The sequence below is a fragment of the Salipaludibacillus aurantiacus genome, from assembly GCF_900111295.1.
Lineage (GTDB): Bacteria > Bacillota > Bacilli > Bacillales > Salisediminibacteriaceae > Salipaludibacillus > Salipaludibacillus aurantiacus.
In genome coordinates, this window is record NZ_FOGT01000022.1 from 1 (window position 1) to 56179 (window position 56179).

At 40.1% G+C, this 56179-nt stretch carries 65 protein-coding genes, 1 tRNA gene and 1 pseudogene; 43 read left to right on the plus strand and 24 right to left on the minus strand.

Going from position 1 to position 56179, the window contains the following annotated elements; genetic code table 11:
• Positions 1 to 101: 101 nt before the first annotated feature.
• Positions 102 to 431 carry a peptidoglycan-binding protein gene (locus tag BMW59_RS19120; RefSeq protein WP_093055532.1) on the plus strand — a complete coding sequence of 110 codons (330 nt, stop codon included), beginning with the start codon at positions 102 to 104 and terminating at the stop codon, positions 429 to 431.
• A 236-nt stretch (positions 432 to 667) separates the two neighbouring features.
• Here the strand turns inward: BMW59_RS19120 and BMW59_RS19125 are convergent.
• From BMW59_RS19125 to BMW59_RS19135, 3 genes are all read right to left on the minus strand, one after another.
• A tRNA-Val gene (locus tag BMW59_RS19125) sits at positions 668 to 742 on the minus strand.
• Positions 743 to 897: 155 nt separating this feature from the next.
• Positions 898 to 1077 carry a hypothetical protein gene (locus BMW59_RS19130; protein ID WP_093055534.1) on the minus strand — a complete coding sequence of 60 codons (180 nt, stop codon included), beginning with the start codon at positions 1075 to 1077 and terminating at the stop codon, positions 898 to 900.
• A gap of 136 nt (positions 1078 to 1213) precedes the next feature.
• Positions 1214 to 1777, minus strand: coding sequence for a phosphatidylglycerophosphatase A family protein (locus BMW59_RS19135; protein WP_093055536.1), 564 nt, complete (start codon positions 1775 to 1777; stop codon positions 1214 to 1216).
• A gap of 255 nt (positions 1778 to 2032) precedes the next feature.
• Between BMW59_RS19135 and BMW59_RS19140 the strand changes: the two genes are divergently transcribed.
• Positions 2033 to 2551 carry a YjcG family protein gene (locus tag BMW59_RS19140; RefSeq protein ID WP_093055538.1) on the plus strand — a complete coding sequence of 173 codons (519 nt, stop codon included), beginning with the start codon at positions 2033 to 2035 and terminating at the stop codon, positions 2549 to 2551.
• Positions 2551 to 2976, plus strand: a complete 426-nt coding sequence (locus BMW59_RS19145; protein WP_093055540.1) for a GNAT family N-acetyltransferase — start codon at positions 2551 to 2553, stop codon at positions 2974 to 2976. Before BMW59_RS19140 ends, BMW59_RS19145 begins: the two co-directional genes overlap by 1 nt.
• A gap of 60 nt (positions 2977 to 3036) precedes the next feature.
• Here the strand turns inward: BMW59_RS19145 and BMW59_RS19150 are convergent, their stop codons facing one another.
• A complete protein-coding gene (locus tag BMW59_RS19150; protein ID WP_093055542.1) occupies positions 3037 to 3498 on the minus strand; it encodes an S-ribosylhomocysteine lyase in 462 nt (153 codons plus the stop codon).
• A 201-nt stretch (positions 3499 to 3699) separates the two neighbouring features.
• Between BMW59_RS19150 and BMW59_RS19155 the strand changes: the two genes are divergently transcribed.
• Positions 3700 to 4311: a pyridoxamine 5'-phosphate oxidase family protein gene (locus tag BMW59_RS19155; RefSeq protein ID WP_093055544.1), complete on the plus strand. Its 612-nt coding sequence runs from the start codon at positions 3700 to 3702 to the stop codon at positions 4309 to 4311.
• A gap of 47 nt (positions 4312 to 4358) precedes the next feature.
• Here BMW59_RS19155 and nfsA read toward each other — a convergent pair whose 3' ends face one another.
• The 5 genes from nfsA to BMW59_RS19180 all read right to left on the minus strand — a co-directional run bounded on the left by nfsA (position 4359) and on the right by BMW59_RS19180 (position 8012).
• On the minus strand, positions 4359 to 5105 hold the full coding sequence (gene nfsA / locus BMW59_RS19160) for an oxygen-insensitive NADPH nitroreductase (protein WP_093055546.1): 747 nt from the start codon (positions 5103 to 5105) through the stop codon (positions 4359 to 4361).
• 145 nt (positions 5106 to 5250) lie between these two features.
• Complete coding sequence (locus BMW59_RS19165; RefSeq protein WP_093055548.1) at positions 5251 to 5592, minus strand: YppG family protein; 342 nt, start codon at positions 5590 to 5592, stop codon at positions 5251 to 5253.
• Positions 5593 to 5595: 3 nt separating this feature from the next.
• Complete coding sequence (locus BMW59_RS19170) at positions 5596 to 6036, minus strand: Hsp20/alpha crystallin family protein (protein WP_093055550.1); 441 nt, start codon at positions 6034 to 6036, stop codon at positions 5596 to 5598.
• A gap of 437 nt (positions 6037 to 6473) precedes the next feature.
• Positions 6474 to 7166 carry an ABC transporter ATP-binding protein gene (locus tag BMW59_RS19175; RefSeq protein WP_093055552.1) on the minus strand — a complete coding sequence of 231 codons (693 nt, stop codon included), beginning with the start codon at positions 7164 to 7166 and terminating at the stop codon, positions 6474 to 6476.
• Between the two features lie 189 nt (positions 7167 to 7355).
• A complete protein-coding gene (locus BMW59_RS19180; protein ID WP_093055554.1) occupies positions 7356 to 8012 on the minus strand; it encodes a potassium channel family protein in 657 nt (218 codons plus the stop codon).
• Between the two features lie 226 nt (positions 8013 to 8238).
• Here BMW59_RS19180 and BMW59_RS19185 point away from each other — a divergent pair, with 226 nt between their 5' ends.
• The 5 genes from BMW59_RS19185 (at position 8239) to BMW59_RS19205 (ending at position 12149) form a co-directional block, all read left to right on the plus strand.
• Positions 8239 to 9321, plus strand: coding sequence for a mechanosensitive ion channel family protein (locus BMW59_RS19185; protein ID WP_093055556.1), 1083 nt, complete (start codon positions 8239 to 8241; stop codon positions 9319 to 9321).
• Positions 9322 to 9477: 156 nt separating this feature from the next.
• Complete coding sequence (locus BMW59_RS19190; protein ID WP_093055558.1) at positions 9478 to 9729, plus strand: glutaredoxin family protein; 252 nt, start codon at positions 9478 to 9480, stop codon at positions 9727 to 9729.
• A 246-nt stretch (positions 9730 to 9975) separates the two neighbouring features.
• On the plus strand, positions 9976 to 10692 hold the full coding sequence (gene dapD / locus BMW59_RS19195; protein WP_093055560.1) for a 2,3,4,5-tetrahydropyridine-2,6-dicarboxylate N-acetyltransferase: 717 nt from the start codon (positions 9976 to 9978) through the stop codon (positions 10690 to 10692).
• 5 nt (positions 10693 to 10697) lie between these two features.
• On the plus strand, positions 10698 to 11825 hold the full coding sequence (locus BMW59_RS19200) for an N-acetyldiaminopimelate deacetylase (RefSeq protein WP_093055670.1): 1128 nt from the start codon (positions 10698 to 10700) through the stop codon (positions 11823 to 11825).
• 78 nt (positions 11826 to 11903) lie between these two features.
• Complete coding sequence (locus BMW59_RS19205) at positions 11904 to 12149, plus strand: YkuS family protein (RefSeq protein ID WP_093055562.1); 246 nt, start codon at positions 11904 to 11906, stop codon at positions 12147 to 12149.
• Between the two features lie 204 nt (positions 12150 to 12353).
• On the opposite strand, the gene BMW59_RS19210 is transcribed toward BMW59_RS19205, so the two are convergent.
• Positions 12354 to 13199 (minus strand): mechanosensitive ion channel family protein, encoded by an 846-nt coding sequence (locus tag BMW59_RS19210; protein WP_093055564.1) that lies wholly within the window; start codon positions 13197 to 13199, stop codon positions 12354 to 12356.
• Positions 13200 to 13418: 219 nt separating this feature from the next.
• On the opposite strand from BMW59_RS19210, the gene BMW59_RS19215 reads away from it, so the two are divergent.
• Together BMW59_RS19215 and BMW59_RS19220 are read left to right on the plus strand one after the other, a co-directional pair.
• The gene (locus BMW59_RS19215) at positions 13419 to 13970 is read left to right on the plus strand and encodes a peroxiredoxin (RefSeq protein ID WP_093055566.1); all 552 of its coding nucleotides are present in this window, start codon (positions 13419 to 13421) and stop codon (positions 13968 to 13970) included.
• Positions 13971 to 14246: 276 nt separating this feature from the next.
• On the plus strand, positions 14247 to 14915 hold the full coding sequence (locus BMW59_RS19220) for a potassium channel family protein (protein WP_093055568.1): 669 nt from the start codon (positions 14247 to 14249) through the stop codon (positions 14913 to 14915).
• A 288-nt stretch (positions 14916 to 15203) separates the two neighbouring features.
• Here BMW59_RS19220 and rnjA read toward each other — a convergent pair whose 3' ends face one another.
• The 4 genes from rnjA to BMW59_RS22310 form a co-directional block, all read right to left on the minus strand.
• Positions 15204 to 16868 carry a ribonuclease J1 gene (gene rnjA, locus BMW59_RS19225; protein WP_093055570.1) on the minus strand — a complete coding sequence of 555 codons (1665 nt, stop codon included), beginning with the start codon at positions 16866 to 16868 and terminating at the stop codon, positions 15204 to 15206.
• Between the two features lie 3 nt (positions 16869 to 16871).
• Positions 16872 to 17084 carry a DNA-dependent RNA polymerase subunit epsilon gene (locus tag BMW59_RS19230; protein ID WP_093055572.1) on the minus strand — a complete coding sequence of 71 codons (213 nt, stop codon included), beginning with the start codon at positions 17082 to 17084 and terminating at the stop codon, positions 16872 to 16874.
• 451 nt (positions 17085 to 17535) lie between these two features.
• Positions 17536 to 18117, minus strand: coding sequence for a peptide deformylase (def, locus tag BMW59_RS19235; RefSeq protein ID WP_093055574.1), 582 nt, complete (start codon positions 18115 to 18117; stop codon positions 17536 to 17538).
• A gap of 120 nt (positions 18118 to 18237) precedes the next feature.
• Positions 18238 to 18408: a YjcZ family sporulation protein gene (locus BMW59_RS22310; protein WP_093055576.1), complete on the minus strand. Its 171-nt coding sequence runs from the start codon at positions 18406 to 18408 to the stop codon at positions 18238 to 18240.
• 366 nt (positions 18409 to 18774) lie between these two features.
• Here BMW59_RS22310 and BMW59_RS19245 point away from each other — a divergent pair, with 366 nt between their 5' ends.
• The 5 genes and pseudogenes from BMW59_RS19245 to lpdA all read left to right on the plus strand — a co-directional run.
• The gene (locus tag BMW59_RS19245; protein ID WP_093055578.1) at positions 18775 to 19422 is read left to right on the plus strand and encodes a YkyA family protein; all 648 of its coding nucleotides are present in this window, start codon (positions 18775 to 18777) and stop codon (positions 19420 to 19422) included.
• Between the two features lie 549 nt (positions 19423 to 19971).
• Entirely contained in the window at positions 19972 to 21060 is a 1089-nt protein-coding gene (gene pdhA, locus BMW59_RS19250; protein ID WP_093055580.1) for a pyruvate dehydrogenase (acetyl-transferring) E1 component subunit alpha, read from the plus strand.
• Positions 21061 to 21063: 3 nt separating this feature from the next.
• Complete coding sequence (locus BMW59_RS19255; protein WP_093055582.1) at positions 21064 to 22041, plus strand: alpha-ketoacid dehydrogenase subunit beta; 978 nt, start codon at positions 21064 to 21066, stop codon at positions 22039 to 22041.
• Positions 22042 to 22121: 80 nt separating this feature from the next.
• The gene (locus BMW59_RS19260; RefSeq protein ID WP_093055584.1) at positions 22122 to 23414 is read left to right on the plus strand and encodes a dihydrolipoamide acetyltransferase family protein; all 1293 of its coding nucleotides are present in this window, start codon (positions 22122 to 22124) and stop codon (positions 23412 to 23414) included.
• A 3-nt stretch (positions 23415 to 23417) separates the two neighbouring features.
• A pseudogene (gene lpdA, locus BMW59_RS19265) lies at positions 23418 to 24806 on the plus strand (dihydrolipoyl dehydrogenase); the annotation flags it as partial.
• Positions 24807 to 24890: 84 nt separating this feature from the next.
• Here the strand turns inward: lpdA and BMW59_RS19270 are convergent.
• Positions 24891 to 25280: a hypothetical protein gene (locus BMW59_RS19270; RefSeq protein WP_093055588.1), complete on the minus strand. Its 390-nt coding sequence runs from the start codon at positions 25278 to 25280 to the stop codon at positions 24891 to 24893.
• 190 nt (positions 25281 to 25470) lie between these two features.
• Positions 25471 to 26997, minus strand: coding sequence for a glycine betaine uptake BCCT transporter (locus tag BMW59_RS19275; RefSeq protein ID WP_093055590.1), 1527 nt, complete (start codon positions 26995 to 26997; stop codon positions 25471 to 25473).
• 273 nt (positions 26998 to 27270) lie between these two features.
• Between BMW59_RS19275 and BMW59_RS19280 the strand changes: the two genes are divergently transcribed.
• The 4 genes from BMW59_RS19280 to BMW59_RS19295 all read left to right on the plus strand — a co-directional run bounded on the left by BMW59_RS19280 (position 27271) and on the right by BMW59_RS19295 (position 30336).
• On the plus strand, positions 27271 to 28173 hold the full coding sequence (locus tag BMW59_RS19280) for a polysaccharide deacetylase family protein (protein ID WP_093055592.1): 903 nt from the start codon (positions 27271 to 27273) through the stop codon (positions 28171 to 28173).
• A 21-nt stretch (positions 28174 to 28194) separates the two neighbouring features.
• Positions 28195 to 29319, plus strand: coding sequence for a peptidoglycan DD-metalloendopeptidase family protein (locus BMW59_RS19285; RefSeq protein WP_093055594.1), 1125 nt, complete (start codon positions 28195 to 28197; stop codon positions 29317 to 29319).
• Positions 29320 to 29535: 216 nt separating this feature from the next.
• The gene (locus BMW59_RS19290) at positions 29536 to 29970 is read left to right on the plus strand and encodes a hypothetical protein (protein WP_093055596.1); all 435 of its coding nucleotides are present in this window, start codon (positions 29536 to 29538) and stop codon (positions 29968 to 29970) included.
• Positions 29971 to 30039: 69 nt separating this feature from the next.
• The gene (locus BMW59_RS19295; RefSeq protein ID WP_093055597.1) at positions 30040 to 30336 is read left to right on the plus strand and encodes a DUF3055 domain-containing protein; all 297 of its coding nucleotides are present in this window, start codon (positions 30040 to 30042) and stop codon (positions 30334 to 30336) included.
• Between the two features lie 43 nt (positions 30337 to 30379).
• Here BMW59_RS19295 and BMW59_RS19300 read toward each other — a convergent pair whose 3' ends face one another.
• A complete protein-coding gene (locus tag BMW59_RS19300) occupies positions 30380 to 31858 on the minus strand; it encodes an aminotransferase class I/II-fold pyridoxal phosphate-dependent enzyme (RefSeq protein WP_093055672.1) in 1479 nt (492 codons plus the stop codon).
• 136 nt (positions 31859 to 31994) lie between these two features.
• Here BMW59_RS19300 and BMW59_RS19305 point away from each other — a divergent pair, with 136 nt between their 5' ends.
• Complete coding sequence (locus BMW59_RS19305; RefSeq protein WP_093055599.1) at positions 31995 to 32270, plus strand: UPF0223 family protein; 276 nt, start codon at positions 31995 to 31997, stop codon at positions 32268 to 32270.
• A gap of 56 nt (positions 32271 to 32326) precedes the next feature.
• Here BMW59_RS19305 and BMW59_RS19310 read toward each other — a convergent pair whose 3' ends face one another.
• Entirely contained in the window at positions 32327 to 32971 is a 645-nt protein-coding gene (locus tag BMW59_RS19310) for a YktB family protein (RefSeq protein WP_093055601.1), read from the minus strand.
• A 317-nt stretch (positions 32972 to 33288) separates the two neighbouring features.
• Here BMW59_RS19310 and BMW59_RS19315 point away from each other — a divergent pair, with 317 nt between their 5' ends.
• The 3 genes from BMW59_RS19315 (at position 33289) to BMW59_RS19320 (ending at position 34400) form a co-directional block, all read left to right on the plus strand.
• Entirely contained in the window at positions 33289 to 33477 is a 189-nt protein-coding gene (locus BMW59_RS19315) for a hypothetical protein (RefSeq protein ID WP_093055604.1), read from the plus strand.
• A 128-nt stretch (positions 33478 to 33605) separates the two neighbouring features.
• Positions 33606 to 33779 carry a hypothetical protein gene (locus BMW59_RS22375; protein ID WP_245733235.1) on the plus strand — a complete coding sequence of 58 codons (174 nt, stop codon included), beginning with the start codon at positions 33606 to 33608 and terminating at the stop codon, positions 33777 to 33779.
• A gap of 6 nt (positions 33780 to 33785) precedes the next feature.
• Positions 33786 to 34400 carry an inositol monophosphatase family protein gene (locus BMW59_RS19320; protein WP_342740532.1) on the plus strand — a complete coding sequence of 205 codons (615 nt, stop codon included), beginning with the start codon at positions 33786 to 33788 and terminating at the stop codon, positions 34398 to 34400.
• A gap of 22 nt (positions 34401 to 34422) precedes the next feature.
• Here BMW59_RS19320 and BMW59_RS19325 read toward each other — a convergent pair whose 3' ends face one another.
• Positions 34423 to 34602, minus strand: coding sequence for a DUF5325 family protein (locus BMW59_RS19325; RefSeq protein WP_093055606.1), 180 nt, complete (start codon positions 34600 to 34602; stop codon positions 34423 to 34425).
• A 152-nt stretch (positions 34603 to 34754) separates the two neighbouring features.
• Here BMW59_RS19325 and BMW59_RS19330 point away from each other — a divergent pair, with 152 nt between their 5' ends.
• Positions 34755 to 35111, plus strand: coding sequence for a YlaH-like family protein (locus tag BMW59_RS19330; RefSeq protein ID WP_093055608.1), 357 nt, complete (start codon positions 34755 to 34757; stop codon positions 35109 to 35111).
• Between the two features lie 323 nt (positions 35112 to 35434).
• On the opposite strand, the gene BMW59_RS19335 is transcribed toward BMW59_RS19330, so the two are convergent.
• Entirely contained in the window at positions 35435 to 35638 is a 204-nt protein-coding gene (locus BMW59_RS19335) for a YlaI family protein (RefSeq protein ID WP_093055610.1), read from the minus strand.
• A gap of 225 nt (positions 35639 to 35863) precedes the next feature.
• Here BMW59_RS19335 and BMW59_RS19340 point away from each other — a divergent pair, with 225 nt between their 5' ends.
• Both BMW59_RS19340 and BMW59_RS19345 read left to right on the plus strand, forming a co-directional pair.
• Entirely contained in the window at positions 35864 to 36316 is a 453-nt protein-coding gene (locus BMW59_RS19340; protein ID WP_093055612.1) for a pyridoxamine 5'-phosphate oxidase family protein, read from the plus strand.
• Positions 36317 to 36533: 217 nt separating this feature from the next.
• Positions 36534 to 37862, plus strand: a complete 1329-nt coding sequence (locus BMW59_RS19345; RefSeq protein WP_093055614.1) for a PhoH family protein — start codon at positions 36534 to 36536, stop codon at positions 37860 to 37862.
• 62 nt (positions 37863 to 37924) lie between these two features.
• Here BMW59_RS19345 and BMW59_RS19350 read toward each other — a convergent pair whose 3' ends face one another.
• Positions 37925 to 38413, minus strand: coding sequence for a peptidyl-prolyl cis-trans isomerase (locus BMW59_RS19350; protein ID WP_177174443.1), 489 nt, complete (start codon positions 38411 to 38413; stop codon positions 37925 to 37927).
• A gap of 104 nt (positions 38414 to 38517) precedes the next feature.
• Here BMW59_RS19350 and glsA point away from each other — a divergent pair, with 104 nt between their 5' ends.
• The 4 genes from glsA to BMW59_RS19370 all read left to right on the plus strand — a co-directional run bounded on the left by glsA (position 38518) and on the right by BMW59_RS19370 (position 44201).
• On the plus strand, positions 38518 to 39444 hold the full coding sequence (glsA, locus tag BMW59_RS19355) for a glutaminase A (protein WP_093055674.1): 927 nt from the start codon (positions 38518 to 38520) through the stop codon (positions 39442 to 39444).
• Between the two features lie 138 nt (positions 39445 to 39582).
• Complete coding sequence (locus BMW59_RS19360) at positions 39583 to 39867, plus strand: Fpa/YlaN family protein (RefSeq protein WP_093055618.1); 285 nt, start codon at positions 39583 to 39585, stop codon at positions 39865 to 39867.
• Positions 39868 to 40138: 271 nt separating this feature from the next.
• Entirely contained in the window at positions 40139 to 43585 is a 3447-nt protein-coding gene (gene pyc / locus BMW59_RS19365; protein ID WP_245733238.1) for a pyruvate carboxylase, read from the plus strand.
• A 169-nt stretch (positions 43586 to 43754) separates the two neighbouring features.
• Complete coding sequence (locus BMW59_RS19370; protein ID WP_093055622.1) at positions 43755 to 44201, plus strand: Dps family protein; 447 nt, start codon at positions 43755 to 43757, stop codon at positions 44199 to 44201.
• A gap of 98 nt (positions 44202 to 44299) precedes the next feature.
• Here the strand turns inward: BMW59_RS19370 and BMW59_RS19375 are convergent, their stop codons facing one another.
• Positions 44300 to 45193 carry a COX15/CtaA family protein gene (locus BMW59_RS19375; RefSeq protein ID WP_093055625.1) on the minus strand — a complete coding sequence of 298 codons (894 nt, stop codon included), beginning with the start codon at positions 45191 to 45193 and terminating at the stop codon, positions 44300 to 44302.
• 455 nt (positions 45194 to 45648) lie between these two features.
• Here BMW59_RS19375 and cyoE point away from each other — a divergent pair, with 455 nt between their 5' ends.
• The 6 genes from cyoE (at position 45649) to BMW59_RS19405 (ending at position 51130) form a co-directional block, all read left to right on the plus strand.
• A complete protein-coding gene (cyoE, locus tag BMW59_RS19380) occupies positions 45649 to 46617 on the plus strand; it encodes a heme o synthase (RefSeq protein ID WP_425441285.1) in 969 nt (322 codons plus the stop codon).
• Between the two features lie 34 nt (positions 46618 to 46651).
• On the plus strand, positions 46652 to 47692 hold the full coding sequence (gene coxB, locus BMW59_RS19385) for a cytochrome c oxidase subunit II (RefSeq protein ID WP_093055628.1): 1041 nt from the start codon (positions 46652 to 46654) through the stop codon (positions 47690 to 47692).
• A gap of 23 nt (positions 47693 to 47715) precedes the next feature.
• On the plus strand, positions 47716 to 49551 hold the full coding sequence (gene ctaD / locus BMW59_RS19390; protein ID WP_093055630.1) for a cytochrome c oxidase subunit I: 1836 nt from the start codon (positions 47716 to 47718) through the stop codon (positions 49549 to 49551).
• Complete coding sequence (locus tag BMW59_RS19395; protein ID WP_093055632.1) at positions 49551 to 50171, plus strand: cytochrome (ubi)quinol oxidase subunit III; 621 nt, start codon at positions 49551 to 49553, stop codon at positions 50169 to 50171. Before ctaD ends, BMW59_RS19395 begins: the two co-directional genes overlap by 1 nt.
• Positions 50172 to 50175: 4 nt before the next feature.
• Positions 50176 to 50523 (plus strand): cytochrome C oxidase subunit IV family protein, encoded by a 348-nt coding sequence (locus BMW59_RS19400; RefSeq protein WP_093055634.1) that lies wholly within the window; start codon positions 50176 to 50178, stop codon positions 50521 to 50523.
• Positions 50524 to 50674: 151 nt separating this feature from the next.
• Positions 50675 to 51130 (plus strand): DUF420 domain-containing protein, encoded by a 456-nt coding sequence (locus BMW59_RS19405; RefSeq protein ID WP_093055636.1) that lies wholly within the window; start codon positions 50675 to 50677, stop codon positions 51128 to 51130.
• 68 nt (positions 51131 to 51198) lie between these two features.
• On the opposite strand, the gene ytvI is transcribed toward BMW59_RS19405, so the two are convergent.
• The gene (gene ytvI, locus BMW59_RS19410) at positions 51199 to 52257 is read right to left on the minus strand and encodes a sporulation integral membrane protein YtvI (RefSeq protein ID WP_093055638.1); all 1059 of its coding nucleotides are present in this window, start codon (positions 52255 to 52257) and stop codon (positions 51199 to 51201) included.
• A gap of 125 nt (positions 52258 to 52382) precedes the next feature.
• A complete protein-coding gene (locus tag BMW59_RS19415; RefSeq protein WP_093055640.1) occupies positions 52383 to 52736 on the minus strand; it encodes a YugN family protein in 354 nt (117 codons plus the stop codon).
• A 156-nt stretch (positions 52737 to 52892) separates the two neighbouring features.
• On the opposite strand from BMW59_RS19415, the gene BMW59_RS19420 reads away from it, so the two are divergent.
• From BMW59_RS19420 to BMW59_RS19445, 6 genes are all read left to right on the plus strand, one after another.
• Positions 52893 to 53321 (plus strand): CBS domain-containing protein, encoded by a 429-nt coding sequence (locus tag BMW59_RS19420; RefSeq protein WP_093055642.1) that lies wholly within the window; start codon positions 52893 to 52895, stop codon positions 53319 to 53321.
• Between the two features lie 137 nt (positions 53322 to 53458).
• Positions 53459 to 54553, plus strand: a complete 1095-nt coding sequence (locus BMW59_RS19425; protein ID WP_093055644.1) for a CAP domain-containing protein — start codon at positions 53459 to 53461, stop codon at positions 54551 to 54553.
• A 130-nt stretch (positions 54554 to 54683) separates the two neighbouring features.
• A complete protein-coding gene (locus BMW59_RS19430) occupies positions 54684 to 55067 on the plus strand; it encodes a YlbD family protein (protein WP_177174444.1) in 384 nt (127 codons plus the stop codon).
• A gap of 28 nt (positions 55068 to 55095) precedes the next feature.
• Positions 55096 to 55332, plus strand: a complete 237-nt coding sequence (locus tag BMW59_RS19435; protein ID WP_093055648.1) for a YlbE-like family protein — start codon at positions 55096 to 55098, stop codon at positions 55330 to 55332.
• A gap of 77 nt (positions 55333 to 55409) precedes the next feature.
• Positions 55410 to 55850 (plus strand): YlbF/YmcA family competence regulator, encoded by a 441-nt coding sequence (locus BMW59_RS19440; RefSeq protein WP_093055650.1) that lies wholly within the window; start codon positions 55410 to 55412, stop codon positions 55848 to 55850.
• Between the two features lie 42 nt (positions 55851 to 55892).
• A complete protein-coding gene (locus tag BMW59_RS19445; RefSeq protein ID WP_093055652.1) occupies positions 55893 to 56168 on the plus strand; it encodes a YlbG family protein in 276 nt (91 codons plus the stop codon).
• Positions 56169 to 56179 lie beyond the last annotated feature (11 nt).

Genomic DNA, 56179 nt, shown 5'->3' on the forward strand with positions numbered 1-56179 from the left:
ATCTAGAAATATCTTGAGACGCCCAATCAAAAAGCCTTGGGTGTAAAGAAATTTATAAGCTCAATTATGGGCTTAAATATAATATACGAGGAGGAGAAACTATGCTATTAAGGAATGGTTCAATTAGCAGAAGTGTCCGGCAATTGCAAAAGGACTTACTGGAGCTGGGTTATTCACTCCCCAGTTTCGGAGCAGATGGTTCCTATGGAAATGAAACAGTCAATGCCGTAAGGGAGCTGCAAAATAATTATAATCTAACTGTTGATGGCATGGCTGGACCGGAGACATTGGCGACCATTAAAACCCTTCTCACAGAAGAAACTGAGTTGTACCGGGTACAAGTAGGCGCCTTTACCACAAAGCAGCGAGCTAAAAAAATGGAGGACAAGCTTAAAGCTGCCGGATTTGAGACATACCTTGTAAAAGGATAACTAAAAAAAGAGCAGGGGAGAAGACCCTGCTCTTTTTTATAGGCCGTTAATATAAAAGATATACGACTAATCAATGTGAAAAAGTTAAAAACTTTGGTAAAGCGTCCGCTTAAAGTGGAAATAATTCAGATAGTCTAAAACTGAAATCTCCATATAAAATATGAAATAGATTCTATTGCAGTAATAAATAAATAAAAAAACCCCTTGAAAACCAAGGAGTTATATCTGTATTGTTATGGTGGGCTGTACTGGGATCGAACCAGTGACCCCTTGGTTGTCGACCAAGTGCTCTCCCGCTGAGCTAACAGCCCGTATGTATGCTGATTCCAACTAGTTGGAATGCGCTGACGAAACAATGTGTATTGCAGCGACAAATATTAATATACAAGAAAAGTGAGTGGAAGTCAATAGATTTTCTGAAAAAGTTACTGAATCCAGCTGGGAAATAATTTTTTCGCATCTTTATTTATTCATCATATGTATAACGGACGATATACCGGTCATTTTTAATCTTCCGTATTTCAACTGACGGACCGTTTTCATAGCCGTTTACCCAGTTGTCTTCAAGCTTTGCTTTAAGGCAGCTGGCTTGAAACTTTGAAGGGAATATTTGCTTCCAGTAAATCCACCTTGGTCTTTTAATCATTCATTACCTCTCCTAATAAATGGCCATTTTAAAAAGAATATCATTGGAAAGGGTGAGAATCAAGCACGAAGAAGAGAACCAATTAATAAGCCAGCCTTTTAATTAAGACTGGCTTAGAAAGGTTTTCTCATTAAGTTTAGCCAATTCGTTCTTCTTTATCCCGGTGTTTAATTTCTTCTTCCCTTAATTGTTCTTCACGGTCCCTGATTCGGTGGGCGAGTCTGCTTGATGCATTTGCTGCAATACTGCAGACGAGATCATCAAGAAAAGTGTGGACTTTATTGCCTGGTTGTGTGTCTAATTTCTTTATAATGCCGACTTTTTCTTTATCGAGATACCCGAAGGTGGTAACAGCAATACTTCCGTATCCGAAAACGGAACCGAGGGCAATCGTTTCATCGACGCCGAATAAGCCTTCGTCCATTTCCACGATGGATTGAAGGGGTTCTGACAATTTGTTTTGTTCAGCGAGTTTATCTAATTCAATACCGACTAAGACAGCGTGCTGGATCTCTCTTTTTTCCAGAACCGCGTCAACGCTTTCTATACAATCATCTAGAGTAATGGAGTCATTAAATTCAGACTGCATATCATAAACAATTAGAGCAACGTCCTCAATTTCAACTCCCCGTTCTTTAAGAAGAGTTCTTGCAGCAGATTCTACGACATGGCAATGGACTGGTTGTTTTTTCTTTGACATATGAGCGTACTCCTCTCTGTGTAAACGTCTCTACTACCTTAATTTTAACATATATTATTAAATAGCTCACATTTGGCATTCCCTTAACTTCTTTAAGAAAAACACAAATGTTACATAAAAATTTTGTAGAATAAAAGGATTTTTGTAATGGAGATAGAAGTATATTATGATGTATATACGGTGAGACAGCCTAATAAACGTGATAACTTTTAAATTAATAGAAAAATAGCAATTATTATATAAGGAGGAGTTTCAATGAAGTATGGTATTGCCGTTTTCCCGTCTAAAAAATTACAAGACATGGCCAATTCATATAGGAAAAGGTACGACACGAAGTATTCTCTTGTCCCCCCGCACCTTACGTTGAAAGACCCGTTTGAAATGGAAGAAAATCAGATAAAAGAATTTTCCAAAGAGGTAAGGAAGGTTGCTAAAAAAGCTTCTCCTTTTACTTTAGAAGTTTATAAATTCAGTTCGTTTTATCCGGTAACGAATACTATTTATATGAAAGTCCGTGAAAATGAATCCCTGCTTGCTCTCCATAATGAATTAAATTCCGGGAACCTCAAGAAAGAAACAGAACATCCTTTTGTTCCTCATATAACAATCGGACAGGAAATGAATTATGATGAATTGTCTGATGTGTTTGGCCGTTTAAAGCTGGAAACGATCAATTATGAAGAGACAGTGGACCGCTTTTCTCTTCTGTACCAATTGGAAAACGGCACCTGGACAGTTTACGAAACTTTTTTGTTGGGAAATGATGAGAAGTAGTGGTTGAAGTACGTAAAGCTATAGAAGAGAATGAATTAAAAGATGTCTACAAAGTCAGGCGCGAGGTATTTATATTGGAGCAGGGTGTGCCTGAAGAGATAGAAATTGATAATAAGGAAAAAGAAGCGATTCATTTTATTGTATATAGAGAAGGCACCCCGGTTGGCGCCGGAAGGTTGAGAATAGAAGGAACGACAGCCAAAGCTGAACGGGTGTGTATTTTAAAAGAAGTAAGAAGAAAGGGATTAGGTTCTCTCTTAATGAATGAGATGGAAGAGACTGCTAAAGCTGAAGGACTCACTAAATTCAGACTGAATGCCCAGGTACATGCGGAACCCTTTTACTTAGAAACAGGATATAAAACAATCTCAGATCAATTTTATGATGCAGACATCCTGCATGTGACTATGGAAAAAAATTTATGAGAATAATAAAAGGAGCTGGTCTTAAAAGTTATATTTTTAAGACCAGCTCCTTTTTATTGATTACATAACTTCCGTCCAGCTGTCTTTTTCGTCAAGCATCTTGCGGGCAATGTCTTTAGCACCTTCAAGGGAATGGGACGCAGCCCATCCGCATTGAACTTCATTACAAGCAGGAACTTCTGTCGCTTTCAGAACATCATTTAACGTTTTGTCGAGCAATGAGAGCACATTGTCATAGCTGTCGTCATTAATAATTGACAAGTAAAAGCCAGTCTGGCATCCCATAGGACTGATATCCACAATTTGGGAGTGGTGGTTGCGGCTGAATTCAGCCATCATATGTTCAAGGGAATGAAGGCCGGGCATTGTCATATGCTCTTTGTTAGGCTGGCAGAACCTCAGGTCATATTTATAGATCGTATCGCCATTAGCCCCTTGAGTTGTACCGGCAAGACGAATATACGGCGCTTTAACCTTAGTATGGTCGAGGTTAAAACTCTCTACGTTCATTTTTTTAGTCATTTTTACAGTCCTCCTTAGTAAGAATATGAGGGAAAATAAACCGCTGTCTTTTTTTATTTTAACAGGGTTTATATGAGGGTGCTACATATATCATTCTCCGTATTGTTTAACAGTATTATGAACTTTCCAAAAAGGGAAATGGGACAGTGACATCTTATATTATAATTAGAGGTATCAGAAACTGAGAAGGAGAGACCGGACATGCCTCATAAATCCTCTGGAGAATTACTGCTTCAAAAGGAAAAAGGGTCTGCTAAAAAAGCTGAATCCTTTTACAAAAACCAGGTGCGATTGTCTTTAAATGAGAAAATGAGAGAGTTTATTTCATACCAGACGATGGCCTTTGTAGCAACCGCCGGGTCAGACGGGGATTGCGACTGCTCTTTTCGGGCTGGAGAACCGGGCTTTATAAAAGTATTGGATAAAAATACTCTTATTTACCCTGAGTTTAAGGGCAATGGCGTCTTTGCAAGCCTGGGAAACCTTAAGGAGAATGAGAAAATAAGTCTTCTGTTTATCGATTTTGTGTATGACCAGGTAGGACTCCACATAAACGGAACTGGCAAAATATTTAACACAGATGACTTGAGCTCCGCCCTGCAAGAAAAAGGATATCCGCTTTTTTCTCAAAAAATCAAATCAGCCGGAAAAATCGAATATTGGGTGTGGGTGACTGTTGAAGAAGCTTATATCCACTGTTCAAAACATATAATTAAAATGGTTCCGGAAGCGGACAGCAGAGCTCTTAATTGGGGAACCGATGATTTAAAGAAAAAGAAAGGGGATTTTTTCCATACAAAATCTTTAAAATAACTCTGCTTAAACACCGCGGCTAAAGTAAAAAAGCCGCGGTTTATTTATTACGTCTTTAAGAAGCCTTTTTTCTGAATAAAATCTTTCATTTCTTTTCTTCCTGCTTTACTGAGCATACGGGTCATTTGTTCTGTCCATGTGTCTGAACGTTCTCCCCCAGTGCGTTTATTATAATAGTCTGAAATGATGTTGTTATAAATGCTGAGTCCTTTTTCAACTTCTTTATCTGATGGATATGTTTCTTCAAAATAAACGTTGCCCATAGGAAGTCTTGGTTTCTGGTCTGTAGAGGTATCAGGGACGCCAACTGCCATCCCGAAAAGGGGGACCACATAATCAGGCAGTTGCAGGAGTTCTGACACTTTTTCAATGTCATTTCTAATTCCCCCAATATAGCAAATGCCAAGCTTCATAGATTCAGCAGCAATGGCTGCATTTTGGGCAGCAAGGGAGGCATCAATAGCCGCTACCATAAATTTTTCAGTTGTTTCCAGTGCTGCATTTATTTGTTTCCCTTCCATTCCAGATGCAATAGTATGCCGGTGAAGATCGGCGCAAAATATAAAAAAGTGCCCGTTTTTTTCTACATATGGCTGATTTCCTGCAAGCTGTGCGAGTTTAGCTTTCGTTTCAGGATTTTTAATGCCAAGTATGGTGTAAGCCTGAATGAAACTTGATGTAGAAGCTAATTGAGCAGACTGGACAATGTAACTGATTTGTTCATCTGTTAATGGCTCGTCTTTAAATTTACGGATAGACCGGTGATTTAACAGCGTTTCAATGGTTTGGTTCACATGATCAACTCCTGTTATGTAGTTATAATAAGTTTACCATACGTCATAAGGATTCATCGCTAATTGAAATCCGGCAGTAAGAAAGAATAAGAGCAGAGGACAGACAGAAAAAATAAAAGCGCAACAGGGAGAACCGGAAGGCTCCCTATTTCGCTTTTGTAAAGAAACTTCCTACTTGTTTAACGAGGGGGCTGACTTGATTTGCCGTTTTTACGACCTGATCCATGGTTGTCATCGCTTTTTGAAAGTCAAATTTACCGTCACTTGTCTGAAAAGCCTGCATCAGTTTTGATCCAGGGTTCTGCTGGGGCGCTGGCGGGTAACCTCCAAATTGCTGGTAAGGCGGGTAGCCGGCAGACGGATGCTGCTGTTGATAATATGACTGTCCATAACCTGGCCATTGGTTTGAAGGCGGGCTGGGTGGGTGAAACGGCTGGTGGTAATCGGGCGGCATGTTCTGCTGGCGGGGCGGACGTCCAAAAAACATGGCTTACACCTCCTTTGTGTCAATGGATATACGTTTTCTTTTGTTCGGTATACGAATAGTCAGTAAGCCTTGAGAAAGGCTCGCTTTAATGTCTGACTGGTTGACGGCAAAAGGAAGATTAACTACCCGGTCAGATTTATGATACCTGAAGTACTGTTCAGTAGTCTTCTTAACATCATCTTTTTTCTCTGAATAACTTTCATTTTTGATACTGATTTTTATGTGGTTTTGAAAGATATCTAACAGAATCTGTTCTTTTTTTATCCCTGGGACTTCTGCTTCAATTACATACTCATCTTTCGTTTCATACTGGTAGACAGGTATCATTTTGGAAGGATGAAGATGCTTAATAGCCTGGTTAAAGAAACTGTCCATTGAATTTAAAATATCCCCAAAAGGCTGTTCATGTATGGGCTTTATTTCACGCTTCTTTCGTTCGCTCATTAATATCACCTCTTAAACCGTGTTTCCTGTATTAATATATGTAACGAAACTGCTAAGTGAATGGGCATATGTCCGTGTAAAAGAAATGAAAAAATAAATATTATTTCTCTCACCCTTTCCTGACTCTCCGTACTTTCTTTTTCACGGTTATATTGGCATAATGGATTGTAGTAGAATTTGAATCTTACGAAAATCTTTCAGAATAAAGGTGTGATCATATGGGGAAGGTTCAAAAGGCAGTAATAATTGTACTGCTGGTCGGAGCAGCTGCCGTAGTTGTTACATATACCATTTTGACGATCTTAGCTATTGTATACGGGGCGGGGGGCTGACTGTAAACATAAAATTAAAAATCAGGTTCAAGTTTCCTTAAATGTAAAAGATGGCTCCCACCTAAGGCGAGGGCCATCTTTATTTTAGAAGTTTATTCTAGTCATTTAATGAAGCTGTCCTTCTTCATTTTTTTCTACCAGCTGGCAGTTTTCTACAGTAAAATGCCGGTCTGCCTGATCTCTGATTGTCTCATCATTTGTAACTGCAATAACGGTTAACCCTTGTTTTTTTGCAAAATTCATCAAGCGGTCAAGCACAGCTTCTCCTTCTGGACCATCCAGGGCTTTTGTTGGTTCATCAGCCAATATAAGTTTAGGCCTGGTCATGAGTATGCGGCCGATACTGGCGAGGATCTGGTGTTTATCATCCAGTCCTTCAATGGATTCATCCAGCTTTTCCTCGGAAAAACCAAGATCCTTTAAAATCTCACCAGCTTGTTTGTATTTTTCCTCATATTGAGGGTTGTCAGGCTTCAGGCCTAGAAGAAGGTTTTGTCTGGCTGACAGGTAGGGAATCAGCACCCCTTCTTCGTTTATATAACCTATGTTTTCAAGGCGCCACTCCGTACGTTTCCTTATAGTCAAAAGGTCTTCCCCAAATACGTGAACACTGCCTTTATTGGCAGGTGTCATGGCTGCGAGCATCCGCAGTAAAGTTGATTTTCCTGTACCTTCTTCGCCTGATATGACAACGAGTTCCCCCTCGCGCACAGTAAAGTTCATATCATTAAATAATGTTGTCATTTGAGAACCATTAGAAAAACGTTTCACCACTTGATTTAATTCTATCGCATTCATACGTCAGCACCCCCGAAAGTGTGGTTTCGCCATACCGGCTGAATCATTGAGACTCTAACTCCTTTAGATATATTAAACCATGAAATAAACATAAATGAAACCGCTGTCATTTAAAAAGATTGACAATTTTGTAAAATTAAAAAACTTTCTACTGTATCAATAGTAGAAAGTTTTTTAAGGTAACAAACGTTAGAGAGCTTCGTCCTGAAAACGGCGAAGATCCTGCTTGCTGCCGATCATGATTAAAATATCCCCTTTATGCAGCTCGTCGTTTGGATTGGGGGTAATATTTACTTTGCCGTTTTGTTTTATAGCGAGAATTGTACAGCCGAAGCGGGCCCGGATATCAAGTTCAATAAGTGATTTCCCTTCCACTTTTGAAGTCGTAATAACTTCTACAATACTGTAATCGGCGGATAGGTCAATGTAGTCGATTACTTTTTGTGAAGTTAGGAATTGGGCGATCCGGTTACCCATATCATGTTCAGGATGGAAAATACGGTCAGCCCCTATCTTCTCCAACACTTTGTGGTGGTAGCTGTTCTGGGCTTTCACCCACACTTTAGGCACATTCATGTCCTTTAAATGAAGCGTACATAAAATACTTGCCTGTATATCTTCAGCTATGGCTACAATAACATGCTCAAAATTTCTGATTCCTATCTGTTTAAGGGCAGCTTCATCTGTTCCGTCAGCGAGAAGGGTGTGGGTCGCATAACTGGATGCATCCTCTATTTTCTTCTCATTTTTATCTATTGCCAGCACTTCATGGCCTAAATGATATAATTCTCTGCAGACGCTTTGGCCGAAGCGGCCCAGTCCGATAATTGCAAATTGTTTTTTCATTTTATTTTTCCCTCTTATAGTCTAATTGTGTCAAAGTATATCATTTACTCGTTTGACTTATCAAGTTAATATTTAGAGTAATATTCATCTCTAAATATGTTGAATAATAAAACTGACATGCTTATACTTAATAACTTAAGAGACTTCTAAATACGTCCAGATAGATAAAATAGATTAAGTCTGACTTTAACACAGGCTTGAGACATTTATAAAGAAGGAGATTGCTATGACAGACCATTGGATTTATTCTTTTACGTGGCAAGAAGTGTTGCTTGCCGCAGGAATACTGATTTTATTTTTAGTGTTTAGAAAATTATTTACCATTTATATTTTCAGGCTTATTCTAACTTTATCACGAAAAGCGCCCACAGATCTGGTAACAAATATTTTACTGGCTTTTGAGAGGCCTGTCAGATCATTTTTCGTTTTTATAGGTTTTTACCTCGCTTTGATATATTTGCCGTTTCCAGCTGAGTTTGATGTCCTTTTTCTGAGGGTCTTCAGAACACTGGTTATTGTTCACATTGCGTGGGGGCTTTTTAATTTATCCGCCTCGACTTCAACTGTTTTTTCAAAAGTAGGGAAGAAATTAGATATCGAATTTGACCAGATTCTTCTTCCGTTTCTATCTAAACTGGTTCGTTTTGCAATAATTGCAATGGCCCTCAGCATTATTGCTGATGAGTGGGGCTATAATGTCAGCGGGTTTGTTGCAGGCCTCGGATTGGGCGGGCTTGCTTTCGCCCTGGCAGCACAGGACTCTATCGGTAATTTCTTTGGCGGAGTAATTATTATTACGGAAAAACCGTTTACCCTCGGTGACTGGATTCAAACGCCATCAGTAGAAGGCGTGGTAGAAGACATCTCATTCCGCAGCACGAAGATAAGGACATTTGCAGATTCAGTTATTGTCGTCCCAAATTCCACTTTAGCCAATGAACCGATAGAAAACTGGGCAAAGATGAAAAAAAGGCAAATTTCTTACAATTTAAATGTAGAGTACGGCACATCAAGAGACAAGCTGCGCATATGTGTGGAGAAAATTGATAGTATGCTCCGCAGCCGTAAAGATATCGACCAGGAACTGATCATTGTCCGGTTTAATAACTTTAATGAAAGCAGTCTGGGTATCTTTCTTTACTTATTTACTGTTACTACCCAGTGGGAAGAGTATATGAAGGTGAGGGAAGATGTTAACCTTGAGATTATGAAAATTTTAGAAGAAGAAGGTGTCTCTGTCGCCTTTCCAAGCAGAAGCGTTTATATGGCAAATGATAAAGTCATTGAAGAACAAAAGGGTTCCCTGTAACAAGGGGGATCCTTTTCTTAATTTTTTGAAATCAGGCTGTTGAAATGAATTCTGATACGTAAGCAGGCGATACTAAAACATATGAACAGAAGAAGATTTTTGTGTACAATCAAAGTGTCATGTGAATGGCAAAGATGAAGTGAGGGGGAAAAAGATGTGGAAAGCAAATTAATTGTTTATACGAGTAATGGTTGTCCTTACTGTAAACAGGTGGGAGAGTTTTTAGAGGACAATCATGCGGAATTTGAAGAACGGAATATCTCAGAAAATAAAGATTTTTTTCGGGAATGGAAGGCTGCAAATGCTATGGGGACCCCTTTAACCTGTTTTGGGGAGATGCAGGTGCTGGGGTGTAATGAGAAAAAGTTGAGAGAAATGATCAAAGTTTCAAAAAAGAAACAGGCCTGACTCCATTCTCAGCCATAAACAAATAATAAGGGGAAGGAGCACGGAGAAGCTTTCTTCTCCTTAGTAAAAAATATATTTAGATCAGAGAGGTTGCTTTTTTAGATATCAATCATCCAGTCAGTTGCTAACCGGATGGATAAAGCAACCTGTAAATGAACCAAAAGATTGATGCTCATGGATTGCATTTTTTTTTGGAAATGACTATGATGTAAAGGAGTTCGACATAAGTTAAGGAGGAGATTTTTTATGAAACAAATGGATGCTAACGAAATTATTAACTTTATCTCTAATAGCGAGAAATCAACACCAGTAAAAGTACATATTAAGGGGAACCTTGACGGCATTAATTTTGGTGAAAATACCAAATCTTTTATTCAGGGCGAGACTGGCGTACTTTTCGGGGAATGGAAAGATGTTCAGAAAGCTATAAAAGAAAATGAAGAAAAGATAGAGGATTTTGTAGTAGAAAACGACCGCAGAAATTCTGCGATTCCTTTGCTGGACATGAAGAATATCCACGCGCGAATCGAGCCGGGCGCTTTTATCCGTGAACAGGTGGAAATCGGCGATTCAGCTGTTATTATGATGGGGGCTTCCATTAATATTGGTTCAGTAGTCGGTGAAGGCACTATGATTGATATGAATGCCGTCCTCGGCGGAAGAGCAACTGTTGGGAAGAATTGCCACATCGGTGCTGGAGCAGTACTCGCAGGGGTTATAGAGCCGCCATCTGCTAAGCCTGTCATTATTGAAGACGGAGTCGTTGTAGGTGCCAATGCTGTTATTCTTGAAGGCGTAACAGTCGGTGAAGGGTCAGTTGTTGCGGCTGGGGCGATTGTAACAGAGGATGTCCCTAAGAATACGGTAGTTGCCGGAACTCCTGCTAAAGTAATCAAAGAAATTGACGATCAGACAAAAGGAAAAACTGAGATCAAACAAGAGCTGAGAAAGTTAAGTGAGTGATAATGATGGAACAGGAATTCCAAGAGCGCCTGGCGGCAAGACGCCGGGCGCTTCATCAAATTCCCGAGGCGGGATTTAAAGAAACGAAAACGCAGGCATATATTCTCGAAACGGTGGCAGCTTGTCCACAGGATTTTTTACATTATAAAACATGGAAGACGGGGGCCCTCATTTTTATTGAAGGAAGTAACCCGGCTAAAACTGTAGGGTATCGGGCAGATATGGATGGTCTTCCCATTAGTGAAGAAACCGGCTTGCCATTCTCATCACATCATGAAGGAATGATGCATGCCTGTGGCCATGACTTTCATATGACTATTGGCCTGGCTCTCGTCGAATATTTTTCGGTACATCAGCCTTTGCATAATCTCCTTTTTGTTTTTCAGCCGGCTGAGGAAGGCCCGGGTGGTGCAGAACCTCTTTTAGCTTCGGATGAGTTTCGGGCGTGGAAACCGGATGAAATGTATGCTCTTCATATCGCCCCTGAACTTCCAGTAGGTACAATTGCCACTAAACCCGGTATATTGTTTGCGAATACGAGTGAATTGTTTATCGATTTTAAAGGGAAAGGCGGCCATGCTGCTTACCCCCATACGGCTGAAGATATGGTTGTGACTGCCAGCCATTTTGTTACTCAGCTTCAAACTATAGTAGCCAGAAATGTCTCTCCGCTTGACTCTGCGGTCGTGACGATAGGTAAAATTGAAGGCGGCACAAAACAGAACATAATTGCTGAACAGGCACGCATTGAAGGCACAATCCGCAGTTTGTCTATTGATTCTATGAACAGGATCAAGGCCCGTATTGAAGGGATGGCGCGCGGGACAGAAGAAAGCTTTAAATGTAAGGTCAGTATTGATTACGGAGCGAATTACTGCCAGGTTTACAACAATGAGGATCTGACAGAGGCATTTATTCAATTTGCCGATTCTTTCGAAGGTGCCGCATTCCGTCTCTGTGATAAAGCGATGACAGGGGAAGATTTCGGTTATTTCCTTGAAGAAATACCTGGTGTTATGTTCTGGCTTGGGGTAGATAGTGACTACGGACTTCATTCCTCAAAGCTGGACCCCGATGAAAATGCTCTCTCAGTTGCTGTAAATTATCTGACTGAGTTTATAAAGTCAAGGTAAAACGTCATTTTTCACGCCTCTGAATAAGTTGATGAACCAAGGTCATACTAATCAGAAATGACTAAGGAGGCGTTACGTATGGCAAGGGTAGGAGTAGAACCTTCATTAACAGACGTGGAACAAGCTCTGCAGGCTCGCGGTTATGAAGTGGTGTCTTTGCAAAATGAGGAAGATGCGGCTGGGTGTGACTGTTGTGTTGTGTCAGGCCAGCAGCAGAATATTATGGGGATCCAGGAGACATCCACGCAGGCATCTGTCATTTCCGCTCAGGGATTAACAGCGGATGAGGTGTGTCAGCGCGTCGACCAGTCAGTAAAACACTAGATAACCTGCAAGAAGCTGTCCTGATAGTATTACTTTAGGGGCAGCTCTTTTTATGTTTTTCTCAATTATATTAGAGTGGTGGAGAACTCCTTTAGGATAAGCCGGCAGCGCTGGGAGGGGAAAGCTGTAATAAAAGCCCCCCAATCCTGGAAATCATAAATTGAGGGGCGGAAATTTTATTTGCTATGTGGTTTACCTTTTTTATTATCCTGCTGAGGATTCTTTTGTAAGGTTTACCTGATGAGGATATGGAATTTCTATGTTGTTTGCATCAAGTGCTTCTTTCATAGCTTTACGCAGTTTTCTTTCCACAGCCCACTGTTCCATATTAGCAGTCTGGGCAATAACGCGGATCACTACATCACTGTCTCCAAAGTTCTGTACGCCTATAACGTGGGGACCTTCTTTAATGACGTCATCTTCAAGAGCTGCTTCATCACATGCTTTCTGAAGGACAGCTATTGCTTGATCAATATTATCTTCGTAACTGATACTAATATCAACGAGTGCTCTCATATTGGATCGGGAATGGTTGCTCAAGCTGCCTATTTCCCTGTTTGGAATAAAATGCACTGTTCCGTCAAATCCACGAATAACAGTGGTTCTTAGTCCAACTTCTTCAACTACCCCGTCTATCCCTGCTACAGTGATATATTCATCTACCTCTATCTGTCTCTCCAGCAAAATGAAAAAGCCTGTTACTACATCACTAACCAGACCCTGGGCCCCAAAGCCTATGGCCAGTCCTACAATACCTGCTCCTGCAATAAGGGCGGTTACATCATATTCAAATATCCCTACTATTATTGTAATCAGGATAAACAGCAGGACATAAGAAAAAATATTAAGCGATAACCTTTCCAAAGTTTTGACACGTCCGTGTGAAATGTTTCTCTGATCACTCATTTTAGAAAAACTTTTAGAAATAAAACTCCTGCCAACTGCCCTTATAATAAAAAATATAATAAGAATAGCTATTAACTGCAGGGCCACAGTCAAGGCTTTCGTACCAATTTCCGTCCAATTGACGGAATCAATCCACGCTTGCATATTAAAGCTCCTTTCTCAATATGTAAATACGTATGTTTGAGTTTACCACAAGCTGAAGAGCTTCTAAACATAAAAGGGTTTTACAAATAAAAAATAAGGGCATGATAGGAATGAATCAGGCAGGAGAGGACCATTCCGGTTGACTGTATGGAATGAGTATCATATAATAACCACTGTTGTAAACTTAAAAAGCACATTAATTGTTGGAGGGATTCAGACATGTCAGAAAAGCGTATGGTAGCTAAACAAGCTCCCAGATTTGAAATGGATGCTGTAATGGCTGATAAGGAATTTGGAAAAGTAAGCCTTGAAGAAAATATGAAGCAGGATAAGTGGACTGTTCTTTTCTTCTACCCAATGGACTTCACATTTGTATGCCCGACTGAAATTACTTCTTTAAGCGACCGTTATGATGAGTTCGAAGATTTAGATGCAGAAGTGATCGGTGTATCCACTGACACGATTCACACTCACCTGGCATGGATTAATACTGACCGTGATGATAACGGTCTTGGAAAACTTGAGTATCCTTTAGCTGCGGATACTAACCACGAAGTATCCCGTGAATATGGTGTTCTTATTGAAGAAGAAGGAGTTGCGCTCCGTGGACTGTTTATTATCAGCCCTGAAGGAGAGCTTATGTACTCCGTTGTAAACCATAATAATATTGGCCGTGATGTAGACGAAACTCTTCGCGTGCTTCAGGCGCTTCAAACCGGCGGACTTTGCCCGGCTAACTGGAAGCCTGGACAAGATACCCTTAAAGTATAATAAAAATTGGACAAAGACTGGAGTAAACCAGTTGATTAAGAATGGCTCTCACCACTGAGAGCCATTCTTTTATGTTTCCATTTGCTGTTTGGCATGTCAAGCTGTCAGAATGCCGTGTCATTCAAGTTCTTTTCCACTCCAATTCAAGAGAAAAGCCTTTTTCATCATTCGCAGCCCGAATTGTGTTTAAGGTTCTGTTGACATATAAACCATTGATACGGGGAGTTATTATTTGTATGATAAAGAAAGTTATAAAATAAATACCGGGGGATCAAAATGAAAAAACAGTTTGCGGTTATCGGCCTTGGACGCTTTGGAGGAAGCATATGCAAGTCTCTGAGTGAACAGGGAATGGAAGTGCTTGCGATTGATACGAATGAAGATAAAGTAAATGAATATGCCACCATTGCGACACACGCAGTGATTGCTGATACGACCGATGAAAACACTCTTAAAAGTCTTGGAATAAGGAATTTTGATCATGTAATTGTGGCGATTGGAGATAATATTCAATCAAGCATTCTGACGACTCTCATGCTTGTTGAACTAGGGGTAAATCATATTACGGTAAAGGCCCAGAATGACTATCATGAAAAAGTGTTAAATAAAATAGGCGCCCATAAAGTGGTGCATCCAGAACGGGACATGGGAGTCAGAATAGCCCATAATATTATTTCAAAAAATGTCCTGGATTATCTGGAACTTTCCGATGAATACAGCATAGTGGAATTAATAGCTGGAAAAACGGTCCATGGCCAGTCGCTGATTGACCTGGATATACGGGCAAAATACGGTTGTAACGTTATGGCAATTAAAAGAGGGGAAGAGATTAATGTCTCTCCTGCAGCGACAGAATACTTAATGAATGGCGATATTATAATTGTCATTGGAGCAGATAAAGACATTAACCGGATGGAACATGATTTATTTGACGATGAAGACTAGCAATAATTGACTTGAGGGGTGGCCTGTTTATGGCCGTCTTTTTTGTTTGAAGAGGGAGTTTAAGACAATTGGGTTGATTGTTCAAAAGAACTAGCTTACGCTCTGGAGCCGCCTCCAGCTGATCTTCTGTTTTAGCTGCCACCTTAAACCTTTTATAAAGAAAGCCTATCTCAATCTAATAAATAAAAGTGGCTCTCACCGATGGTGAGAGCCACTGATTTTAACTGGTGTTCCAGTCTGCAGAATCTCTGCGGTCACAAAATGTTATCCTAACCAGTAAATTCTTTATTATACTTCCATGATTATAGGTAAAATCATAGGCTTTCTTTTCGTTTTTTCATATAAAAACGGACCTAAAGTATCGGTCACTTCGTTTTTGATTTCAGACCATTGGGTGGTTTTATTATCCATTAAGTTATTTAGATGGACAGCCAGCTTCTTTTGGGCTTCGTTAATCAGGTCACCGGATTCCCTCATATAAACAAATCCCCGGGAGATAATATCCGGACCTGAAGCGACTTTAAATTCTTTCATGTTAAGGCTTACTACGACTACAACGAGTCCTTCTTCGGACAAAATGCGGCGGTCGCGCAGGACGATATTCCCGATGTCGCCAATGCCGTTCCCGTCCACGTAAATTGACCCTGATGGAATTTTGCCGGCACGGACAGCTTCATTTTTATCTAAGGCAAGGACATCCCCAATGTCCATGACAAAAGAATTTTCTTCCGGAACCCCGCAATCCTTAGCTAGCTCTGTATGCATTTTGAGCATGCGATACTCGCCGTGAATCGGCATAAAATATTTAGGTTTCATAAGACGGAGCATAAGTTTTTGTTCTTCCTGGCCGCCGTGTCCTGACGTGTGGATATCGTTTAGCGAACCGTGAATGACCTCTGCCCCGGCGCGGAACAGCTGGTTGATAATTTTGCTGACACTCAATGTATTACCTGGAATAGGTGAAGAGGAGAAAACGACTGTATCTCCAGGAATAATCTGTATCTGCCTGTGGGTCCCGTGGGCAATCCGCGATAGTGCAGCCATCGGCTCTCCCTGGCTTCCTGTGCATAAAATCAGCACTTGATCAGCAGGTATTTTATTTAATTGAGAAGGCTCAATAAAGGTACTTTCTGGAGCTTTTATATAGCCCAGCTCACGGCCTATGCGGATAGCAGATTCCATACTTCTTCCAAATACTGCAACTTTACGACGGTATTTAACGGCTGCTTCCACTGCCTGCTGGAGACGGTAAATGTTAGAAGCAAATGTTGCAAATATTATACGCCCGTCCACTTTTCGGAAAATAGAATCGATACTTTCTCCAACTTTACGTTCAGACATCGTGAAGCCCGGTACTTCACTGTTTGTACTGTCAGATAATAAACAGAGGACACCTTCTTCGCCAATCTTTGCCATTTTAGATAAATTAGCCGGCTCACCAACAGGGGTGAAATCGAATTTAAAATCGCCTGTTTGTACAATATTGCCGGAAGGTGTTTTGACTACAACCCCAAAAGAATCCGGAATACTGTGAGTCGTTCTGAAGAAAGAAACCGATGTTTTCTGAAATTTAACTACATCGTCCTCAGCTATATCATGAAGTTCGGCGTTGCGTAGAAGTCCATGTTCTTCAAGTTTATTTCTAATTAACGCAAGGGCAAGTTTTCCTCCGTAAATTGGTACATTGATTTCCCTTAACAGGTAAGGAACCCCTCCAATATGGTCTTCATGCCCGTGAGTAATAAACAGACCTTTAATTTTGTCTGCATTTTTCACTAAATACGTATAATCAGGGATCACGTAGTCAATCCCTAACAATTCATCTTCAGGAAATTTAATTCCCGCATCAATGATAATAATTTCGTCCTGAAACTGAATGCCATACATATTTTTTCCGATTTCGCCCAGACCCCCGAAGGCGAATATAGCTACTTGATGATTTTTTGCTTTCATCAGTTATACCTGCTCCAGCTGGAAGTCTTCATTATTTTCTTTTTCATACTGCAGGGCCTTTTCGGACAAAGGGGTCACAAATTCAATGTTATACCGTCGGTCTGCGAGTTTTTTTCTTATTTCTTCTTCTGTTGATGCTTCCATATACAATACGTTCGTACGTTCTCTAACTGGCACTTCGTCCAGTGTGTTCTGGTAAAAGACTTTAAATACCATGTAATAATCCTCTCCTTGAGTAGTTATAAATTTTATAATTATAGGACTCTTTTGGCGTTCCGGGCGTGCACCTTAAGATCAATAATCCTATGAAAATAAGCGTTAAAAAGTTCATTCCCCTGTACAGTTATATTAACATAAAGTATCATCCTTCTTTCACCTTGTGCTAAGAAAGAAGGATGAGTGGATTAGACATATAAATGTTTGGGGAGTAAATTCCGGTACCTTTTTAATAAACGTTCTCTCCACCTTTTCAACATTTTAAACCCTCCTTCCATTCAATTCAAGACTCTTGTTTGTGAGAAGAGGCAATAAAGGGATATTTTTCTAGAAAAAATAAATAGGACAAGCGTGTAACAGTTTGTTTTTACGGAGTTAATTATTTTTAATATGAGTAGAAAAAGGAAAGAAGTTGCGAGGGGATATTTACCATTTAAAAAACCCCTCTCAATTATAAGAGGGGGCCGTCATCATTATTAACTTTAATTATTTCGCCAGGCGGAAGAGGTTTTTTATAGGGATCATCGCCTTCAATGCGGTCATAAAACATAATGCCGTTTAAATGGTCGAGTTCGTGCTGAAAAACAATGGATAAAAAGCCTCTTAACCTTTTAACGACTTTATTCCCGTCTGCATCGTACGCCTCAATTTTTATTCTCGCATAGCGGGGAACAATGCCTTCAACGTTTCTGTCTACTGATAAACACCCTTCACCACTATCAAGATAAGTGGTTTCAGCCGAGTGGCTGATAATTTTAGGATTAAAGAATGCATATTCAATAATTTCATCATTTTGATCTGTTGTACGCATAACGAGCATGCGTTTACTGACATTTATCTGGGGCGCTGCAAGGCCAACACCAGGGCGAAGGCTGTATTTTTCGGCAGTTTCAGGATCCTGGCTATGTACAAGAAACTGCATCATATCATTTAGAGTATTCTGGTCTTCCTGACTTGGAGGAAGATCAACAGGCTCAGCTGTTTTTCTTAATGTGGGGTGGCCCTCACGAATAATATCATCCATTGTTAACATAAGGTATCTCCTTTCAACGTCATGCAATATTTAAATATACCTTTCTCTTTATAATAAACAGTTTTTTAATTAATGAAAAGAGGGGGCAGCCTTTTTGGCTGCTCCCCTTTAAAGTTTTGCCTAGCAGTAGTACTTTGATGCACCTACAATGATTAGAAGAATAAACAGAACTACTATTAAGGCAAATCCTTTACCTGCACCTGTTCCAACTCCCGCTACTTGTGTTGGATAACCGTATCCGTGGTGATGTCCATATCCGCAAGGGTCATCGCAAAAACCATGTCCGTACATAAAAATGCCTCCTTTTTGATTACCGCTTTCTTCAGGCGGCGTACTTTCATGGTATGCAGCCTAATAAATCCGGAATAGATAAACACCTATTTTTTATCAATTTTTTTTAAATAAACAGTAAATCCATACTTGATAAATTGAGCTTCTGCGTTTCAAGTTTTTTTGAGATATTAAAAAGTAAGAATGATTAGAAATAGCATTGATAAAAGCATAAAAAAACAAAAAGTCAGGTGCTGATATCATTTTTAAAAATGACATACGATAGTTATCAAATGTAAAAGAAGAAAAATATTCTTGTAATGATTAGTAAAATAAGGTAGTTTGTTATTGGGAGCAATATAGTGAATTGTTTAGGAGGGTTCATATTTGAAAAAAATATTAACATTTTTAGGAGCATCAGCAGCACTAGTTTTTACAAGCGGCTGTTTTGGTGACGATTCAGTTGAACAAATGTATGAAAAATTTGAGGAGTCTGTTGAAATAGAGAATCAAATAGAGGATAAACAAGAACCCCTCGTAGATGCTGAACAAACAGAAATGAACCTCTATGAAGAAATGCTTACTCTGTCATCCGTAGAAGAAATTGAACCGCTGGCAGACGAAGCGATTGAGTCGGCCGAAGAGCGAAGAACACTAATGGAAGAAGAAGAAAACCTTATTGAGGAATCATTCGTTATATTCCAGGAAGCAGAAGAGCATCTTGAGGATATTGATGAGGAAGAAGTCAGGACGGCAGGAGAGAACGTTGTTCAGACAATGCATGAACGCTATGAGGTTTATCAGGAATTATTCAATACTTACATGACGTCTATTGATGAAGACATTGCCCTTTATGAAATGATTAAAGATGAAGATGCAGAAGCTGAAGAGCTGCAGGAGCAGCACGAAACAGTTAATGATATTTATGGTGAAATTTCTAGTCTGAATGAGGAGTTTAACCAGTTAACAAACGAATACAATGAGGCAAAAATGGAATTTTACCGAGCTGCTGATTTAAATGTGGCAGATGAGTAAAACTTTCAAGGAGGGGACGGCAGTCCTCTTCTTTTTTTTTGAAAATAGGCGGAAAGCATGAAAGAAGGAAGTGTTTTTTACTTAGTTTACCGGTGCAAATTGAAACAGTGCCTGCCATAAAAACTTCCTTTAAATAAGCTTCACGACAAAAAACTCTAGTTCACACATTGGTCATAAAGTATAACAGGCTTAAATATTCCCTATAACAGTTTGTTAAATACTTGTGAAGTCGTTAACAACATTAGAAATGTAGAAAACGTTTAAAACAAGAGTAAAAGCGTTGACGAATGATAAAGGTATCGTGTAAACTAAATAACGTGATTAGAGGTTGTATTACTATTTATTTCAAATAACTATTACAGTCCAGCTGAAAATCTTAATTTTTTATGATTATGAGTTCGACAAAAGGGAATACAACCTGTATGGATTGCATTGATCGTGTCGAATCACATGTAATAAGATAACTTTGGGTACTTTATTAGTAGTGATTCTGGCGTATAAAAGCTAATTTAAGAAGGCGATTTAAGAAAGGATGAGGTGACAGTATTCATGGAAAAAACTAAAGAATTGCAACAGGTTGAAGAGCAGTTCCAGACTTTCCAGATTCTCGATGAAGAAGGAAATGTAGTAAATGAAGAAGCTATGCCGGAGCTTTCTGATGACGAATTAAAAGAATTGATGACACGAATGGTTTACACTCGTATTTGGGATCAAAGAGCTATTTCCCTTAACCGTCAGGGGCGTCTTGGTTTCTATGCGCCGGTAGCAGGACAGGAAGCATCAATGATCGGTTCCCAGTATGCGCTTGAAAAGCAGGACTGGATATTACCAGGATACCGTGATATTCCTCAAATACACTATCATGGCGTTCCGCTGGATCAGGCCTTTTTATGGTCGAGAGGACACTTTAAAGGCGGGCAAATGCCGGAAGGCGTACGGGTAATGATGCCGCAGATTATTATCGGCGCGCAAATTACACAGACAGCTGGTGTGGCTATGGGCCTTAAAAAGAATAAAGAAGATGCAGTGGCTATCACTTATACTGGTGACGGCGGCGCTTCCCAAGGGGACTTTTACGAAGGTATGAACTTTGCAGGTGCTTTTAACAGCCCGGCAATTTTCGTAGTGCAAAACAACCGTTTTGCTATTTCAGTTCCAGTAGAACAACAGTCTGCAGCTAAAACAATTGCACAAAAAGCAGTTGCTGCAGGAATTCACGGTGTACAAGTTGACGGTATGGACCTGCTTGCAGTATACGCTGTGACCAAAGAGGCCCGCCAGAGAGGCCTTGATGGTAATGGTCCGACACTAATCGAAACGTTAACTTACCGTTATGGTCCTCATACTATGGCAGGTGACGATCCGACACGTTACCGTACCTCTGAGGAAGACGATGAGTGGGAAAAGAAAGATCCTCTTGTCCGTTTCAGGAAATTCCTTGAAGACAAAAATCTGTGGTCTGAAGAAGATGAAGACAAAGTCGTAGAACAGGCCAAAGAAGATATTAAAGCTGCAATTAAGAAAGCTGACAGCGTACCTAAACAAAAAGTTACCGACCTGATCGAAATTATGGGAGAAGAGCTTCCAGTTAATCTGCAGGAGCAAATGGAAGAGTATAAAGAAAAGGAGTCGAAGTAAGTTATGGCGCAAATGACAATGATTCAAGCAATAACTGATGCAATGCGAAACGAGTTGAAGAATGACGAAAAAGTGCTTGTATTCGGGGAAGACGTAGGTCTTAACGGCGGGGTATTCCGTGCGACTGAAGGCCTGCAAAAGGAATTCGGCGAAGAACGTGTTTTCGACACACCTTTAGCAGAATCAGGCATCGGCGGTTTATCGGCTGGATTAAGTGTAACAGGCTTCCGATCGGTAATGGAAATTCAATTTTTCGGATTTGTGTTTGAAACATTTGATGCGATCGCAGCTCAGATGGCCCGTATGCGTTACCGTTCAGGCGGAACATACCACGCTCCTGTGACAATTCGTTCACCTTTTGGCGGCGGTGTAAAAACGCCGGAACTTCACGCTGACAGCCTTGAAGGTCTGATGGCTCAATCACCGGGTATTAAAGTTGTTATCCCTTCAACTCCATATGATGCAAAAGGACTTTTAATCTCTGCTATCCGCGACAATGATCCTGTAGTATTCCTCGAGCACATGAAGCTTTACCGTTCGTTCCGTGAGGAAGTGCCGGAAGAAGAGTATACTCTTCCTCTTGGAAAAGCAGACGTAAAGCGTGAAGGTTCTGATATTACAATTGTGACTTATGGTGCGATGGTTCACACTTCCCTTAAAGCTGCAGATGAACTTGAAAAAGACGGAATCTCAGCGGAAGTTATCGACTTACGTACGGTGAGCCCTATTGACATTGACACTATTATTGAGTCAGTAGAGAAAACTAACCGTGCAATTGTAGTACAGGAAGCTCAAAAACAAGCAGGTGTGGCTGCTAGTGTAGTAGCTGAAATTAACGACCGTGCGATCCTGAGTCTTGAAGCACCTGTTTTACGAGTGACTGCTCCAGATACTGTCTTCCCGTTTGCTACAGCTGAAGATATCTGGCTCCCAAGCTCTAAAGATGTCGTATCAAGAGCAAAAGAAGTTATTAACTTTTAATAACTGAAATTAACAAGGAGGAGATCATTTTATTTCCTCCTTCTTCTCTATAATTAAGACAAAGAACTGGAGGCGTTATAATGGCATATGAATTTAAACTTCCTGATATTGGTGAAGGAATTCATGAAGGTGAAATTGTAAAATGGGAAGTCAAAGAAGGCGATGAAGTTAAAGAAGACGACGTCTTATGTGAAGTTCAGAACGATAAAGCAGTCGTTGAAATTCCTTCCCCTGTAGAAGGTACGGTACAAAAGCTGCACGTTGACGAAGGAGTAGTAACTGAAGTAGGAACAGTTATTATTACGTTTGAGACAGATACTGAACAGCCGGAAGATGCTCATGGCGGAGGAGAAGAAGAAGAGAAAGAGGAAGAGAAAGCTTCTGAAGAACCAAAAGAAGAAAAGAGTGAATCAGCTCCTGCTTCAGAAGAGGAAGAAGTTGATGAAACTGCACGTGTGATTGCGATGCCTTCTGTACGTAAATATGCACGTGAAAAAGACGTAAACATCCGTAAAGTAAAAGGTTCAGGCAAAAATGGCCGTGTCATGAAAGAAGATATTGATGCTTACTTATCTGGCGACCAGCAGCCAGCTGAATCTGCCGAGCAGACAGAAGCTCCTGAAGCTCAAGAGGAAGCACAATCTGTTCCATCTTATCAACCGGCTAATGAAGAGCTTGAAACGCGTGAGAAAATGTCAGGAATCCGTAAAGCTATTTCTAAGGCTATGGTTAATTCCAAACGTACAGCGCCGCATGTGACACTTATGGACGAAATTGATGTGACTGACCTTGTAGCGCACCGTAAACAGTTCAAACCGGTAGCAGAAGAAAAAGGCATTAAATTGACTTTCTTACCGTATGTGGTTAAAGCCTTAACTTCAGCAATCCGTGAATATCCAATCTTAAACACTTCTCTTGATGATTCAACTGAAGAGATTGTTCATAAACACTATTACAATATCGGAATTGCGGCTGATACGGAAAAAGGATTAATGGTTCCTGTTGTAAAAGATACTGACCGTAAATCAATTTTCACTATTTCTGATGAAATTAACGGGCTCGCAGGTAAAGCACGTGAAGGCACTCTTTCTGCAGCAGAAATGAAAGGCGCTTCTACAACGATTACAAATATCGGTTCTGCAGGCGGCCAATGGTTTACTCCTGTTATTAATCACCCTGAAGTTGCCATTCTTGGACTTGGCCGTATTCAGGAAAAAGCAATTGTCCGGGACGGCGAAGTGACAGTGGCACCAGTTTTAGCCTTGTCATTAAGCTTCGATCATCGTATTATTGATGGTGCAACAGCTCAATATGCGTTGAACCATATCAAACGTTTATTAAATGATCCGCAATTACTCGTAATGGAGGGATAATTTATGGTAGTAGGAGATTTTCCAGAAGAAGTAGATACGCTCGTCGTCGGTTCTGGCCCGGGAGGGTATGTAGCAGCTATCCGCGCCGCGCAATTAGGCCAGAAAGTTACGATCGTAGAAAAAGAAAATATGGGCGGCGTATGTCTTAACGTCGGTTGTATCCCGTCAAAAGCACTTATTGAAGCAGGACACCGTTATCATGATGCAGGGAATTCAGACGACATGGGGATATCTGTAGGAGAGGTAAATCTTGACTTCTCTAAAGTGCAAAAATGGAAACAATCTGTTGTTGAGAAGTTGACAGGTGGAGTAGAAGGACTTTTAAAAGGCAATGAGGTTGACATTGTTCGAGGAGAAGCTTACTTCGTTGACGATACTACAGTAAAAATAATGGATGAAAAAACGTCCCAGACGTATAAATTCAAAAACTGTATTGTAGCAACAGGCTCCTCTCCAATTGAACTTCCTAAATTTAAATGGAGTGATAAAGTCGTTTCTTCCACAGGTGCTCTAGCTTTAAAAGAAGTTCCTGAAAAGATGGTTGTTATCGGCGGAGGCTATATCGGTGTTGAACTGGGTTCAGCGTATGCCAACCTTGGCGCTGAAGTGACTATTCTTGAAGGTACTAAACAGATTCTTCCTGGTTTTGAGAAGCAAATGAGCCAGCTTGTATCACGCCGTTTAAAGAAAGCTGGAGTTACAATTAAAACTGAAGCATTTGCTCAAGAAATGGAAGAGACTGAAAATGGCGTGAAGGTGAAAGCTGAAGTTAAAGGTAAAGAGGAAGAATTTGAAGGAAATGTCCTTCTTGTGACTGTGGGACGCCGTCCAAATACAGACGAGCTGGGACTTGAGCAGGCAGGCGTTGAGCTTGACGATAAAGGATTTGTAACAATTGATAAACAATGCCGCACGTCATCATCCAATATTTATGCGATCGGTGATATAGTGGCAGGTCCTGCTCTCGCCCATAAAGCTTCCTATGAGGCAAAAGTAGCCGCTGAAGCAATCTCAGGAGAAGCAGCTGAAATTGATTATACGGCTATTCCGGAAGTGGTGTTCTCCGGGCCTGAATTGGCAAGCGTTGGTTTAACAGAAAAAGAAGCGAAAGACCAAGGTTATGATGTGGTAGCTTCTAAGTTCCCGTTCCAGGCGAATGGACGAGCGCTCTCGTTAAATGAGTCAGAAGGATTTATGAAAATGGTAACAAGAAAAGAAGACGGGCTGGTCCTTGGCGTACAAATTGCGGGGCATAACGCGTCTGATATGATTTCTGAAGCGTGTGTAGCTATTGAAGCAGGTATGACTGCAGAAGATTTGGCTTTAACCATTCACGCTCACCCATCATTGGGAGAAATCACAATGGAAACAGCTGAAGTAGCGTTAGGAATGCCTGTTCACATTGTAAAATAATTTATAGGAAAACCCCGTAGACCAATTTTGGTTTACGGGGTTTTTATTTGAAATGATGATGGCTTAATCATCGAGTAAAGTATATTTTAATTCGTTTAGAATAGAGGAAAATTCATTTGCGCCCTCAATTCTCAGTTTAACTTCAAGATCCTCTACAAGCAAAAGTGTAGGAAAAGTATCAATACCGTAATAATTGACTAAGGAATGGTCACTTTCAGACACAATGTGCGTACTGTTAAGTCTATCTGGATACTTCTTCTGGACAGTACGAAGGGCATCATAGTAATTATGCTCCTCCTGGATATCTGTATTGTTAGAAAATAATAATGTTTCAGGCACCTTATCATCCTGAGATTCCTCAAGAAATGAGTAATCAGAACTGATATTATCTGACTGACAGCTCGACATATATAAACAGGAGGTCATTAAAATAATCACACACAAATGATTCATACGGGTCACTCCCTTAGTAAATACTTACACCTATGAAACAATTTTGATGTTACCATGGTTAGCTGATCATTTGTTCAAAGTAACCAAACTGTTATATAAATGAAAACTGATGATAATCACCAGTAAAAATGAGTTGACGAGCCAAAATAAAAACGGAGCTCCGTACCTTACGGGGCTCCGTTTTGTTTTATCAATTATTTTTACTTTTTCTTAGTTTCTTTTTTTCAGGTAAAGTTTCCTGCTTTAGAGACTTCATTAAACTTATAATCATAAAGATCATAATAATTACAAATGGAAATGCAGCAATAATGGCTGCCGTCTGAAGTGCTGCCAGACCTCCTGAGTAGAGGAGAACAGCTGCTGTAGCTGACTGGATAAGCCCCCATATAAGCTTTACATTGTTTGGGGGGTTCAGACTGCCGTTTGTCGTCTGCATACCTAAAACAAAAGTTGCCGAGTCTGCAGAGGTGATAAAGAAAGAAGCTATAAGAAAAATAGCTACGATCGCCATTATCCAGCCGAAATTGAACTGCTGCAGAACAAAGAACAAGGCAGATTCCTCACCGGCTTCTGTAATGACCTCCATAACACTGACACCTGTGATTGTTTCCAAATGAATAGCTGTTCCTCCAAAAACCGAAAACCACAGGGCTCCAAATACAGTAGGTACCGCTATGACTCCGATAATAAATTCACGAATCGTTCGTCCCCGCGAAACACGAGCAATAAACGTCCCTACAAATGGCGCCCAGGCGATCCACCACGCCCAGTAGAAGATAGTCCAGCCTTCCACCCAGGATGATTCCAAATTAAACGTATCAAGCTGGAAGCTCATAGAAACGAGATTTTGCAAATAACTTCCGAAAGTCTGCGTAAAAGAATTCATAATAAAGTTTGTAGGTCCTGAGAATAAAAGAAACAGCATTAAAATACTTGCTAAGTAAATATTTGTTTTACTCAAAATACGGATGCCCACATTTAACCCTGTCTGAGACGACAGCATGTAAAAGAAAGTCACGACAATGATTATCATTAACTGAAGAAAAAATGTGTTGTTAAAACCGAAAATATCAGATAATCCGCCGCCTATCTGGGCAGTACCAAACCCGAGGGATGTAGCTACACCGAAGACAGTGGCAAAAACAACGATTACATTAATTGTCGTTCCAATTCCGCCGTTTACACGGTCGCCAAGGAGTGGTTGGAATGCCGCACTCACGACACCGGGCGCCCCTTTTCTAAATTTAAAGTAAGCTAATGTTAAAGCAACAACTGAATAAATCGCCCAAGGGTGCATCCCCCAGTGAAAGAAGGAATATCTTAAAGCAGCTCCAGCTGCCTCAATTGAGCCACCCGCTACATTTGCGGCCGGAGACGGGTCGAATAGATGGTAAACAGGTTCAGCCACTCCCCAGAAAACGAGCCCAATTCCCATCCCGGCTGTAAATAGGAAAGAGAACCATGTTAAGTAATTATACTCAGGTTCCTCATCATCTTTCCCAAGCTTGATTCTTCCGTAAGGACTGAAGATTAAAAAGATAGCAAATGCAACAAATCCTGTGGCAACCAATAAATAAAACCAGCCAAACTGGTCAGTAATAAAACCCTGGATAGTTCCAGTTATAAATTCCAGGTTCTCGGGCGCAAAAAAGCCCCAGATAATAAAGGCCAATGCAATAAAAAATGAAATAGTAAATACTGGTGTTAATTTCTTCACCTTATCCTCCACCTTCCGTTTAATTTAAAAGCCGTTAATTTTCATAGTCTATTGGGATGTACTTGATAAATAAACAACAGAGTATATTGTACTTAAATTTATACAAAGGTCAAGTGTGAGACGGTAATACCAAATTTACTTTTCCCGAAAAATGTCGAATATAAACGACATATTACTAAGTGTGTAAAATTATGGCGGCAGAAGGTTCCATTAATAGTTATAATATGGTAAGATTTTATAATTGCAAGTAAGGTAATGAGAAGAGGGGATACGATGAAAAAAGCAAAGTTTGTAAGTATTTGTGTATTAACAGCAGGATTGCTCATAGCGTGCGGCGATAACAATGAGAAGGCTATCAATGGAAATGAAAATAATAATATGAACTCCCCTGGGGAAGAGAATTTAAATAATCAAAATACAGAGTCAGCAAACAGTGAAGAAAAAAGTAATGCAAACGAGTTAAACGAAAATGCCGATAATATCCAAAATGAAGCAAATGAAAATATTAATGAACATGACAATGAACTAAACGGCGATAATGAAGAAGACATCGAACCTCTTTATCAAATAGAAAACAATGTGACAGTCAGACCGATTGATGAGGCACCTGAAGAAGTTGTTCTTTTGACTATTGATGACGCACCGGATAATTACGGTGTGGAGATGGCAGAGATTCTGCAGGACATGGATGCAGGCGCCATATTTTTTGTTAACGGCCATTTTCTTCAATCTGAAGAGGGGCAACAGCAGTTAAAGGATATTTATGAACTGGGGTTTGAAATTGGAAACCACACGATGACCCATCCAAACTTATCAGACCTCTCAGAAGAAGAGCAGTACGAAGAAATTGTCGAGCTGAATGATCTGGTTGAAGATATTATTGGGGAAAGGCCCCGGTTTTTTAGAGCACCTTTTGGGGTCAACACGGATTACTCCAAGCAGCTGATGGAAGAAGAGGAGATGCAGTGGATGAACTGGTCTTACGGATACGATTATTTTGAAGAATATATGGAAGCTGAAGCTTTGGAAGAAATAATGGTTGAAACTGAACATTTGGGCAATGGAGCCAACCTGTTAATGCATGACAGGGAATTTACGAAAGACGCTTTAAAAGGAATCGTGGAAGGTTTAAGAGAAAAAGGTTACGAGATCGTTGATCCTGAAATGATTAAATAATACAACAAGGAAGGTTTATGAATGAAAAAAGCAAGTCTGTATATAATATCAGGTCTGTTATTAACTGCCTGCCAGAATGAGGAATCAAGCGCAAAAGATCAAGGTCACGCGGTGGAACGGGAAACTCACCTGCAGGAAGAAAATAACACTGGAAACGATAACGAGCAGCTTAAAGAGTGGACTGAATTAAATACCCTGCCTGTTGAAGGATACGAGGGTGTGTATATATCAGTCTCTGAATTGGCAGATGGACTGGGCGGCCATTATGAATACGATCCAATTAATAAAGATTTACTGTTAGAGATAGCTGACAGACAGTATTATTTAGTCTATGGTGTGCCGGTAATTGAAATAAATGGTGAATATTTTCCAGCCGATAAGCCGCCTTTTGTTGAAAACGATAATAGAGAACCTTATCTAAGTATTGAATTTATTGATGAAGGACTAGAAACAGACTATACACACAATAAAGAAGAAAATAACATAGCTATAAATTGGGACGGTCGAGTGATAGAGGCATGGCGTCCTGCCGGAGAAAATGATGTTGATATTCATTCTTACTCGGTGGAAGAGATGGTTGACTTCCTTGCTTTTCTTCATTCTCCGATAGAAGGGGCGTCAGTAAGTACTGTTGAGAGCCACCTTCCAGGTGCTCCGAGGGGGTATCGCAACGGCATCCATGAAGGTATTGACTGGTACGGATATGCCTCGGGAACAGAAATTACGACCGATACGCCTGTGTATGGAATGGCAAAAGGAAAAGTTGTACGAGTCGATAGTGATTTTGAGGATTATAACTCACATGTGGAGAGAAATATCGATCTGAAAATTGCGGCAAAGCAAGGATTTACTCCCCAATATATACTCGACCGGCTGAGAGGTATGCAGGTTTGGGTTCAATATGATAACGGAGTAATGATCCGTTTCGCTCACCTTGACTCTATACCCGAAGACGTGGAAGCGGGACAGACGATTGATAGTGAAACAATAATCGGATATGTAGGAAACACAGGTACTAGCGGTGCAATGAATCAGGATGGAAGTGGTTTACATTTGCATAAAGATCTGTTAGTAAAAGGAGAACTATTTTGGGAGCCTTTCACATTAGAGGAAACAGCTTACATTATTGAGGAGTTATGGCACTGAAATTAAATTCCTGTTCATGGAATAAACGTAGAAGTTTTGTACTTCTACGTTTATTTTAATTTACTTTCCAAATACTCATTTTTAATATTATACAGGCTTTTCTTAAGGTTTTAGACAAATGACGACAGAGTTTTCATCTTTCATATGATAAAATTACCGTCATATCAATTAAATTTAAGGCAGAAAAAACCTTTTGTATATGGCGGTGGATAAATTATGAAAAAATCAGATTTTCTGGATGGGTTAAGGCTGGAAATTGGGCTTGCCTACGACTATGCCGAAAACAAAGACGATTTTATGGTTCGTGTGTTAAAGACGATTCATGCGATCAACAAGAAAAAAGTAATCTTAACGATTCATTCTTATAACCAGGGAGAATATACTTTATCGTATGCCCTAGGCATGAAAGGACTGTCTAAAGAGGAAGAGGAACTTGGCCGGGGATTTTTATTTATAAACAGGCTTAAAGCTGTAACCTACGTAAGAAAAAACAGGGATCATGTGTTATTTTTACCCTTGTACGAGGAAGGTGAAGCGGCGTATGTTATCACGATAAAGTTAATAGGGATTGATTATGAATTTACAAAGCAGGACATGATTTTTGCGGATGAGCTCATCCATTTCATTGAGTCTAAACGATCTTCGTTTTAAAAAAACAAAAAGATTGCGAAATTGACAGAATTTTTGTATAATTAAATAATTAAAGGAGGGATTGTACTGATGGAACTATACGAGCGGCTTTATGACGAAACGGAGAGAGTTAATGTTCAGTTTGTAGGTATGACCACTGAGCAGTCAAGGTACGATTTCGGCATTGTTTATACAAGCCTGTTTTTTGGTAAGCCCCTCATTACATGTATGCAGTCAGGAAGATCCTTGCTTTTGTGCCGGGAAGATGTGGAAGATGTCGATTATCTTAAGAAAGCTTTTAAAGTAAAAAGTGACAGGGAAGCAGAGGCTTTATCTGAGTTTTTTAAAGCGGCACTTCCTGCGACAACGATGGAAACTCAATATTAAAGTAAAAGCGTTCAGCCGAAACAGCTGAACGCTTTTACTTTTTCTAAATTATAGGTTTTCTTTCACGTATAACACGGATGAAAGTTAATGTAGGATCTTCCGGGCCTTGCACAGGGAGACCTGATTCCATGTTTTTATAAATATAATCTATATTGTCCTGTTCAATGATTTCACCAGGAATAAAAATAGGAATACCTGGAGGATAAATCATAATAAACTCCGCACTGATTCTTCCCGCAGATTCATTAAGCTTTACGATTTCTGTCTCAGAATAGAAAGCATCCCGGGGAGATAAAGAAAGAGTTGGTATTTGAGGGACTTGAACCTGCACACTTTCTGAATGCTTTTTACCAGGCTCATAATATTCAGATGAAAGCTTCTCGAGTCCCCGGATTAAATAATCTATCGTGTGAGTGTTGTCACCGCTCGTTATAATACATAAAATATTGTATAAGTCCGAAAGTTCCACTTCTATATTTTCATGTTCGCGTAACCAGGTTTCTACCTCATAACCAGTAACATTCAACTCTTTAATAGAAATAATAAGTTTTGTCGGGTCCAGGTCAAACACTGCGTTATTGTCGAGGATTTCTTTACCTGGGCAGCTTATACCAGGAATGTCATTTATTTTTTTTCTGGCTGATTCAGCTAATCCGATAATCCTGTCTGTTAATTTCGATCCTTCCGTTGCGAGATACCGTCTGGCTGTATCCAGGGAAGCGAGAAGGATATAGGAGGTAGAAGTGGTTGTCAGCATACTTATGATGCTTTGAACCCGACGTGCTGAAATTCTTTTTCCCTGAATGTTAAGTACAGAACTTTGTGTAAGAGAGCCCCCCAGTTTGTGGACACTGGTGGCTGCCATATCGGCTCCTGCTTGCATAGCTGAGACTGGAAGCTTTTCATTAAAATGAATATGCACACCGTGAGCTTCGTCTACTAACACCGGTATATCGTAAGAATGAGTAAGCTGGACGATTTTTTCCAAATTTGCAGAGATCCCGAAGTAAGTCGGGTTTATGACTAAGAGTCCTTTTGCATCTGGATGGGAGCTTAAGGCTTTCTCAACTGATCTAACAGTTATTCCATGAGAAATTCCCAGCGTGTCATCTATTTCAGGATGAATAAATATAGGCGTAGCGCCTGAAAAAATAATGGCAGACATAATAGATTTATGCACATTCCTCGGTACGATTATTTTTTCCCCCGGACCACAGACAGTCATGATCATAGTCATGATCGCCCCGCTTGTTCCCTGAACAGAAAAAAAAGTATGATCAGCCCCAAACGCTTCCGCTGCCAGATTTTGAGCCTCTTTTATAATTCCGTGCGGGTGATGTAAGTCGTCTAAAGGTTGTATATTTATTAAATCTATAGACAGAGCGTTAGGTCCAATGAACTCTCTGAAATCTGGATCCATGCCGGTTCCGTGTTTATGCCCTGGAATATGAAACTGGTAGGGCGAGTGATTAATATGGTTTAGAAGCCCTTCATACAAAGGCGTTTTCTGCTGACGTTCCAAGTAGGACAAAGTAATTCACCTCAAAGTTAATTATATATAATACAGGGGACTGCATTTTGCTTTTTTGTTTAAACAAAATGTAGTATAACAGAATGAGTTATAATTTGGAATGAATTTATGAGAAAGGGTGTTTAGAATGCCAAACGAAGTGAATATCCCAATTTCAATGGATTGGTCTAGAGACGAAGTGGTTAATGTTGTACATTTTTATGAAGCAATTGACCAGGCATATCGAAAAGGGGTAGACAGAGACACATTATTAACTCTCTATAATCAATTTAAAAAAATTGTACCGTCCAAATCAGAGGAAAAGCAGCAATTTAAAGAGTATGAAAGCCAAACCCAGCAATCCCCTTACCACGTTGTTAAAGCAGCCAGGGAATCATCCCATTTGAAAATTATAAAAATGTAACATTAAAAAGGGCTCTGATGGCACTCCTGCCACCGGCCCTTTTGTTTATTTCATCTTTAAGCATGCTGGACGTATATACGCATAGAAGTTTCGTAAAGGGGTAAGAGGGTATCGAATACTTTTTCAGCTTTTTTCAAAAATGCTTGTCCATCCTGAACCTGGTCATCCTCCGGTTTCAACTGAACACCGCAGAGCAATTCTGCTTTTTTGACAGTAGAAAGACGTTCAAACATGTCATTAAGCTGTTCTTTAGAGATACTGTTATGCTGCATTGCTTCCGGTTTAGTATGATCGACTGACCAGTAAAAGGTATCAGGTATCTGCTTTTCAATGGTGGAGATTTGCTCTTTAAGAGCGTGCCCCAGTTCTTCTTTTACAGGCGATTCATAAATTACAGCAAACCAGATAAAAACATGGGAACCAAACAGGCCGATTTGGAAATGGGGAAGCTTTTTATACCCTCGCTTATTATTAGCGAACGCCACCCATGTATCGTCCGGGGGATTAACTTTTCTGCGGGCATGTTTTGCGACATGGAAAAACATCTCTTCGTTCGTCTTCTCAGTGAGTACAGAAGAGAAGTGTCTGCCGAGTTCTTCCAGTTTAGGGCGAACGTGCTGCTTAATAGCTTCCATCCTTTCGTCCAGACCTTCTACTGCAAAAACATCAAAATCCTGGGAAGTGAACCCTTTAAAACTCATGAGTAACTTACTCCTTTCTTTAGTGCCTCGGAAAGCTTGAATGGTAATGAAACATTTAAAAGTAACTATAATTAATATTTGCTTATTATAAAACTTATATTAGCAGAATACAGTTTAAAAAAAAAGAAAACAGAATTTCTGTTCTCAATTAGGTTTAAATTTGTGAGAATCGTGGAAAATTAAAAATACCAGCAAAAAAATAGTTGCAAAATTCCGATAAATAGCATAATGTAATGGTAACTATTATTTCACCTTAGGGTTCATTGTTGGTCTGTTCAGGAACATAAAAAGAGACTCGAAGAAAAGGGGTGCGAATTATGGAGAAGGTCATTCAGACTTTAAAAAGAAGAGATGGGGAAAAACGTATCCCGGTCCTAAAACTGGAGATTGACTATGAACTCCAAACATTATTCGATGCAATTCAAGCAAATGAACAAGACCAAATTACTGAATGCAAAGAAAAATTAGAGAAGCTCCGTAATGAATGGCTTCGTCTTGAAGCTTAAAATACTTGCTGTGAACCTTGTAGAGGTTCACTTTTTTTGGTTGCAGGTTAGTAATGTTTGCGAATTAAATGATAAGTATGGTATATGTTAGAAAACATACAGAAGATATAATTGAGGAGATGAGGCGGATGACCGGCAACGAGAGAGATTTTCAAATGATTAAAGAAAAAGCTGAAGAATGGACCCGTGAAGCGGGAGGGTACATAAAGGAACAAATGAAGCTTTCATTTAAAGTTAATACTAAATCTCATCAGCATGATTTAGTCACTGATGTGGATAAAGGAGTAGAAGCTTTTTTTTAGGAAAAAATAGATAAAGAATTTCCTGGCCACCGTTTAATGGGGGAGGAAGGATCATTTGAAAATGTAAAAGATCTTTCAGGGACGGTTTGGATATTAGACCCTATTGACGGAACGGTTAATTTTGTTCATCAGGAAAGTTATTTCGCGATTTCTGCAGGAGTGTTCCATAATGGTGAACCTGTAATAGGAATTGTATACGATGTGATGCATGATGAGTTGTTCTCCTCATTAAAAGGTGAAGGGGCTGTATTAAATAACCGGCGTCTAAGCTCCCTTTCCAAGAATTCTTTAAATGAAGCACTTATAAGTTTTAATACAGGATGGTTATTAAAAGACAGGAGGCTTGAGAGAATTGTTAAGAGGTCTCGGGGCACCCGGTCTTATGGGGCGGCGGCACTGGAAATAGCCTATGTAGCTGCAGGGAGACTTGATGCTTATATCAGCTTTAACCTTGCACCCTGGGATATCGCTGGAGGGTATGCTCTTCTTCAGGAAGTTGGAGGCAAAGCAACAAATTATGACGGCAATGCATTGAATTTTCTGGAAAAAGACACTTTAATAGCGGCTAACCCCTGGGTTTATGACGAAATAATTGAAGTATTAAACACTAACACGAACTAAAAGGACGGCAAATGTCGTCCTTTTAGTTCGTTGAGTGAAGATATTTTTTTCGTTTGAACCCTGCAAATACAGAGCCCAGGCTTAAAACAAGAAAGCCGAGAAACATAAGCAGGCTTGTTTGAGCGAAAGAAATTCCTATCCCCATCATCCCCACTGTGCCGAGAATAGCCAGGATAAAATAATAAATATCGAAAGAACGCATGAGCTACCGACCTCCTTTTACATAGTGTACCGGAAAACGCTTTATAAAAAAAGGGTATCTTATTTCGTTAGATAGTTAATATCGCAGATTAAGTTATGCTATAATCGGAATGTTGTAAAATGTGTTGATATGAAAATTTAGGAGTGACTTATATGCTTTCAGCTGTTAATAATACAGAGCCTGTAGCGCCGGATATGACACCAATTGCACAATGGCTAGGAGCTACTGATCCTGAGAACTTTCTTTTTGCATTTGTGATCATGTATATAATAATAAACGCCCTTAGTATTCTCGTTTTTAATCTTGGTTTCGCCCGAAAACTTCCGGTCTTAAAAAATGTCGTTATTTATGCTGTGATGTTTTTTGGAAATATATTTATCACTTTTCTTGCTTTGTCATTACCCATAATAGAATCACTGTTTATTGCTGCATTAGTGTTGGGTATCTATAAATTCCAGCTGAAACGCCATAAAAACGACGAACAGAAATCAGAAGAAGAGCATTATTAACAGGGGGATTAACCTGGCGTTCAGGTAATAAAGTGAAGCTGTTTTAAAAATGCTGTGCCTCCACATTTAGGCTGAATCTAAATTTGGGGGTATTTTTTTATTAAATTAAGGGGGCACTCTGCCAGGCATACGCAAATGGAAGGTGCTGATGCTCTTTGAGGGGAGAACGCACTTCCTGTGCAGGGAATAATCAACTTAAATTAAGCAGATGCCATTTAATAACTGGATGAGCTTATAAAAAGCGTAATGGTCCGCCACCCATGCCTGAGACAAAATAAATAGGCATGAGTCCGGTGACAAAACCGAATTCATGCCCAGTTTACTTATATATAGTCATCTGTTTTTTCCTGAGGAGTATGCTCTTTAAAATTACCTGTTTGCTTTCTTTCTATTGTTCGTTCAGTTATACGATCTTGACACGATTGACACATGTATGTGTGAATGGGTCTGTTTCTTAATTTTTTTGCAAGGGGCAGCTGGTTGTCAATTGACTCTACCACGTCACAAATGACACATTTAACTCTCATTTCGCACCTCTTCATTAATATAATGGTTGTACAGTCAGTATAACACGAGAAGGGGAATTTTTTTAAGGAGAGTGAGATAAAAGAATAGTAACCAGTATTGTCCCGGGCCCTCTAACCCTATTTAAAAATGTTAATTATTTCTTAGATTTTTGTTAGAATGGTTTTAAGATGATTGAAATATAGGTATAGTATAGGTGTAGATAAGATTAAGGAGGCGTTTGGACAATGGCTAATCAAGTTGAAACAGTTATAACTGAAGAACTTTTACCACTGCTTAGAGAAGAACGTTATGTAACAATTGCAACAGTCGACCATGAGACAGGCGGTACTAATGTGAATGCTATTTCATGGGTTTATGCCACAGATGAGAAACATGTCAGATTCTCTGTGGATAACCGCTCCCGTATCGTAGAAAATTTAAAGCAACAACCTCTTGTTACACTTACTTTAATCGGGGAAGGTTCCACTTACGCGATTGCAGGGGAAGCGAAAGTTATTGAAGAGAAGATGGAAGATGTTCCCCTCAAATTAGCTCTAGTTGAAATTTCTGTAAAAGAAGTAAGGGATGTCATGTTTTATGGTGCCCGAATCACTACAGAGCCTAAATATGAAAAAACGTATGATAAAGAAGCAGCAGAGAAATTGGATCGCCAGGTTATGGGCGCAATGAAAAAATAATTAAAACGATGCCAGCATGTTAATTCATGAGGGCATCGTTTTTATTTTATATTTAGATGAAGGTATAAGTTCCCGCCTGCCGGTAATTGCACTGCCTATTTTATTTACAGATTAGCCTATAGTCTTTGAAGAGAAGATCATGAATATACTTAAATGAATAGAATAAATAAACCCCCGCGTTTCTGGAGAGTGAAAAGATTTTTTAGGAGGGAATAGCTTGGCTAAAATATACATTCTTGATACGAATGTTTTACTGCAAGATCCATTGGCTCTCTATTCATTTGATGAGAATAAAGTGATTATCCCGGCGGTTGTACTCGAAGAAATTGATTCAAAGAAACGCTATATGGATGAAATAGGAAGAAATGCAAGGGAAGTAGCCAGACTGCTTGATGATTTGAGAGAAAAAGGTAAACTCCATGAAGGAGTGAAGCTTCCTAATGGCGGAAATTTAGTGGTCGAATTAAATCACCGGACGTTTGATCAGATGAAAAAGCATTTTATTGATACCACGAATGACAATCGGATTTTGGCTGTGGCTTTGAATATAAGTATAGAGCAGAAAGAAATGAAAAAAAATGAGGAAGTCATCCTTGTAAGCAAAGACGCCTTACTTCGGGTTAAAGCTGATGCACTCGGATTAAAATCAGAAGACTTTTTATCTGACAGAGTGGTAAAGTTTGACAGGATGTATCTTGGCTATGAGGAGAATTGGCTGAGTCCTGAGAAAATGGACTTGCTTTTTGAAGAAAAACGGCTCCCCATAAGTGAGGTCAAGACCTCCCACACTTATCCTAACCATTTTTATATATTTAAAGACCTTGCCAATGGTACCCGGTCTGCCTTAGCTATGACAGATAAAAAGGGAGAATATATTAACCTCTTTCTGAGTCAACAGGAACCTGTCTGGGGGATTAAACCTCGAAATGTCCAGCAGAAAATGGCCCTCGAATTATTAACACGGGAGGATATTCCACTGGTGACGCTTGCAGGAAAAGCAGGAACAGGTAAAACCCTGCTTTCATTGGCAGCCGGATTATACCAGACTGAAGACTTAAATAAGTACAAAAAACTTCTTGTCGCAAGGCCTGTGGTTCCCATGGGAAAAGACATAGGCTATCTGCCGGGCGAAAAAGAAGAAAAACTGCGCCCTTGGATGCAGCCTATTTATGATAATCTTGAATATTTGTTTAATACTAATAAAAGCGGTGAGCTTGATCAGATTCTTGCCGGAATGTCCTCTATTCAGGTAGAGGCGTTAACTTATATCAGAGGACGTAGCATTCCTGATCAGTTCATAATAATCGATGAGGCTCAAAATTTAACTAAACATGAAGTGAAAACAATTTTAACCAGAGTTGGAGAAGGAAGCAAAATAATTTTAATGGGAGACCCGAAACAGATAGACCACCCCTACCTTGACGAATATACTAACGGGCTTACCTATGTAACAGAAAAATTAAAACACAGGGGAGAGTCAGGGCATATTAAACTGGAGAAAGGGGAACGGTCAGGGCTGGCCCAGCTGGCAGCAGATTTATTATAGACGGGCGTAATTAAAGAGACTGTTTTACACATCTGCAGAGTGAGTAAAACAGTCTTTCTGTCTCATTTTAAAATGATTGACGTAATGTGTGTCACCGGTTCCTTGAGGTTAGAACCATCCCCATAATAAAAGTGGACAGGCCCGTTTTCTTTCAAAGGTTTTCCTTGCTCGGAGAAGCCTAAGATACCATTTTCGGCTTGACTGAGCGGACATGAAAAATCTTCTTTTCCTTCCGCGCGTACAAAGGTTACTGTCTCAGCCTCAGGCTCAGGAGAAGCGTTATCAAGGAAAGGCTTGAGTGCAATTCCTAAAGAATGCTCTGTCAGATCTTTACGGTCCACCGTTACTTTGTTCTGATTGGACTGCGGCATAGCCCCTTTCAGTCTCTGCTCGTCCCAAGCACGGCTTAACTGTTTAATTGAGGGATCTGCGGGCCCTTTTCTCTCGTCAGAAAAATATGTACTTAAATTAATTTTACGGTCATCAAATATCCAAACCCCCGGGTCGAGTATAATCGGGTGTTTAACCAGACCTTTAATAGAAACAATCATAGAAGACATTATTGATCTTCACCATCCTTTCCTCTACAGTATAGACATGAAAGATTAGTTTGTCATCCATCTAAGTTTAAGTTTACGGAGGTTGTCATATGACGATGTGCCAGGATAACGAAGCGTTGAAATTAATGGTGCAGGAAGCTTTACAGTATACTCCCTATGGGAAAGTAGCAGATTATATTCCTGCTTTAAGCAGGGAAAATCCAGGGACTCTGTCTCTTGCAGTTTCCGAAAGTGGTACGACGTGTGCGACTGCTGGTGATACGTCTGAAATGTTTACGTTGCAGAGTATATCCAAGGTTATCACTCTGGCACTTGCACTAATGGATCAGGGAGAAGAAGGAGTTTTTTCCCGTGTGGGGATGGAACCTACGGGAGATCCGTTTAATTCAATTATTAAGCTTGAAACTCATTCTCCTTCCAAACCTCTTAATCCAATGATTAATGCAGGGGCGCTGGCTGTAACTTCAATGCTGCAGGGAAGCACTGTTGATGAGAAGCTTGGCAGACTCCTCACATTTATTCACGAACTTACAGGAAATACCTCTATCACTTATAATGAAGAAGTAGCCAGATCAGAATATGATACAGCAGATTTAAACCGGTCACTGGCTTTTTTCTTAAAGCAGCATCAGGTCATCGAGGGAGATGTCGAAAATCTGCTTGAACTGTACACTAAGCAATGTGCCATAGAAGTAAACTGCCAGGATTTAGCCAAAATGGCGTATGTAATTGCTAACAGAGGGATCCATACTGCATCCGACAGGCCGGTTATTCCTCTGCATATCGCGAGGATCATTAAGACATTTATGGTGACTTGCGGGATGTATAATGCTTCAGGTGAATTTGCTATAAAAGTAGGAGTACCAGCTAAAAGCGGAGTGTCCGGGGGTATTATGGCTTCGATTCCTCATAAGGCGGGGATAGGCATTTACGGCCCTGCGCTGGATGAAAAAGGGAACAGTATCGCCGGGATGAAGCTGTTGGAGTCATTGTCCCAACGGTATGACCTGAGTATTTTCTAGTTAGCAGGAAAGCATGTACTTGTTGCAATTTTGCCAAAGAACCGATAATATAAGAGGAAGAATGGAATTCGGTTACAGACACAACAGCCGCCTTAGTATTCGATAAGCGGTGCTGATTTATAAACGGGAGGGATTCGGATGTCCATTGAAACCCTATCAAGCCAGAATGAAAAAGCTTATGCCCTTCTAAAAGAAGATGCTGCTAAAATACGCCAGCTTATTGAAGTTCAGATGAGTAACCTCACTATGCCTCAATGCCCTCTTTATGAAGAAGTTTTAGATACTCAAATGTTTGGTTTGTCCAGAGAAATTGATTTTGCAATCAGACTGAACCTTGTCAGTGAGGAAGATGGCAAAAAGTTATTAGACGAGCTGGAAAAACAGCTTACTTCTTTACATGAAGCTTCCATGAAAAGAAAGTAATTTATTTAAAACAGATGCGTGTTTTTAATGCGCCTCTGTTTTTTTGTTTATTTTTAACTAATCACAGCTGCGGAAGGCTGAAATTTTTACCAGTATGGGCGGTCAGTTAATAATAATGATGAAATTTGACAGATTAAGTGATAAGATTATGAGTAGTTTCAGGAGATGACAAAACATTCTGAACCGCGCCATTAATTATTAAAGAAAAACCGATATGCTTTTACGTTTTAGTTTATCAGAGAGCCACTTTGAAATTAGGGAGGAAAACAAGGTGAAACGTTTAGACCGTATTAACAAAGTGTTAGTAGCTAATCGAGGAGAAATTGCAATTCGGGTTTTTCGTGCGTGTACGGAGCTGAATATTCGTACGGTAGCCATTTATTCAAAAGAAGACACAGGAGCATTTCACCGGTATAAAGCTGATGAAGCTTATCTGGTTGGAGAAGGAAAAAAGCCCATTGATGCTTACCTGGATATTGAAAGTATTATTGAAACAGCAAAGAGAAACCAAGTGGACGCTATTCATCCAGGGTACGGTTTCTTGTCTGAAAATATACAATTTGCCAGACGATGTGAAGAGGAAGGGATTATATTTATTGGACCTTCAATTGAGCATCTAAAGATGTTTGGAGATAAAGTTGAAGCAAGGAAAACAGCGATAAAAGCAGATATCCCAGTTATTCCCGGCACTGACGGCCCTGTCACGACTACCGAAGAAGTCACAGCTTTTGCAGATCAGTACGGTTTCCCGTTAATTATTAAAGCTGCCCTTGGGGGCGGAGGCCGCGGCATGCGAATCGTGAGATCAGAAGATGAACTTAAAGAGTCTTTTGAAAGAGCGCGCTCTGAAGCGAAGTCTGCATTTGGCAGTGAAGAAGTGTACATTGAGAGATTTGTAGAGAATCCAAAACATATTGAAGTGCAGATTCTTGGTGACAACCACGGTAATCTGGTTCATTTGTATGAACGTGACTGTTCTGTACAGAGGCGGCACCAGAAAGTAGTAGAGGTAGCTCCGAGTGTGTCTTTGTCTAATGAAGCCCGTGAAAGAATTTGCGGAGCAGCATTACAGTTAATGGAGAAAATCCAATACATAAATGCAGGGACAGTAGAGTTTCTAGTGACTGATAATGAGGAATTTTTCTTTATCGAAGTTAATCCAAGAATTCAGGTTGAACATACTATTACAGAAATGATTACAGGAATTGATATCGTCCATGCTCAGCTAATGGTTGCAGATGGTAAAAACATATTTTCGAACGAAGTAGGAATTCCTGAACAAAAAGACATTTATACTCATGGATTTGCGATTCAATCAAGAGTGACAACAGAAGATCCTCAAAACGGGTTTATGCCTGATACTGGAAGAATAATGGCCTACCGAACAGGAGGCGGGTTCGGAGTAAGGCTTGACGCAGGGAATGGCTTTCAGGGAGCCGTAATATCACCGCATTATGACTCTCTTCTTGTTAAATTGTCAACATGGGCCCTGTCCTTTGAAGATGCGGCACATAAAATGGTAAGGAATTTGAAAGAATTCCGTATCAGAGGAATTAAAACAAACATAGCTTTTCTTGAAAATGTTGTCCAGCACGAGAAATTTCTCAATGGAGAATACAATACAGCTTTTATAGACGAATCACCCGAGTTATTTGTGTTTCCTAAGAGGAAAGACCGGGGAACTAAAATGTTATCATTTATCGGTCAAACCGTTGTTAATGGATATCCCGGCATAGGGACGAAGAAAAAGCCCGTATTTGATGAGCGGAGAGTGCCTAAGCTTTCATTAGAACAGCCTCTTCCTGAAGGCTCCAAACAGCTTCTTGACCGGCTTGGCCCGGAAGGTTTAGCTAAGTGGGTGAAAGAAAGAGAAAAAGTTTTGCTCACTGATACCACATTCAGGGATGCCCACCAGTCTTTACTGGCTACACGAGTAAGAACCCACGATTTAAAACAGATTGCAGAGCCGACAGCACATTTGCTGCCTAACTTGTTTTCTATGGAAATGTGGGGCGGGGCCACTTTTGATGTATCTATGCGTTTTCTCCATGAGGATCCGTGGGAGCGGCTTATAATGTTAAGGCAAAAAGCTCCGAATGTTTTATTTCAGATGCTTCTGAGAGCCTCAAATGCAGTAGGTTATAAAAATTATCCGGATAATTTAATAGATGAGTTTGTAGATAAATCAGCAGAAGCAGGAATTGATGTATTCCGTATTTTTGACAGTCTCAACTGGCTGGAAGGAATGAAGCCGGCAATAGAAGCCGTAAGAAATTCCGGCAAGATTGCAGAAGCAAGTATGTGTTATACAGGGGATATTTTAGATCATACACGCCCTAAATACGATTTGGAATATTATCTAAATATGGCAAAAGAACTTGAAAAAGCAGGAGCGCATATTTTAGGTATAAAAGATATGGCAGGGTTACTGAAACCCCAGGCTGCCTATGAACTCATTTCAGCCCTGAAAGAAGAGATAGGCATACCAATACACCTTCACACCCATGATACAAGCGGAAATGGTATATACACATATGCAAAAGCCATTGATGCGGGAGTGGATATTGTAGATACTGCTATGAGTTCTATGGCAGGCCTTACAAGCCAGCCCAGCATGAATTCCCTTTATCATGCGTTAAGCGGGAATGAGAGGCAGCCAGAGATCAACATCTCTCATGCCGATAAGTTAAATGCTTTCTGGGAAGATACCCGGAAGTATTACCAGGATTTCGAAAGCGGTATGATGGCTCCCCATTCGGAGATATATGACCATGAAATGCCTGGCGGACAATATAGTAATCTGCAGCAGCAGGCTAAAGGGGTCGGTTTGGGAGATCGCTGGGATGAAGTGAAAGAAATGTACAGTACGGTCAATGATATGTTTGGTGATATTGTGAAAGTCACCCCATCTTCAAAAGTAGTGGGAGATATGGCTCTGTTTATGGTAGAGAACGATCTGACGCCTGAAAAAGTTTATGAAAAAGGAATGAATATTGATTTTCCTGATTCTGTTATAGAACTGTTCCAAGGCTATCTGGGGCAACCTCATGAAGGCTTTCCCGATAAGCTTCAAGAGATTATCTTAAAAGGAAAGCCGGCTATTACTAACAGGCCGGGGGAAAACATGGAGCCCGTAAACCTTGAGGCTCTAAAAGAAGAGCTTTACCATAAGCTTGGGCGCCAGGTAACAAGCCATGATGTCATTTCTTACGCTCTCTACCCAAAAGTATTTCTTGATTACCAGGCCTTTATGGATCAATTTGGTGATGTATCGGTACTGGATACTTCTACGTTCTTTTATGGTTTAAGGCTTGGTGAAGAAGTTGAGATTGAAATTGAGCAGGGTAAAACACTCATTGTGAAGCTTGTTTCTATAGGCGAACCCCAAAAAGATGCCACACGGGTAATTTATTTTGAGTTGAATGGTCAGCCAAGAGAAATTATAGTCAGAGACGATAATATTGAGTCTCTCGTTTCTACAAAGCAGAAGGCAGATAAAATGAATGACAGACATATCGGCGCCTCTATGCCAGGAACCGTCGTTAAGCTTCTGGTAGAAAAAGGGGACAAGGTTAAAAAGGGTGACCACTTAATGATTACTGAGGCAATGAAAATGGAAACGACCGTTCAGGCGCCGTTTGATGGTGTGATAGGGCAAATATATGTTTCAAATGGAGAAGCTATACAAGGTGGAGATCTTTTAGTGGAATTTGAATAAAGCAGTATTGAAAATGCCGGGAAAAAGCTTTCCGGCATTTTTTCATTTCCTTCACTTGGCGAAACCGACAAATTTCGTTATAATTTTCCGTGAAGGGTTTAGGGAGCCCTTCAGAAACATATGATAAGAATTAGATAAAGCAAAAACACATTTTAGGGAGTTGATCAGTTTGGTAAATGAAAAAACAGAAAAAGTTCTTAACCGTCAAGTGGCAAACTGGAATGTTATGTTTGTAAAGCTGCATAACTATCACTGGTATGTGAAAGGGCCTCATTTTTTCGCATTGCACGAGAAATTTGAAGAGCTTTACAACGAAGCTGCGGGTCATATTGATGAGCTGGCAGAACGCCTTCTTACCTTAAAAGGCAAACCGGTAGCATCGATGAGAGAATACTTAGAAGTCTCTACCATTGAAGAAGCCGAGGGGGAAAAAAGTGCCGAAGAAATGGTAAAAGCATTAGTGGAAGATTTTGATAGACTATCTGCTGAACTGCAGAGTGATATTGAAACATTAGAAGAGGAAGCAGGAGATGAAGCGACAGCGGACATGCTCGTTGAAATCCGCCAGTCCGTAGAAAAGCATAACTGGATGCTGCGCTCTTTCCTGGGTCAATAGTAATAAAAGCTGGAACTACACAGTTATTAAAGTACCAAAAAAGGCTCTCACTTAGGTGAGGGCCTTTTTTAGTACCTTTTTTAATTTAGGCTTCCTTTTTATTTAGACCTGTAGGCAAGTAAAGCAGTATAACTGACAACTCCGAATAATAGACTAACCATAAAGGCGTGGAACAAAGTCGCGTTTAAGGTGAAACCTGTAAATATTACGATTGCTCCGCTGATTACCTGGAGAGTGATAAAGATAAAACTTAATAAAGTGCCGTAAAATAAGGTCTTTTCGTGGTAATAGTGTTTTATAACAACAATAAGAGAAATGAGTATCATTATAAAAAGAAGTCCTGCTGCCACCCTATGGCCAAATTGAATTCCGGTTCGGCCTTCCAGTACAGGGATAATCTGTCCGTTACATAAAGGCCAGCCCGTGCAGCCAACCCCTGCGTCAGTGTGTTTCACATAGGCTCCTGTGTAAACCACTGCATACACATAGGCAAGAGTAATAAAATAATAATATTTAACTTTCCTTGAAATGGCAGGTACAGTATATTTTATATTTTTTCCATTTTCAAAGGCTAAAATAGTAAGCAAGAGTACGCTGGTAAAAGAAATTAGTGAGAACCCGAAATGGAGTGCCATGACAGCATCCGACTGCCCCCAGACTACAGCTGCTGCGCCAAGCAGGCCCTGAAAAATAATAAACAATACGGCCAAAATAGCAAACAGTTTGGTCTCCTTAATGTGCCGAAGAGCAATCCAGCTCCAGACAGAGTGGATAATAACCATGAGTCCCAGTATTCCGGACACGAGGCGGTGAGTATATTCTATTAACGTTTTTATCGTAGGATCCTCAGGAATAAGCTGCCCGTAACAAAGCGGCCATTCAGCCCCGCAAGCGTCTCCTGAGCCTGTTTGGGTGACCAGGGCACCCTGAATAATAACGACAAGCATCCCGAAGGTTGTTATCACACCAAATATTTTCAAAAATTGATGCATAGCTTCCACCGTCTTTCTATTCATTTAAATACTTAGTAAACATAATAGTATAGAAAATTATTTTAAAAAACTTTTGCCGTGTCGAAAAAATAAAACACGAACCCGACCTTCATTTTATGGATTCTTGACTTAAAAGTCAACGAAACTTGTTTACTGGTTCATTAATAAACTTCCAAAAATAATCCTTTTAATCTTATCAATTTATCATATATAATATTATTATAGTGTATATATGGTTTATTCGACAGAATAAGCTGGTTTTGTGGTATTCTGAACAAGTTGTGAAAAAAATGTGATGAAAATCACTGAATCTTGCTATATAATGTGAATGGATGATTACTTTCCGTCAAAGGTTTTATTTCTCTAAGTTTTCAGAGAATAATAATTTGCTTTATTTTTAAATTCTGATTTATAAGGCAGATTGTTAGACTTAAATATGGAAACATGATTTGATTATGGAAAGAAGAGATGAATTTAGGGGGGTGAACGAAGTGAATAAAACAAACGCAATGCCGACAGCAGAGTCCTTAAACCAAGTCCAGGATCTTGAACAAGGGAAACAAGCTGGCTGGCGTGAGTACATTGCCATCTCAAAAACAGGTATTGTGATGTCAAATCTGATTACAACTTTTGCCGGCCTGTACTTGGCAGCTTATTATACAGGAACCACTTTGGGGAGTGATCCTTTAACAGCATTGCTGGCGTTATTGGGTGCAGCATTTATTATTGCAGGTGGGTGTGCTCTAAATAATTATATCGATCGGGACATTGATCATATAATGGAACGCACAAAAGACCGTCCGACAGTCAATGGACAATTATCGGGGAAACAGACGTTAACTTATGGTCTCAGCCTGTCTATCGCCGGTACGGCCTTCCTGGCAATGACCACATTGATGGCGGCTGTCATAGGTTTAGCTGGTCTTGTAACTTATGTAGTTCTTTATTCTATGTGGACTAAAAGAACAACAACGCTTAATACGATTGTGGGGAGTTTTGCAGGAGCGGTGCCTCCGCTTATTGGATGGGCTGCAATTGACCCTGGACTCCACCCGTTTGCATGGTCTTTGTTCCTTATTATGTTTGTCTGGCAGCCTCCGCATTTCCTTGCATTAGCTATGAAGCGGTCAGATGAATATAAAGCAGCCGGCATTCCGATGCTTCCTGTAATTGCAGGGTTTGCTGTGACCAAGAGGCAGATCATATGGTATGTCGCCGCACTAATTCCAGTTTCTCTGCTGGTAGCTGATTTCGGCATTATCTATACCATATCAGCAGTATTATTAGGGGGCGGCTGGCTTGTGTTAGGGTTGGCCGGGCTTAAGACGAAAGATGACTTGAAATGGGCAAAACATATGTTCATTTTCTCGTTGAATTATTTAACAATTTTGTTTGTGCTAATGGTAATTGTTCACATGTTCTAATAAATTATGAACAGAAAGAGGGGTTTGTGACGAGATGAAGTATATATGGCGTCTGCTTCCAATATCTTTCATCTTGCTGTTGTCTGGATGCGGTGTTGAAAATTTATCTGCCCTGGATCCTCAGGGTCCCGTTGCGGAAATGCAGTATTCTTTAATCCAGCTCAGCTTGTATATTATGATTTTTGTCCTGGTTGTCGTGTTTGCGATTTATATTTTTGTTATCGTCCGGTTCCGTGAAAGACCGGGGGATACACATATTCCAAAGCAAGTTCACGGTAACCGCACACTGGAAATTATTTGGACGACAATTCCTATTCTCCTGCTGCTTATGCTCGCTATCCCGAATGTTATGGATACGTTTACTTTAGCTGATATGAGTGTAGACGGCGGTGTGGAAGATGGTGAGGAAATAGACCATGTGAGGGTGGAAGTAACAGCTCATCAATTCTGGTGGGAATTTGAGTATCCGGACCTCGACGTGGTTGCGGGACAGGATATGTATATCCCGACCGATACCCGGATTCTGATTGAATTGCAATCTTCGGATGTGCAGCACTCTTTCTGGGTGCCTGCGTTAGCTGGTAAACAGGATAACGTCCCTGGCATTACGAATGAAATGTGGCTGGAAGCACCGGAGGAAGGCGTATTTATGGGTAAATGTACCGAACTTTGCGGCCCGTCTCACTGGTTAATGGACTTTAAAGTGATTGCTGTAGATCCTGACACTTTTGATACGTGGGCAACTAATATGGCAGAGCCGCCGGCACATTTGGCTGAACCGGAAGGCCAAGTAGCTGTAGATGGCCGCGGTGTGTTTGAAGAAAGCTGTATCAGCTGTCACGCTGTTGGAGATGAAGGTGGTAATATAGGACCTGATTTAACAAACTTCGGCGAAAGGGAAGTTATAGCCGGATATCTCGATTACGATATGGATAACCTTGAAGCGTGGCTCAGGGATACACAGGATCTTAAGCCTGGCAATGAGATGCCGAGTTTTAACGAAGAAGCTATAAATGCTGAAGAAATGGATGCACTACTTGAATATCTAGACAGCTTAAAAATACTAGAAGAATAGGTTACACAAGGGGGTAAAACAACGTGTCTTATGCGAAGGCTCAGTCTAAAAATGTTGTCTGGGACTGGCTGACTACAGTGGATCATAAGAAGGTCGGTATTTTATATCTTGCCGGCGGCGCATTCTTCTTTGCCTTAGGCGGAATAGAAGCTGTACTCATGCGTATTCAGCTGATGTTTCCTGATATGGCTATTGTTCAGGCCCAGACATTTAATGAGTTATTAACAATGCATGGTACAACAATGATATTTCTGGCGGCCATGCCTCTGCTATTTGGTTTTATGAACTTTATTATACCGTTGCAAATCGGCGCGCGTGATGTCGCTTTTCCATTTTTAAATGCGCTCGGTTTCTGGCTGTTCTTTTTTGGCGGATTATTACTTTATGTAAGTTTATTTACAGGCGGTGCTCCGGATGCCGGGTGGACGGCTTACGTGCCACTGTCCAGTAATTCGCCGGGACAGGGACTTGATTATTACGTATTAGGTTTACAGGTCAGTGGTTTGGGGACACTGATCGGCGGGATTAACTTCCTGGTAACTATTATTAACATGCGTGCTCCTGGCATGAGTATGATGAGAATGCCATTATTCACGTGGAGCTCTTTCGTTGCCTCCATGCTGATTTTGTTCGCTTTTCCTGCTTTAACAATCGGTTTATTACTTTTAATGCTTGAAAGGTTGTTCGGTGCCACTTATTTCGCTGTAGATTTCGGCGGGAACATTATTATCTGGCAGCATCTTTTCTGGATTTTCGGACATCCGGAAGTTTATATCTTAATTCTGCCAGCCTTTGGTATTTTCTCTGAAGTCATACCGACCTTTGCAAAAAAGCGTCTTTTCGGTTATTCAGCGATGGTTTTTGCCACGCTCATCATCGGTTTTCTCGGCTTTATGGTGTGGGCTCACCACATGTTTACAGTCGGCATGGGGCCGGTAGCTAACGCAATTTTCGCGGTTGCAACAATGGCTATTGCCGTACCGACAGGTATTAAAATATTTAACTGGCTTCTTACTTTATGGGGAGGAAGAATCCAGTTTACAACAGCTAATCTGTTTGCGTTAGGCTTTATTCCATCTTTCGTGATGGGTGGGGTTACTGGGGTTATGCTTGCAACAAGTGCAGCTAACTATCAGTTCCACGACACGTATTTCGTAGTAGCCCATTTCCATTATGTAATTATAGGCGGGGTGGTGTTCGGTTTATTTGCCGCTGCATTTTACTGGTGGCCAAAAATGTTCGGTTACAGGCTAAGTGAAACGCTCGGTAAGTGGTTCTTCTGGTTATTCCTTATCGGCTTCCATATGACATTCTTTGTGCAGCACTTCCTTGGACTTATGGGAATGCCGCGCCGGGTAGCATCTTTCTTACCTGGGCAGGGACTGGATGCCATGAACTTTATAAGTACAATTGGGGCTTTCCTTATGTCTATAGCCTTTATTATTCTGCTGATTGCTATCTTTGCATCAACGAAGAACCGTGATAATGTTCAGGATCCATGGGATGGTCGTACACTTGAGTGGACAGTGCCTACGCCTGTACCGGAGTATAACTTTGCTCAGACGCCATTAGTCCGCGATCTTGATCCTTACTGGTATGAAAAACATGAAGGTGATGGAAAAATTAAAGCAGCAGAACCTTTAGGTGAGATTCACATGCCGAATGCGACAGTACTTCCTGTCACAATTTCAGCTGGACTGATTGTTGCGAGTTTCGGATTTATTTACCACGTGCTCCCGTTAATTATTGGCGGATTTATAATTACTTTTGGAGCAATGTTTGTACGTTCCATAAAAGAAGATCACGGGTATCATATACCTGTAGACGTTATTAAGCGAGATAAGGAGGAGGGTAAATAATGGCTGATCATCAAGCGGTAGAAAAGCAGACCCTTCCTCCGAATCCGGAGAAGGCGACTTTAGATGGCCGTAATAAATATTTAGGCTTCTGGTTCTTTCTTGGAGGAGAAACAGTTTTATTTGGTAGCTTATTCGGGACATACCTCGGTCTGCGCGGTGGAGTAGTAGACGGTCCAGGGCCGGCCGACTTGTTCCATCTGGATTTAGTATTCATTATGACAATGATCTTATTAACAAGCAGTTTAACCAGTGTGTTTGCGGTAATAAACATGAAACGGGGCAACTATAAAGGCTTGCTAATGTGGATGTGGGCCACCGTAGCACTTGGTATAGCTTTCCTTGGTTTTGAGATTTACGAGTTTTACGAGTATTACCATGCCGGGCTCGGATTTACTACAAGTGCTTTTGCTTCATCATTCTATACACTTGTAGGAACACACGGTGCCCACGTCGCATTCGGTGTGTCCTGGATAACCGTTCTGTTAATCCGGTATAAGAGCACGGGTTTAACATTGACAAATGCACCTAAATTCTATACTGCAGTATTATACTGGCACTTTATCGATGTCGTTTGGGTGTTTATCTTTACTGTAGTGTATTTACTAGGAATAGGAGGCTGATCAAATGAGTTCCCATGAAGATCCAAGCGCACCTTTACAAGGGGCACCTTCGAAAAATACAGAGCGAAAACTTAAAAATGAAACACGTACACAGCTCATATCGTTTCTTCTGATGATATTCATCACCTCCATGGCGTTTATTTCAATAGGCAGTGATGCTGTGCCTAATGGATTTGCTATTCCTTTTATTCTTATGTTGGCTGGTGTTCAGGTTGTTTTGCAGCTTTACTTTTTCATGCATATGAATGAGAAGGGAACAGGATGGATCAATGTCATGATTTGGTCAGGATTATTTGTGGCAGCTCTAACTGTTGGGGCGTTAATGTTCCTTATAGGGGAAGTGAAATATTAGTTGGAAAGTGCCTCCATTTCATTGGGGGCACTTTTTTTATCGGGTTTTCGATCTTTTGTACCTCGGATGAATAAATATGGTAAAATAATTTAATGTAATGTAAGGTAAGGTAATGTAATGAGTTGAGGGAACAGAGAAAGAGGGGAAAGTTATGGCAACATTTTTACCTTTTATAAGTACAGTTTTTATTGCACTAAGTGCTATTTTTGTGGCGGTCGGCTGGTATTATATTGCAAAAAGGAACATAGAGGCACACAGAAAAGTAATGTTCTGGGCAGCGATACTTGCCGTCGTATTTTTTGCGACCTATTTATCTAAAACACTTTTTATAGGAAGTACAAGCTTTGGAGGACCTGAAGAAGTAGAGACATATTATCAGATTTTTTTGCTTTTCCATATCACTATGGCTACTATAGCTGCTGTGTTAGGGATTATTCAGCTTGTGACAGGATACAAAAATAATTTGAAGCTGCACCGGAAATTAGGTGCGACCACTTCTATTATCTGGTTTATATCAGCTACTACGGGGATTGCTGTCTATCTCCTCCTATATATTATTTACGATCCGGGTGAAACCACTCATTTGTTTCGTGCTATTTTAGGATGATAATTTAAATAAAAAACAGACCTTTCCATACGCGGAGAAGGTCTGTTTTTTTTGGGCATAAAGAATTTTTAAATTTTGAAATTCATTTTTATTATGCCGGCTTCCTTGGCACTGGAAAACAAAATCACAACAAGAGGACCAAGTATAAATCCAACGGCTCCGAAAAGCATTAACCCGATATATAACGAAATCAGGGTGGCTAGAGGTGATAATCCGATGTGATGCCCCATGACTTTTGGTTCTACTGTCCGGCGTATGGTCAATAACACAGCAGCAAGCACAAGCAGCTGAATAGCCATAGCGGCATCGCCGGCAATTAAATAATAACCTGCCCATGGAGCTAATACAGCTATTGAACCAATAATCGGAATGAAATCAATCAGCCATATGAAAATGGACATAATTAAAGCTACCTCAGGCGCAATAATTAGAAGGCCGATAAAAGTCACGATAAAAATGATAATACTTACAAGAAATTGTGCTTTAAAAAAGCCAAAAATAACATAAGAAAGCCTTGAAGCCATAAAGCTTACTTTTACGGCTGTTTCTTCTGACATATAACTGAAGATCTTTGTTCTTAAACGTGGCAAATCGAGCAAAAACAAATACAGCGCAATGAGGTAAACTAGGAAAGAAACAATATATGAAGGGATTCTGACAAGAACCCCTGTCACATAACCAATAATGTTTATTCCCTGCAGCGTATCTCTCATATTCAGAAGCTGTGTTGTTACTGCTCTGTCTATATCATCCACTATATCCTGTGAATACTGGTCAAATTGCAAACGTAAATTATCCAACACATTCATCCAGGCGATATTTATTTCATTAATAATAGAAGGAAGATTCTCTACAAACTGGTTTAACTGTGTTAAAGCGCGGGTGAAAGTAAAGTAACCGATTAATGCAATCACCATCAGAAAAACAATAAACACAATAAAAACAGCGATGTTTCGTGACAGCTTCCCCCGGTTAACGAGCGCTTTTACTGCCGGTGTCAGAAACAATGCAGTTATTAGAGCCAGAATTATTGGCAGAGAAACAGGAAGAACAAAATAAACGAAGAGGCCGGCTGCTATCAGCCCAAGGATTATGTATAAATATTTTCTTTTAGACTGTGGTGTCAAATGAATCCCCCTCTCCTTTAAAAGTGTAAAAAAAAGCTTTCGACAAATCGTCAGGTTTTTAAAACCCGGTCAGACTGGATCGAAAGCAAATATTTGTGAAATTCTCTTATGTAAAATTACACAATTTACAGAGCTTCAGCCTTCACTTTTTCTAAAATTAAATCGATTTTCTTTTGGCATTTATCTACAATCTGCTTAGGAAATTCCTCATCATACTCAACGCCGTGCGGGTAGTAATGTTTACCGACATAAGGCTTCATCATTTTCACAGTGCTGTAAGGAGATGGAATTTCACCTTCCTCAATATGAGCTGGAATACGGAAATAGTATACATCATCATGAACCTGGTCCACCATTTTATAGTCGAACGTTACACGTTCATAATCATATTGGTAATGAAACCCTGCTTCTTCCATAATTTCTTCTAAAGGCTGGAATTCAATAGTAATTCCATCAAGTCCTGTTTCTTCAAATTTCATTCCGGTACCTCCTCAAAATCTTCTTTAGTTACTCTTTATTATGATATTACGAATTTGCTTTCGTTGCAACGATACGTCATTTAAAACGCTCATAAATATTTTTATTGTGGATAGGGAAGGATAAAAGATGTAAATTTTGAAGGGAGGATGAATAGTTTGACTACTTTAAGAGACATTATGACCGACAGTGTGGATACGTGTTCACCAATGGACAATGTTTATCAGGCTGCTTTAAAAATGAAAGAGCATCATGTTGGTGCTATTCCTATTTGCGAAGAAAGAAAGTTATTAGGAATGATTACCGACCGTGATATCGTCGTCCGCGGAATTGCTGAAAAGATGCCTGATTCAGCTTCAGTACAGGAAATTATGAGTGAACATCTCTTTACAGCCTCTGCTGACATGGACGTTCACGAAGCGGCTAAATTAATGGCTGAAAATCAAATTAGACGCTTACCTGTTGTTGAAGGCAGTAATTTAATTGGCATTGTTTCATTAGGAGATTTAGCTGTTCATACGTCTACCGAGCACGAAGCAGCTATAGCGCTCAGTGAAATTTCAGAACGTCCAGAGTTTCACCATTAAAACGATGTGCCTGAGGGATTCTTAAAGAATCTCTCTTTTTTTGTTTCTAATGCGTCCTCCTTGCCCCAATGACATATATTTATTACTATTGAAAGAATAAGATTGAGCTACAAAGTACTGGCAGGAGGACGACAAGCATGAGATTTTTATATTCTGCATTTTCTTTTCTGGTTATTTTTTCTGCCTTTATTGTTTTTGTCGTTCTTGATGGAGAAAACATTACTATTGAAAACGTGACCGATGAAGAAAATGAAACCAATGAAAAAAATGAAACCAATGAAGAAAATGAAAACAGCAATGAAATAATGGAAAACGACACGAGTACCGAAATAAATGTGCAAAAAACATCTGACATTGCTCTTTACAAATGGATAAATAGAGATGTGGAGGATCTGATTGAAGAATTGGGAGAGCCCGTTCGCATCGACCCTACTCCTTACGGATACGACTGGTATATTTATCACGGCGAAGAGAACTATATCCAGTTTGGAGCAGGTTCTGAAGAAGTCATCACAGTATTCACTAACAGTCAAGGATTAAAAAGGCATAAGAACGAAATTGGAGATCATTACGACGAGGTAGCTTCCAACTACAATTTTGATACTGAACACACAATAAATGAAGGTTTGAATTCGTATACTTTTGAATTAACCGAAGAAGAGCTTTCCGCAAGACCGCTTGTCCATGTAGAAGAAGACATTTGGGCCCAGCTTTATTTTGACACTGTGGAAGAGGAACTCTCATCGGTAAGATATTTGACAAAAGACGTGCTGCTGATGCACCGTCCATATTCTCTTACGTATACTGGAACTCTTCCGGAAAAAAATACACTGGAAGGTGAAGAAGCAGAGGAATGGGAAAGCGGCCAGGCAAAACAAATTTTGGATCTGAGCAATACTATCCGCAAACAACATGATAAGCCGTTACTGAGCTGGCACGAAGGAGCAGCTGAAACAGCTTATGGCCACAGTAAAGAGATGTATGAAGAAGAATATTTCTCACATACGTCGCCTGAAACCGGTTCATTAGGCGACCGGCTCAACAGCAATGAAGTGGCCTATTCTTTAGCTGGAGAAAATATTGCAGCCCAGTATACGGATGCTATAGGTGCAGTCCAAGGTTGGTTAAACAGCGAGGGGCACCGGGTAAATTTATTAAATGATGATTTTACCCATTTAGGAGTTGGGGTTCACCAGACATTTTATACTCAGAACTTTATTACTCCGCGCTAGTCAGGAAATGCACGAAGGCAGCCATTAAATATTAAAAATAGGCGCACATCTCTCTTTGACCATATTATGATGTAGTAAAGTATGTTCTAGGAGAGAGGTGGACAATGTGAGCCAAAGTCTGCACCCTGACGTGAAAAAATTTAAGACGTTTGTTAGAGAAAACCCGCATGTATTAAGGGATGTTAAATCCGGCGAGAAGAAGCTGCAGGATTTATTCGAAGAATGGATGTTATTTGGAGAAGAAGATGAAATATGGAGTACTTACAAAAATAACGAAGACTCAGAAAAAGAGAAAGACTCTGATAACACTGATGAAAATTCGCCTGAAAGTGAAATGGATGTGCTTAATATGCTTAAGAAAATGAATTTAAACGATATTCAGCATCATCTCTCGCAATTCAGCACAGTAGTCGGTTCCATTCAGGAGTTAATTTCGCAGTTTAAACAGCAGCAAAATCCTTCACCGCCTTCAGGCCCGGACAATCATTCTCCCTTTTCCTTTAGGGAAGATTAGGAATTAACCTGCAGGGAGGAGAAACAGTTTGAGAACAGATGTCTATGATTACGTAAAAGCCAACCCTCAAATTCATAAGTATTTAAGAACCCATCCTGTATGGTACAGGAGGCTGGGAAGAGAGCCGGAAAGATTGCCGGAAATGATAAAAGAATCGAACGTTTACTATGGAAAGACATTTCCTCAAAGGGTGGAACAGATTCAAAGAAACATGAACCTGGCTATGATGATGATTGAAATGATGAAACAGGTGAAAGAGCCATAACTCTTCTCACCTGTTTTATTCCGTGTTTAGCAGGAGAGTTTATTTCATGTTATACTTAGGCAACGGAGGTGCTAAAGATGGTAACAACTATGACAGATATTAATTTACTCCAGGAAACATCCCAATTCAGTGACTTAATAATATCATCAGATATTTTCTATAGATACACCAAGACAAAAAAGAAAGTGCAGGCTAACGCTGAGGCTCAGGAAATGCTTGTCCATTTTCAAGGATTGAAAGAGAAGTATGATGAAGTTCAGCGATTTGGAAAATACCATCCGGATTTTCATAATGTGACTTCCGAAGTCCGGGAATATAAACGGAAAATAGACACCCACCCTCTTATTTCTGACTATAAAACAGCAGAAAAGGAACTGGAAAACCTTCTTAATGAAGTTAGCCAGATTCTCGCCCATTCAGTCTCACAAGAAATTAAGGTGCCGACAGGGAATCCGTTTTTTGATCAGGCTGGATGCAGCGGAGGCTGCGGTTCAGGTGGAAGCTGCGGATGCGGCTGATCTGTTTACTATCTATAATCCAGTAAAGGAGATATTGTACGTATGGTAGCCAACCGTGTAGGATTAGCCGTTTGGATTTATTCACTGAAACAAGTGAAACAGCTGAAAAGATTCGGTAATGTCCATTATGTTTCAAAAAAGATGAAATATGTGATCTTATATTGTGATGAAGAGCGAGTGGACGAAACGATTAATAAATTAAGGTCTTTAAATTTTGTAAAAGATGTTTCTATGTCCATGAGGCCTTGGATTAAGACAGAATATCAGAATTCTATTCCTGATAAGGAGAAGAAGGATGATTATAAAATGGGAATCTAACCTCCGGAATA

Bases quoted from the DNA above. Each gene is read 5' to 3' on its own strand.
- BMW59_RS19350 (WP_177174443.1), bottom strand. From the start codon at position 38,413: ATGATTGTTTCTATTAAAGGTCTGGTTAAACACCCGATTATACTCGAC.
- BMW59_RS19205 (WP_093055562.1), top strand. From the start codon at position 11,904: ATGGCAAGGGTAGGAGTAGAACCTTCATTAACAGACGTGGAACAAGCT.
- BMW59_RS19315 (WP_093055604.1), top strand. From the start codon at position 33,289: ATGGAGAAGGTCATTCAGACTTTAAAAAGAAGAGATGGGGAAAAACGT.
- BMW59_RS19340 (WP_093055612.1), top strand. From the start codon at position 35,864: ATGGCTAATCAAGTTGAAACAGTTATAACTGAAGAACTTTTACCACTG.
- BMW59_RS19165 (WP_093055548.1), bottom strand. From the start codon at position 5,592: ATGTTTTTTGGACGTCCGCCCCGCCAGCAGAACATGCCGCCCGATTAC.
- BMW59_RS19210 (WP_093055564.1), bottom strand. From the start codon at position 13,199: ATGCAAGCGTGGATTGATTCCGTCAATTGGACGGAAATTGGTACGAAA.
- BMW59_RS19375 (WP_093055625.1), bottom strand. From the start codon at position 45,193: ATGCATCAATTTTTGAAAATATTTGGTGTGATAACAACCTTCGGGATG.
- BMW59_RS19130 (WP_093055534.1), bottom strand. From the start codon at position 1,077: ATGATTAAAAGACCAAGGTGGATTTACTGGAAGCAAATATTCCCTTCA.
- BMW59_RS19180 (WP_093055554.1), bottom strand. From the start codon at position 8,012: ATGAAAAAACAATTTGCAATTATCGGACTGGGCCGCTTCGGCCAAAGC.
- BMW59_RS19425 (WP_093055644.1), top strand. From the start codon at position 53,459: ATGAGATTTTTATATTCTGCATTTTCTTTTCTGGTTATTTTTTCTGCC.
- BMW59_RS19150 (WP_093055542.1), bottom strand. From the start codon at position 3,498: ATGACTAAAAAAATGAACGTAGAGAGTTTTAACCTCGACCATACTAAG.
- BMW59_RS19120 (WP_093055532.1), top strand. From the start codon at position 102: ATGCTATTAAGGAATGGTTCAATTAGCAGAAGTGTCCGGCAATTGCAA.
- BMW59_RS19440 (WP_093055650.1), top strand. From the start codon at position 55,410: ATGGTAACAACTATGACAGATATTAATTTACTCCAGGAAACATCCCAA.
- BMW59_RS19135 (WP_093055536.1), bottom strand. From the start codon at position 1,777: ATGTCAAAGAAAAAACAACCAGTCCATTGCCATGTCGTAGAATCTGCT.
- BMW59_RS19280 (WP_093055592.1), top strand. From the start codon at position 27,271: ATGAAAAAAGCAAAGTTTGTAAGTATTTGTGTATTAACAGCAGGATTG.
- BMW59_RS19395 (WP_093055632.1), top strand. From the start codon at position 49,551: ATGGCTGATCATCAAGCGGTAGAAAAGCAGACCCTTCCTCCGAATCCG.
- BMW59_RS19285 (WP_093055594.1), top strand. From the start codon at position 28,195: ATGAAAAAAGCAAGTCTGTATATAATATCAGGTCTGTTATTAACTGCC.
- BMW59_RS19220 (WP_093055568.1), top strand. From the start codon at position 14,247: ATGAAAAAACAGTTTGCGGTTATCGGCCTTGGACGCTTTGGAGGAAGC.
- BMW59_RS19155 (WP_093055544.1), top strand. From the start codon at position 3,700: ATGCCTCATAAATCCTCTGGAGAATTACTGCTTCAAAAGGAAAAAGGG.
- BMW59_RS19330 (WP_093055608.1), top strand. From the start codon at position 34,755: ATGCTTTCAGCTGTTAATAATACAGAGCCTGTAGCGCCGGATATGACA.
- rnjA (WP_093055570.1), bottom strand. From the start codon at position 16,868: ATGAAAGCAAAAAATCATCAAGTAGCTATATTCGCCTTCGGGGGTCTG.
- BMW59_RS22310 (WP_093055576.1), bottom strand. From the start codon at position 18,408: ATGTACGGACATGGTTTTTGCGATGACCCTTGCGGATATGGACATCAC.
- BMW59_RS19335 (WP_093055610.1), bottom strand. From the start codon at position 35,638: ATGAGAGTTAAATGTGTCATTTGTGACGTGGTAGAGTCAATTGACAAC.
- BMW59_RS19260 (WP_093055584.1), top strand. From the start codon at position 22,122: ATGGCATATGAATTTAAACTTCCTGATATTGGTGAAGGAATTCATGAA.
- BMW59_RS19400 (WP_093055634.1), top strand. From the start codon at position 50,176: ATGAGTTCCCATGAAGATCCAAGCGCACCTTTACAAGGGGCACCTTCG.
- cyoE (WP_425441285.1), top strand. From the start codon at position 45,649: ATGGAAAGAAGAGATGAATTTAGGGGGGTGAACGAAGTGAATAAAACA.
- glsA (WP_093055674.1), top strand. From the start codon at position 38,518: ATGTGCCAGGATAACGAAGCGTTGAAATTAATGGTGCAGGAAGCTTTA.
- BMW59_RS19310 (WP_093055601.1), bottom strand. From the start codon at position 32,971: ATGAGTTTTAAAGGGTTCACTTCCCAGGATTTTGATGTTTTTGCAGTA.
- def (WP_093055574.1), bottom strand. From the start codon at position 18,117: ATGTTAACAATGGATGATATTATTCGTGAGGGCCACCCCACATTAAGA.
- BMW59_RS19185 (WP_093055556.1), top strand. From the start codon at position 8,239: ATGACAGACCATTGGATTTATTCTTTTACGTGGCAAGAAGTGTTGCTT.
- BMW59_RS22375 (WP_245733235.1), top strand. From the start codon at position 33,606: ATGACCGGCAACGAGAGAGATTTTCAAATGATTAAAGAAAAAGCTGAA.
- BMW59_RS19305 (WP_093055599.1), top strand. From the start codon at position 31,995: ATGCCAAACGAAGTGAATATCCCAATTTCAATGGATTGGTCTAGAGAC.
- BMW59_RS19415 (WP_093055640.1), bottom strand. From the start codon at position 52,736: ATGAAATTTGAAGAAACAGGACTTGATGGAATTACTATTGAATTCCAG.
- BMW59_RS19360 (WP_093055618.1), top strand. From the start codon at position 39,583: ATGTCCATTGAAACCCTATCAAGCCAGAATGAAAAAGCTTATGCCCTT.
- BMW59_RS19290 (WP_093055596.1), top strand. From the start codon at position 29,536: ATGAAAAAATCAGATTTTCTGGATGGGTTAAGGCTGGAAATTGGGCTT.
- BMW59_RS19325 (WP_093055606.1), bottom strand. From the start codon at position 34,602: ATGCGTTCTTTCGATATTTATTATTTTATCCTGGCTATTCTCGGCACA.
- BMW59_RS19175 (WP_093055552.1), bottom strand. From the start codon at position 7,166: ATGAATGCGATAGAATTAAATCAAGTGGTGAAACGTTTTTCTAATGGT.
- BMW59_RS19170 (WP_093055550.1), bottom strand. From the start codon at position 6,036: ATGAGCGAACGAAAGAAGCGTGAAATAAAGCCCATACATGAACAGCCT.
- BMW59_RS19215 (WP_093055566.1), top strand. From the start codon at position 13,419: ATGTCAGAAAAGCGTATGGTAGCTAAACAAGCTCCCAGATTTGAAATG.
- coxB (WP_093055628.1), top strand. From the start codon at position 46,652: ATGAAGTATATATGGCGTCTGCTTCCAATATCTTTCATCTTGCTGTTG.
- BMW59_RS19445 (WP_093055652.1), top strand. From the start codon at position 55,893: ATGGTAGCCAACCGTGTAGGATTAGCCGTTTGGATTTATTCACTGAAA.
- BMW59_RS19270 (WP_093055588.1), bottom strand. From the start codon at position 25,280: ATGAATCATTTGTGTGTGATTATTTTAATGACCTCCTGTTTATATATG.
- BMW59_RS19255 (WP_093055582.1), top strand. From the start codon at position 21,064: ATGGCGCAAATGACAATGATTCAAGCAATAACTGATGCAATGCGAAAC.
- dapD (WP_093055560.1), top strand. From the start codon at position 9,976: ATGAAACAAATGGATGCTAACGAAATTATTAACTTTATCTCTAATAGC.
- pdhA (WP_093055580.1), top strand. From the start codon at position 19,972: ATGGAAAAAACTAAAGAATTGCAACAGGTTGAAGAGCAGTTCCAGACT.
- BMW59_RS19230 (WP_093055572.1), bottom strand. From the start codon at position 17,084: ATGGTATTTAAAGTCTTTTACCAGAACACACTGGACGAAGTGCCAGTT.
- BMW59_RS19295 (WP_093055597.1), top strand. From the start codon at position 30,040: ATGGAACTATACGAGCGGCTTTATGACGAAACGGAGAGAGTTAATGTT.
- BMW59_RS19200 (WP_093055670.1), top strand. From the start codon at position 10,698: ATGGAACAGGAATTCCAAGAGCGCCTGGCGGCAAGACGCCGGGCGCTT.
- BMW59_RS19405 (WP_093055636.1), top strand. From the start codon at position 50,675: ATGGCAACATTTTTACCTTTTATAAGTACAGTTTTTATTGCACTAAGT.
- BMW59_RS19140 (WP_093055538.1), top strand. From the start codon at position 2,033: ATGAAGTATGGTATTGCCGTTTTCCCGTCTAAAAAATTACAAGACATG.